This window comes from Nocardioides bruguierae, from assembly GCF_023656415.1.
Taxonomy (GTDB): domain Bacteria; phylum Actinomycetota; class Actinomycetes; order Propionibacteriales; family Nocardioidaceae; genus Nocardioides; species Nocardioides bruguierae.
Genome location: NZ_JAMOIL010000032.1, coordinates 1 through 50386, shown reverse-complemented (window position 1 = coordinate 50386; position 50386 = coordinate 1). Strand labels below are relative to the sequence as shown.

Below are 50386 nucleotides of genomic sequence, written 5' to 3'. Positions count from 1 at the left end.
CTTCAACGACCACAAGCAGTGGCGAGGGATCGCCACCCGCTACGACAAGCTGGCTGTCGTCTACCGAGGCGGCGTCGTGCTCCGCACCATCACCATCTGGCTACGCGAATAACCAGACACTCCCTAGCTGTGGGCGTGCACCGGACGTGCACCGGACGTGGGGTTCAGGATGTCCAGATGCGCGGGCGTCGCATCCCCCGGGAGCAAGGGTGGCTCGAGGTCTTGCCCGTTCCGTACAGTCGCCGTACATTGTTGACAGGCTGGTCGACAGGTATCACCGTCAGTGGCGGCCACCCCCACTACAGCGTGGAGATAGGACAAGGCGATGGCTCTTACCCAAACCCGACCGACTGCAAAGACCGAGCGTTTCGAGTTGCGCCTCAGCGCCGACATGGCGCGCGACCTCGTCGCAGCAGCGGCGGCGCTCGGTGTCACGAGGAGCCAGTTCGCGCTCGACGCGGTCGAGGAAAGGGCCTCTCACGTTCTCGCACGTGCTGACGCCACGTTGATGGACGCTCAGACGTTCGATCGCATGATGAGCAGCCTGGAGACCCCGGACCCGATGCCCAGGCTCAAGGCGCACCTGGCCGACGCGGTCCCGTATAGGGTTCGGTGACCGTTTCGCTCGCCCTGACACGTCTCACCGCCGAGGAGGCCCCTGGGTTCGACCTGGGGGCCTTTTCGTGTGGCGACCCCTCCTACGACGCGTGGTTGGGCAGTTGCCTCACCCAGTTGCGCGCGGGGTCGGTGACCGTTTTCGTGTTGATCGAAGACGTCGACCAGGCGCCTGGAGGCTCTCTCCGGCCCGTGCTGGGCTACTTCGCCCTGGCTCTCACGGTCATCAAGAGCGACGATCTGAGCAAACGGGCGGCCAAGGGGCAGGATGAGGTCCCCGCTTTTCTACTTGCGCGCCTCGCTCTGTCAGCCGACCTGCGCGGCGGTGCCGACGGAAAGAACCTGCTCACTGCAGCCCTCGCGCGCATGGTCATGGCCTCCGAGACAGTCCCGTCGCGGCTCTTGGCGGTCGATGCAGAAAGGCCCAAAGTCGCCCGGCTCTACGAAGATTGGGGCTTCACAGCCACTAGCGACATCGACGGCGACGTCGACCCGGAGACCGGTCGATACCGGAAAAACGTACGCCTGGTCGCCAAGACTTCCTCGATCCGGGCCGCGTTGCCCGAAGGGTCTCTGTGGACTGAAACGTCGGGATAGCTGTCGGTGTGGTTTCGAGAGCCAAAGTCGATGCGTGAGCTTGCGGATCTGCCAATGCCCACCCGACTCCGCTTCCTTTCGGCTCTGAGCGATGAGGTTCTCCCATCGCATACAGTTACGTCGCGTGGGGGGCGTCGATACATATCGTGGCATCGCCTACCAGCACGCGCAGGCCGTCTTGTCTGCCCTCGACGTCCTAGAGAGCGACGAGTTATCGTCGATCAGAGTCGAAGGCAACGATGACGTCATCGATATCGAACTGCTCGACGTGAGCGGCCGGGTGGCCGTCGGGAAGCAGGCCAAGGTCCGAGCTGACGAGTACACGTGGGCCAAAGCCGAACTGGTCGGGCTGCTCCGCCGGTGGGCGGCGGTCGACGCCCCGGAGGGCGCCTCATTCCAGTTCGTGACGGACGGACGCCTCGGACCCTCCGGTGTGCAAGTCCGCGACGCGCTTGCGGAGGCCGCGGCGGGACGCCGAGCCTCGCTCGCCGAGTTGCTGGGAGAAGATGCCGACGGCGCCACCGTGCGAAAGATAGCCTGTGCCACGCTGGTCCAGGACCCGGGCGGGACGGGCGCACTGCTCGCACGGGCGGACCGGCAAGTAATGGCACTGCTCCCGTCTGTCAGGTCCCGGGTTGACGCGATGGAGCGGGCACGATCTGCCGTGGACGCCCTGCTACGGCTGCTGCTGGACCGCGCCTGCCGGCCTGACGCAGCGCATCGCGTGGTGTCGCGGGACGAGATCTGCTGCGCGTTGGGGATACCGCCTAGCTCGACGGCGGTCCGGTCATGGGCTGACATGCGGGACCCGTACCTCGCTGCGATCGCCGCGGATGCCCACTTTGCGGCGGTTCCGGCCAGACTCCATCCCCAGGCGGACCAGCCGGCGGTGGGCGTTGACGCGTTGCTGGTCGATGGCGCAACACCGGGGGCTGTGGCCGGGCCGACCGGAGCCGGCAAGTCGACGGCGGCCCGGGAACTCAGGACCGCGGCGGCCGCGCAAGGTCGCGTTGTCATCGTGGCACACGCCGAGACCTACATCCCCGGCCGCGTCGACGCGCTCGTCGCCGACACCGTCTCTGACGTTCTCGGCCGTGAGATCCCGACGCTGACCGGCCGCCAGATTCTCGCGGACAACGGCACTGTCATCGTCATCGACGGCGTTTCCGAGGTCCCCGAGCCCGTGCGGACCGCCCTCGCCGAGGATCTCCGGGCGTCAGTGGCGTCCGGGCGCGGGGCGCGCCTCATCCTGCTGGGGCGCGGTCTCGCCGCCGTTCGCTCAGTGCTGCCAGCGTCGTTCGCTCCATCGCTGTTCCGCATGGAGCCGTTCGGGCGGGTGCGCCGGCAGGCGCTCGCGGAGTGCACCGTAGACACCAGTGCCGGTGAGGGCGCAGCCCGGGTCGCCCTCGCACGTGCGGAGAGGGCCCTCGGAGACGCGGCGGGGAACCCGATGCTTCTCGAAATGACGATTGGTTTGATCGCGTCGGGAGTCCCCTTCGAGGACCGCGCGGCGGTGTACAACGCGTTCCTCGATCGGCTCGCGATCAAGACAGGTGCCGACGGACTCGGCGTAGCGACCGTAGTACTGGGCGCCTGCTTCGCCCGGCTCCTCGACGAGGGCCGCCGCTACTCCGACCCTTACACGTGGCGCCGCCTCCTGGTGGAGGCAGCGCGGGACCAATCCGCTGTGATCGGGCCCATCGAAGCTTCCGCGGTGGATGAGACCGCCCGCAGATCCGGGCTGCTTGTGCGGCTGGGACAGTCGGAGACCGTCGCGGCGGTCCACGACTCATTCGCGGACTACCTCGCGGGGCTGGCGCTCGCACGCGGAGCGGTGGCATTCCCCACCGACGTCAAGGCATGCGACGAGGAGCGCCTACTGTTCGCGGCTCAGATTGGCGGATTGGATCTAGTCTTCGCCGAAACCGTTGCGTCGAGGCTCCCATTCGCGCTACCTCGGTTCGCCCCACTCGACCGGCGTGCTCTCGGTGACGGCTCCGCCGAAGAGCTGTCCGTAGTGCTACGCGCTGTGTTGCCGCCCGGTGCGCCGACTTGCGCGGACCTTTGGCGCCATCCCGACGGCCGTGTGGTCGCGTTCTCCCGCTTCGACGCAGGCGTGTGGCTGACGGACGACGCCGCTCACGCGGCGATGGCCACGCGTCCTTGGGTGGCGGGAGCGGGCGGTCCCATCGACCTCGCGGTCCGACTCTGGCGCCAGTGGCTAGTCGGGGCTCTGAGAGGAATGGGCGCTACCGGACGGCCGCGACCCACTTCGGCGGAGGAGGCGCGCGACGCCGTGGCATCGCACGCCGCCGACGTTGCCGCTGAGGTCGACCGGCTCGTCCGCGCGACGATGCCTGCCGGGCACCGCGCCGCCGTCGCGGCCGAGATCGGACCTACAGGCCTTACCGGACAGATTCTTCCCGCGCACGACAACCTGCGCCGTCGGGGCGCTGATTGGACCGTGGCCTACACACAGACCAAGGGCATCGACGTCAGCGTCTCCGACGGACATACCGGAGGCGATGCTCACCTCTCGCGCAGAACGCTTGACTCACTTATCGGGGCCTCCGCGTCGTCAGAGGCCGCGAAGCGGGTGAGCGAGGCGATCGACAGGTTGGCCGGGGGGCGGTGGCTGTGACCGCGGCTTCAGGCGGCGATGCCGCCCTCTGGGAGGCGGTGGCAGCCCAGGCGTCGGTCTGGGCGGACCTTCCGGTGGTCCGGCGCTTCGCCGCGCAGCTGCCCCGCAACGCGTCTCAGCAGTCAATTGGGCTTCCCGGACTGCTCCAACACGTCACAGCCGGCGGGGGGATGGTCGCCAGCCGGCCGTTGCGGTTGGGCACGAACGTGCCGCAGATGCTTTCCATCGTTGCCGCCGAGGCGCCGTCGGTGGACCATGCCGTCCTCGAGCAGTGGCTCAAGGACGCGTCGTACGTGGAGGGGGCCCACCGCGTCACGGTCGCGTGGCTGCGGTCGCGGTTACCCGGGTACCCGCGGCTTCCTGCCCCGCAGCTAGCGCGGGGAACGCCCCTGACAACCGACGAGTTCACGTATCGGCTCCCGTGGACACGTGAAGAGTTTGCGGCCGGACTCCAGTTTCAGGACCCGCCGACCGAACCGCTCCAAGCCCTAGGCGCGCCGGAGCAGCTGGCCGCGCACGCGGGCGAGGCGGCGCGTCGGCTCGCGCGGGCGCTGGCAGGGACGGCGCAGTGGCAGCGGCTCCGAGTATCCGACGCCGCACTTTCGTCGAGCGACCGCGCGCAGCTCACGGCGGCGCGCCAAGCGGTTGCCGACTTGCTGAAGTCGGCCGCCGTTGACGCCCACGAGCCCGAGCTCGCTATCCCACGGCACTCCTACCGGCAGCAGGTCGTCTCCGACCGCGTAGGCGCACTCACCGGGCCCGCAAGGGAGTATGCGGACTCGTTTGACGCAGCCGACCGGCTCGTTGAACTCGCCGCCAGCGACGTATTCGGCCAGCTGGCCGTGTATGGCGCTGTCGACCTGACTGGCGTAACCGACGTTGCCGCTCACGGGGTGGGGTCGGGAACTGTGGAGTTCACCGTCGAGGACACGGTCCATCTCGATTCCGGGAGCGTCTGCTGGCTGGACGACCCCCTACTCCCGGACGCCGTGCACCTAACAAGTCTCAACTTCAGATTTGACCAAGCCGAAGGCGTTCGGGTCCAGGCGGCGGGACAACTGCTGGTCGGCACGGCGGCGGTGTGGCCCAAACCTGCTCCATAGTCGTGGGCGACAGCTGTGGCCGCATGCACCATTCGGCTCATCTGGCGTCGACTCAGACGCTGATGGCGCGTTCTGCGCCCCCAGATCTGCCGATGCCAGAGCGCACGCTGCTCTGGCTGGCAGCCAGCAACAACGACCCTCCGAATTGCCGTCAAGTCAGGCTATGGCGTTCACATGGCCAGGCATGGATGCGTTCGGACCTCGGGCGAAGGTCCGAACCGTCTGACCGCGCCGTGTTGACGGCGGCCACACCCGCCCGACTGGGTCAGGTGATCTCGGGGAACTTGATGCCGGTGTTGGCATGGCAACGGTAGCCATTTACGTGTCTAAACAGGTACTGCTGGTGCACGTCCTCGGCGTAGAAGTACGGCGTCTCGGCGGCCGGGCGGACCTCGGTGGTGATGGCGCCGACGCCGCGGGAGGCGAGCTCCTCGCCGTAGACCTTCGTCAGCTCGGCGGCGGTCTGCTCCTGCTCGGGCGAGGCGTAGTAGATCGCCGAGCGGTACTGGGTGCCGACGTCGTTGCCCTGGCGCATGCCCTGCGTGGGGTCGTGGACCTCGAAGAACTGCTTGACCAGGTCGGCGTAGGAGACCGTGCTCGGGTCGAAGACCACCCGCACCGCCTCGGTGTGGTTGGTCAGGCCCGAGCAGACCTCCTCGTAGGTGGGGTTCGGCGTGGTGCCGCCGGCGTACCCGACGCTGGTGGACCACACGCCCGGCACCTGCCAGTAGATCTCCTCGGCGCCCCAGAAGCAGCCCAGGCCGAACAGTGCGACCTCGAAGCCGTCGGGGACCTCGTCCGTGACGACGGGGGTGCCCAGGACGAGGTGACGCGCGGCCGGGTCCAGGAGTGCGGTGGAGCGGCCCGGGAGGGTCTGCCCCTCGTCGATGAGCTCGGTCTGCTTGCGGGCGAAGAACACGTCTGCCTCCGGTCGTCCTCGACTGCCCCGGTGGGGCCTGGCAGGGAGCACAACACGACCGTGGGCGCGATCCTTCCCGACCCGCGACTCACCCCTCGGGTTCGTGGGGTGCCCGCGGCTAGGGTCTGCCTGTGGACGACCAGGACCCCCGCGCAGGCGCCCCCGAGCCGGACGAGGAGCAGTCCTCGCCCGCGCGCACCCGCAACCGCGAGGAGGCGGCCCGCCGGCGGGCCGTCCGGGCCGCGGCCCGGGGTGCCCGGGAGGCGGAGGAGGAGCGCGCCCGCGGCGTGCTGGGCCAGATCGCCCAGCTCAACGCCCAGTGGAGCGCCCTGCGGCTCGAGCGCGAGCGCCAGCTGGCCATGCCGGACGTCGGCGGGGACACCCCGGTCTCCGCGAAGGTCCCGCCCGGGGTCGACCTGGCCGCGGCCTGGGCCTGGCGGTTCCTCGTCATCGTCGCCGCGGGCGGGCTGATCGCCTACCTGGTGGCGTACTTCTCGGTGGTCGTGGTGCCGATCCTGGTCGCGCTGCTGCTCAGCGCCCTGGTGGTGCCGGTCGTCAACCTCCTGGGCCGCGTGCTGCCGCGCGGCCTGGCCGCCCTGGTCACGGTCGTCGTCGGCCTCGCGCTGATCAGCGCCGCCCTCACGTTCGTCGGGCAGCAGATCGCCAACGGCGCCAACGACCTCGCCGACTCCACGGTGCAGGGCCTCGGGCAGATCCGGGAGTGGCTCAAGAACGGGCCGCTGCAGGCCAGCGACACCCAGATCGACGACTACATCAACGAGGCGCAGCTCTACATCACGCAGCAGTTCACGGCCGAGCCCGGCCAGCCCTCGCAGCTGATCTCGCGCATCACCGAGCTGGGCACCACGCTCAGCCACGTCTTCGCCGGCCTGTTCATCGCCCTGTTCTCCACCTACTTCTTCCTCGCGGACGGCTCCCGCATCTGGGGCTGGGTCGTGCGGATCGCCCCCCGGGCCGCCCGCGACCGGGTGGACTCCTCCGGCCACGTCGCCTGGATCTCGCTGACCCAGTTCGTGCGCGCCACCGTGATCGTGGCGTTCGTGGACGCGCTCGGCATCAGCATCTGGGCCCAGGTGATGGGCCTGCCGTTCGTCTTCGCGATCGGCGTGCTGGTCTTCCTCGGCGCCTTCATCCCGATGATCGGCGCCACCATCGCCGGCACCGTGGCGGTGCTCGTGGCGCTCGTCGACCAGGGCGCCGTGGCCGCGCTGGTGATGCTCGTCGGCGTCATCGTCGTCCAGCAGCTGGAGGGCCACATCCTCCAGCCGTTCCTCATGGGCCGCTGGGTCTCGGTGCACCCGCTCGCGGTGATCGTCGCCATCGCGGTCGGTGTGCTCGTGGCGGGCATCGCCGGCGCGCTGGTCGCGGTGCCGGCCGCCGCCGCGCTGAACGCCGTCGTCCTGCACCTGGCCTCGCTCTCCGCCCCGGGCGAGCCCGAGCCCGCCCCCGGGGACGCGCCACCGGTGGCGGCCGACGCCGCCCCCGCGTCGGGATCGGACGAGGGGGAGCGGCTGTGAGCGCCCTGCCGGTCGGCCTCGCCGACATCGAGGCCGCCCGCGCGGTGCTGGCCGACGTGGCGGTGCCGACGCCGCTGGAGGAGTCCCGCTGGCTCACCGCACTGGCCGGCGGCGAGGTGCGGATCAAGGCCGAGAACCTCCAGCGCACCGGCTCCTTCAAGATCCGCGGCGCCTACCTGCGGCTGAGCCGGCTCAGCGAGGCCGAGCGGGCCCGCGGGGTGGTCGCGGCCTCGGCCGGCAACCACGCGCAGGGCGTGGCGCTGGCCGCGCAGCTGCTCGGCATCCGCGCCACGGTCTACATGCCCGAGGGCGCACCGATCCCCAAGGAGCGCGCGACCCGGGCCTACGGCGCCGACGTCGTCTTCGCCGGCTCCTCGCTGACCACCGCGCTGGCCGCGGCCCAGGAGCACGCCGAGTCCACCGGCGCGGTCTTCATCCACCCCTTCGACCACGTCGACGTCGTGGCGGGGCAGGGCACCGTCGGCCTCGAGCTGGTCGAGCAGCTGCCCGAGCTCGCCAGCGTCGTCGTGCCCACCGGCGGAGGCGGCCTCCTGGCCGGTGTCGCGATCGCGGTGAAGACCCTGCGCCCCGACGTCCGGGTGATCGGCGTCCAGGCCAAGGACGCGGCGGCCTTCCCCGCCTCGCTCGCGCAGGGGCGTCCGGTGCCGCTGACGCAGCTGGCCACGATGGCGGACGGCATCGCCGTCGGCGCCCCTGGCGAGCTGACCCTCGCCGCGGTCCGCGAGCACGTGGACGACGTGGTCACCGTCTCCGAGGACCTCCTGGCCCGGGCTGTGCAGGGGCTGGTCGAGCGGGCCAAGCTCGTCGCCGAGCCGGCCGGTGCCGCCGCGGTGGCCGCCATGCTCGACGACCCGTCCCGGTTCCCGACGCCGGCCGTCGCGGTCGTCTCCGGCGGCAACATCGACCCGCTGCTGCTCGGCAAGGTGATCCGGCACGGCATGGCCGCGGCGGGTCGCTACCTCGACCTCATCGTCACGCTGCCGGACCGCCCCGGCGGCCTGGCCGCGCTCCTGACCGAGATCGGCTCCCACGGCGGCAACGTGCTCGAGGTCGGGCACGCCCGCACCTCGCCGGCGCTGTCGATGGACGAGGTCGAGGTCCGGCTCCAGCTGGAGACGCGGGGCGCGGAGTCGTCCGCCACCCTCGTGGCCCGCCTGCGCGAGTGCGGCTACCGCGTCGTCTCCTGACCCGGCCCCAGCCTCAGACCCCGCCGAGTCGGGCGCCAGGTGGTGGCGGCAGGGGGGGGGGGGGGGGGGGGGTGGGGTGCCGACGGGCCGTCTCCTGCCCCGCCCCCACCCACCCCCCCCCCCGCGGCGCCCGAAAGTTGCGGCCGCCTCGGCGGTGGGGGCTGGGGGGATGGGATCCGGACGGACGACGGCGCCGACCCCCGGGTGCGGGGACCGGCGCCGTGGCGTCGCGGAGGCGGGTGCGCTCAGCTGGAGTACGGCTTCGCGTCGAGGATGACCACCTCGAGCGTGCGGCCGTTGGGGGCCTCGTAGCCGACGGTGTCGCCGACCTTGGCGCCGATGATGGCGCTGCCGAGCGGGGACTGCGGGGAGTACACCTTGATGTCCTCCGAGACGGTGTCCTCCATCTCTCGGGCGGCCAGGAGGAAGGTCTCGGCCTCGTCGTCGTCGTCGCCGACGAACTTGTAGGTGACCTTGGAACCGGGGGCGACGGTGCCGTCGTCCTCGGGGGTCTCGCCGACCTGGGCACGCTCGAGCATGTCCTTGAGCTGGCGGATGCGGCCCTCGAGCCGGCCCTGCTCCTCGCGGGCGGCGTGGTAGCCGCCGTTCTCCTTGAGGTCGCCCTCGTCGCGGGCGGCGGAGATCCTCTCGACGACCTCCTGGCGCACGGGTCCCTCCAGGTCGGCGAGCTCGGACTTGAGCTTGTCGAAGCCCTCCTGGGTCAGCCAGATGGTGCCCTGCTCCGTGGACTGAGTCATTCCTACTCCTACCGTGAAGACGTCCGGGTGCTGCCGCGGTGCCTGTGCCGGCTCCGGCGGTCGGCTCCCGAGGGATTCTCGGGTGCGGGTGCGGCCCTCCCGGCGGGAGGCCGGGGAGGCTCTGACCTCGTCCTCCGGTGTGCCACGAACGTGACCACGACCCGGGGAGACCGGGCGGGCCACCTCGCGGTGGCCCGGCGAGTGAAGTCAGAACGACCAGTTTAACAACCTCGCGCCCCACCTGCAGGTCCTGCGGACCACCCGGTCGAGCGAGGCGAGTGGCAGGTGTGGGGCCGGGGACGGGTCAGCGAGCGCGCTCCTGGCCGGCGGCGGTGCAGCCCAGGCCCTCGACGGACGTGGCCCGCCGCTCGGTCCGGATGTCGACCTCGAAGCGCCCGGACCCGGACGGGGAGAACGTGGTCTCGCCGACGGTCGACTTGTCCTCGGCGTAGGCCCGCAGCGTGCACTGCACGTCCTCGGCGTCGTCGGACATCTCGATCCGCACCGACGCGTCCACCTGGTGCTCGTCGACGACGTCGAAGGCGAGGACGGCGGACTGCACGGCCGGGTCGGAGGAGCGCAGCGCCGTCCAGGCGACCATCGAGCCGGCGACGCCGACGAGGACGAGCGTCACCAGCAGGCCCACGACCCACGGCCAGCGGGCGGGGCGGCCGTACCGGTGCGCCAGCTCGTCGTCGTGCCGGGCGGGCTGCTGCGCGGGGCCGGTACCAGGGCCGGGGGTGGTGCTCACGCCTGCGATCGTCCCAGACGGCACGGGAGGGTCCAACTGGCCGCAGCCCTTCCACAGGGCCCGTCGCGGCTGCGTGCCGCCCGCGGTTCGGTGCCGGGGACGGGCGCTCCTACGATGGAGGACATGCCGCAGCAGTCCGAGGCCCTGCCCTACGCGGGTCTGCGCCTCATGCACGTCCACGCCCACCCCGACGACGAGTCGAGCAAGGGGGCGGCGTCCACGGCCCGGTACGTGGCCCAGGGCGCGCAGGTGCACGTCGCGACCTGCACCGGTGGTGAGCGGGGCTCGATCCTCAACCCGAAGATGGAGCGCCCCGACATCCTCGAGAACATCACCGAGGTGCGGCGCCAGGAGATGGAGCGGGCCCGCGACATCCTCGGCATCACCCAGGAGTGGCTGGGCTTCGTGGACTCCGGGTGGCCCGAGGGCGACCCCAAGCCGCCGCTTCCCGAGGGCTGCTTCGGCCTCGTGCCGCTGGAGGAGGCCGCGGCCCCGCTGGTGAAGCTGATCCGCGAGGTCAAGCCCCACGTCCTCACCACCTACGACGAGCGTGGCGGCTACCCCCACCCCGACCACATCATGTGCCACAAGGTCGCCGTCGAGGCGTTCGAGGCTGCCGCCGACCCCGAGCGCTACCCCGAGCTGGGCGAGCCGTGGAGCGTCACCAAGCTCTACTACCACCACTCGTTCAACCGGCAGCGCATGGAGTCCCTGCACGCCGCGATGCTCGAGCACGGCCTGGAGTCGCCGTGGACCGAGCGGCTGGCGCAGTGGAAGCCCGAGCCGGAGTGGGACGCCCGCGTCACCACCAAGGTCGAGTGCTCGGCCTTCTTCGGCGTGCGGGACCAGGCGCTGCTCGCGCACGCCACCCAGATCGACCCCGACGGACACTGGTTCGCGATCCCGCGCGAGCTCCAGGCCGCCGTGTGGCCGACCGAGGACTACGAGCTCGTGGTCAACCGGGCGGGTGCGATCGGCCCCGAGAGCGACCTGTTCGAGGGCCTCGTGCCCGAGAGCACCACCGAGGCCGCGGACCAGGCCGCCACCGCCGACACCACGGACCTCGTCGAGGAGGACGCGTGAACGCCCTGACCCTGATGACCCTGCTCCCGCTGAGCAACCCGCTGGACCCCGCCCCGGAGGTCGACGACGTGACCGCCGGCTGGGTCGGCGTGCTGGTCATCGTGCTGATGTTCGTGGCCGTCGGCCTGCTCGGCTGGTCGATGGCCCGCCAGCTGCGCAAGACCCGCGTCGCCCGCGAGGCCGGCGTCTACGGCGACCAGCCCACCCCCGCCGACGAGCACCAGCAGGACGACGGCAGCACCGGCGCCTCCGCCGAGCCGACCGGCCCGAAGACCGACTGAGGGGTCGCCGCGGGCCGGGCGGTCAGTCCTTGGCCGCCTCCCGCGCCTCCTTCTCGGCCTCCTTGGCGGCCTTCTCGGCTTCCTTCTCGGCCTCGCGGGAGGCCTTCTCGGCCTCCTTCTCCGCCTCGCGGGAGGCCTTCTCGGCCTCCTTGTCGTCGAGGGTCTCCGACGGCTCGGGCGTCGAGGTGGTGCTCGCGACCTCGGACGCCGGGTCCGAGGAGTCGGAGGACCGCGACGTCGACTCCGAGGTGGTCGCCCCGGCCGGGCTCTCGTCCGAGCCACCTCCCAGCACCGCCGCGGCGCCGACCGCGAGCAGCACCGCCAGCGCGACCCCGCCCAGCGCGAACGGCACGGCCCCCGGGCGGCGACGTCGGTCCTGACGCTCGCCGGCGGTGGTGCCGGTGGCGGCGGGGGTGGGCGCGACCTGCGTGGTCGCGGCGTCCCCAGCATCCCCGGCGGCCGCAGGGGCCGCGCTGGTCGGGGCTCCGTAGGTGGGCGCGGTGGCCGCAGCCGCACCACCCAGCGCAGCACCACCCAGCGCACCGGCACCCAGCGCACCGGCACCCAGCGCACCGGCACCCAGCGCACCGGCGCCGCGGCCCCGGGCGCCCTGGTCGTCGAGCACGGCGGTGGCGTCCTCCGCCGCCAGCACCGCGGTGGGCGCGGGGCCGGTGGGGTCGGCGGCGAGGGACGCCAGACGACCGGCGAGGTCGGCCGCGGTGGGCCGGGCCGCCGGGTCGGCCGAGGTGGCCTCGCGCAGGAGTGGTGCCCAGCCGTCGGGCAGGTCGTCCGGCACCACGGGGTCGCGGCTGAGCCTGGCGATCGCCGACTCCGCCGGCGTCCCCGGGAAGGCCCGGGTGGCGGTGAGCGCCTCGAGCAGCACGAGCCCGAGGGAGTAGACGTCGGCCGCGGGGGTGACGTGGTCGCCGCGGGCCTGCTCGGGGGCGAGGTAGGCGGCCGTGCCGATGGTCGTGCCGGTGCGGGTGTGACCGTCGGTGTTGTCGAGGAGCCGGGCGATGCCGAGGTCGGTGAGCTTGGCGTGCCCGGCCCGGTCGATCAGGACGTTGGCGGGCTTGACGTCGCGGTGCACGACATCGGCGGTGTGGCAGGCGGCCAGGCCGCCGGCGACGGAGGACCCGATCCGGGCGACGGCCTCGGGGTCGAGCGGGCCGCGGGCCACGAGGTCGGAGAGCGAGCCGCCCTCGACGAGCTCCAGGACCAGGAAGGGGCGGCGGTCGCCGCCGGTCTCGTCGGTGCCGGCGTCGAGCACGGCGACCAGGCCGGGGTCGGAGAGGCGTGCCAGCAGTCGGGCCTCGCTGTCGAAGCGGGCCCGGGCGGTGGTGTCGTCCTCGAGCGCGGTGGTGCCGGCGCGCAGCACCTTGACCGCCACGGCGCGGTCGAGCACCAGGTCGGTGGCGCGATGGACGTCGGCGGCGCCGCCGCTGCCGATGAGGCGCTCGAGGCGGTACCGGCCGGCCAGTGTCGGGGGCTGCGGTGTCTCGGACATCCTGGGGAGCCTCCCCGGAACGCCGGCACCTCACACCACCCGCTGCTCCGCGGACACCGGTCTCAGGCACCGCTGCCCGGCACCTGAGACCGGTGCCGGGCAGCGGGTCCGTCCCGCAGGGGAGCCGGGACGAGCGGGGATCAGCTGGCGGGGACGTTCGCGCCGTTGAGGCTGAACGGACCGCCGACGTTGAACACGTCCGGGCCGGTCGGCGCGGTGTTGCCGTTCACGACCAGGTCGGTGGCCGTGATGGAGCCGGTGCCGGAGTTCCACAGGCCGCCGCCCTCGTTGGCCGCGGAGTTGCCGGTCACGGTGCCGCCGGCCCAGGTGACGACGCCGTCGGCGGTCACGTGCAGACCGCCGCCGTTGCCGGGGTTGGCGCCGGTGACGTTGCCGGCGGTGTCCACCGCGGTGAGGTCGAGCACGCCGCCGTTGGTCTCGAGGGCGCCGCCGGCGCGGACGGCGGTGTTGTCGTCCAGCACGGTGTCGCTCATCGTCACGGTGCCCAGGACGTTGAGCAGGCCGCCGCCGGAGCCGAGCGCGCCGGTGGCGTCGTTGTCGCTGACCACGCTGTCGCGCACCGTCAGGGTGCCGTCGTTGTAGAGGCCGCCGCCGCCCTGGGTGGGCTCGGCGCCGCCGGTGGCGGTGTTGCCGGTGAGCGTGGACGCGGCGACCGTCATGGTGCCGGTGGCCGAGTTCCACAGGCCGCCGCCCTCGACGGCGGTGTTGCCGAGAACGTCGGTGGTGCGGACGGTCACGGTGCCGGCACCGGTGAGGTGCAGGCCACCGCCGTTGCCGGGACCGGTGCCGGCGTCGTTGCCGGACAGCTCGCTGCGCCGCACGAGGGTGGTGCCGACGTTGGCCTCCACGCCGCCGCCGGCCCGCTGGGCGGTGTTGCCGGAGACGACCGACCGGTCGATCTCGAGCGTGCCGCCGTTGTTGAGCACGCCGCCGCCGGAGCCCAGGGTCCCGTCCGCGGTGTTGCCGTCGACCAGGGTGCCGACCACCAGCAGGGAGCCGGCCTGGTTGAACAGGCCGCCGCCGCCCTCGTCGGACGCGGCGCCGGAGGCGGTGTTGCCGGAGACGGTCGAGCCCCAGACCTCCATGGTGCCGGTGGCGGAGTTCCACAGGCCGCCGCCCTCGAGGGCGGCGGTGTTGTCGAGCACCTGGGTGGTGCTGATGATCGTCGTGGTCGCGCCGGTGACGTGCAGGGCGCCGCCGTTGCCGGGCACCGCCCCGGTGCTGTTGTCGGTGAGCTGGGAGTCGGTGACGGTGATGGTGCCGGCGGTGCCCTCGATGCCGCCGCCGGCGCGCGGGGCGGTGTTGCCGCGCAGGGTGCTGCCCACGACCACGAGGTCGCCGCCGTTGTCGTTGAGCACGCCGCCGCCGGAGCCGGCGGCGCCGGTGGCGTCGTTGCCGAGCACCAGCGAGCGCTGGACGGTCAGGTCGCCGCCGTCGTTGAAGAGGCCGCCGCCACCCTGGGTGGCGTCGTCACCGGCGGCGGTGTTGCCGCGCAGCACGGTGCGGCGCACCAGCATGGTGCCGGTCGAGGAGTTCCACAGGCCGCCGCCCTCGGCGGTGGCGGTGTTGCGCAGGACGCGGCTGCCGACGACCTCGACGGAGCCTCCGCCCGTCAGGTGCAGGGCGCCGCCGTTGCCCGGTTCGGATCCGGTGCTGTTGGCGCGCAGCACGCTGCCACGCACGACGGTGCTGCCCTCCAGCGCCTCGATGGCGCCGCCGGCGCGGACCGCGGTGTTGCGCACCAGCCGCGAGCCGACCACGGCCAGCGAGCCGCCGTCGTTCATGATCGCGCCGCCGGAGGCGCCGGCGCCGCTGACGCTGCTGTCCGCGATCACCGAGCGACGCACGACGAGGGTGCCGGCGCTGCGCAGAGCGCCGCCGGACTCGGTCTCGGTCGCGGCGCCGCCCACGAGCCGGACGTCGTCGAGCACCAGGGTGGCCTCGGGGGCCACGTCGAAGACCCGGTCGAGGCCGTCGGCGTCGATCGTGTGCCCGCCGCCACGCACCACGAGGTGCCCGGTGACGTCGAGGTCGCCGCGGAAGGCGCCGCCCGCGCCGTCCCGGGTGAGGACGATGTCCTCGGTGAGCCGGACGACGGTCCGCTCGCCCGCGAGGTTGGCGGCGCGGACGGCCTTGCGCAGGTCGGTCTCGGCGTCGACGCGGACCCGCTCGCTGGTCTCGGCGGGCGCCGCCTGGGCGGGTGCCAGCGGGAGCAGGCCCGTCACCGCGAGGGTGAGGGAGCCGGCCGCGAGGCCGAGCAGGCGGCCGCGACGTCCGGCGCGAGCCGGGCGTGCGGTCGTGGGAGGTGTGGTCATCGTCAGGCCCTTCGTCGGTTCGAGTCCGCGGGGGTGCCGCGGAGGTGCCGTGCGGGAGCGACGCCGCCGGGGGCCGGCGGGGGAGGCCGCTCGTGGGGTGGGTACGGGGCCCGACCCGGGCGCGTTCACGACGGGCCCGAGAAATCCGTGACGCGGTCTGGTCCACGGCTGTCGCCCGGACGGGGGACCCATCCGTGACGCGGAGCACACCGAACGAGGGGTGACGGACGACCCTGCCGTCACCCAGCGACCGAGGAGCCGCCGTGGACGACGCCGCCACGAGCACCCGCACCCGACGCCCCGCGGAAGGCGCGCCACCCGAGGAGAGCAGGACCGAGGTGCTGCCCGGCCTCGCCGACGAGGACGAGGTGCACGCGGCCTACCTGCGGCACGGGCCGGAGATCTACCGCTTCCTGCTGCGTGGCCTCGGGGACCCGGGCGCGGCCCAGGACGTCACGCAGGAGACGTTCCTCAAGGCGTGGCGCAACGCGGACCGCTTCGACCCGACGCTCTCCTCGCTGCGGGTGTGGCTCTTCGGCATCGCCCGGAACGCGATGATCGACCACGCGCGGGCCAGCGGCGCGCGCCCGTGGCAGTCGACGCTGCTCGACCCGCCCAGCGTCGCCGAGCGCGCCGAGGAGGTCGCCGACCCCACGGAGCGGATGCTGGAGGGGTGGCTGCTGGAGGAGGCGCTGCGACGCGTCGCGGAGCACCACCGCACCGCCATCGTGGAGACGCACCTGCGCGAGCGCCCCTACGACGAGGTCGCCGGTGAGCTGGGCGTGCCGGTGGGCACGCTGCGCAGCCGCGTCTTCTACGGTCTGAAGGCGTTGCGGGCAGCGATGGACGAGATGGGGGTGGCGCCGTGAACGAGGGCGAGGAGCCGGTCGAGGAGCACGCGCGCCTGCGCGAGGCGCTGGGGCCCCTGGCGCTGGGCCACCTGGACGGGGCGGAGGCCGACCGCGTCCGCGCGCACCTGGACGGCTGCGCCGACTGCCGGGCCGACCTGGCCGAGATCGCCCCGCTCTCGGCGCGACTGGCCGCGCTCGACCTCGAGGCGCTCGAGACGCCGCCCGCGCCGCCGCCCGACCTCGGCCGCGCGATCCGCGCCCAGGTGGCCGAGGAGCGCGCGGCCCGGGAGGCGGACGAGGCGGACGAGCTGGCGCGCGCCCGGGCCCGGAATCGCCGGCGCGGGGTGCTGCGGGCGGGCCTCGCCGCCGCCGTGGTCGTCGCCGTCGCCGGTCTGGGCTTCGGCGTGGGCCGCACCGTCGGACCGGACGAGGCGACCTCTCCGTGGGAGCCGCTGAGCGTGCGGACCGTGCCCGGCGTGCAGGTCTCGGACGCCGGCCTGGTGCCGCACACGTGGGGCACCGAGCTGCGGATCACCGGCGAGGGCTTCACCGCCGGCGAGACGTACCGTGCCGTCTTCCGCGCCGCCGACGGCTCGTGGTCGCCGGCCGGGGAGTTCGTCGGGGTGGGGGAGGCCGAGATGACCTGCAACCTACAGTCCGCGCTCCTGCGCGAGGACGCGATCGCGGTGGCCGTCACCGACGACGACGGTCGGCGGGTGCTGTTCAGCCGGTTGTGAGCGGCCCCGGCCGGCCCCGGGGGTGCAGGCTCAGGCTGCCTGGAGCGCCAGCTCGGCGACGATCCGGGTGCCGTGGTCGGTCTCGACGTGCCACGAGGAGCAGATGTCCTCGACGATCAGCAGGCCTCGCCCGCGGGTGGAGTCGGGGGTCGGACGGCCGGGGTGGATGCGCGGTGCCGGGCCGGCGTCCCGCACGTCGATGACGATGCGGTCGGGGTCGATCGTCCAGCCGACCTCGATCTCGCCCGAGGCGTCCGGGTGCCCGTGCTCGACCGCGTTCGACACCAGCTCGGTGAGGACGAGCTGTGCGTCGTAGGCGACCGGGTCACCGACGCCTGCGTCCGCGAGGGCCGCGCGCAGGTGGTGCCGCGCGACGCCGACGCTGGCCGTCGTCCTGGTCAGGTGCTGCTGGTGCTGCATGAGTGGCTCCCTCCGTTGCCACCGCAGTCCTACCCACCCCGGCCTGCGTCCACACCGCCTTCACGCGGTCTTCATGCAGGTGGGTTCGCTCACGCTGCGGTACGCACGTGCTCCCGGCGGTCGCGGGGGCGTCAGGGGTGGGCCGCGTGCTCGTGCTCGGCGTGCTGCCGGGACTCGAACTGCAGGGTGGAGTGCGCGACGTCGAAGTCCGTGGCCAGCAGGGACTGGAGGTCGTCCAGCAGCGGGCCGAGGTGTCCGTCGAGGAAGCACTCGTCCGCCACGACGACGTGCGCGGTGAGGGTCGGCAGGCCGGTGGCCACCTGGGTCACGTGCAGGTCGTGCACCGCCTCGACGTGCGGGTGGGTGCCCAGTCGTGCACGCAGCGTCGTGACGTCGAGGCCGGGCGGGGTCGCCTCCAGCAGGACGCGGCCGGCGCTGCCCAGGAGCACGAGCGTGCGCGGCACGATGAGCGCGACGATCAGCAGCGAGGCGACCGGGTCGGCGCGCTGCCACCCGGTGGCCAGGACGACGCCGGCGGCGACGAGCACGGCCACGGAGCCGAGCGTGTCGTTGAGGACCTCCAGGAAGGCGGCGCGCAGGTTGAGGTCGGCGCCGCGGGCGCCGGCCAGGATCGCCAGACCGACGATGTTGCCGACCAGGCCCACCACGCCGAAGACCAGCATCGGCCCGGCATCGACCTCGCCCGGGTCCAGCAGTCGGGAGACGGCCTCGACGAGCACGTAGAGCCCGACGCCGAGCAGCACGGCCGCCTGCGCGGCCGCGCCGAGCACCTCGGCCCGTCGCCAGCCCCACGAGTGGGTGTCGGTGCTCGGGCGGCGCGCCAGGGACGCGGCCACGAGGCCGAGCACCAGCCCCGCCACGTCCGTGAGCATGTGGGCCGCGTCCGTGAGCAGCGCGAGGCTGCCGGAGAGGACGGCGCCGACGACCTCGGCCACCAGCACCGTGGAGGTGATGGCGAGGACGACGGCGAGGCGGCCGCGGTGGTCCGCGGGCAGCGCGTGGCCGTGGGAGTGACCGTGGGTGTGCCCGGCGCTCACGAGGGCTCCCCGTCGAGGTGGTCGGTGGGGCGGGCGTCGGGGTGGGCGTGGCCCCGGCACGGGGCGCCCGTGGCGTCGAGGACCTCGTCGGCGGCACCGAGCAGCGCGAGCACCAGGTCGGGGTGGGTCAGCGAGAAGACCGAGGCGCGTCCCTGCGCGCGGGAGTCGACCAGGCCGCAGTCGCGCAGGCAGGCCAGGTGCCGCGACACCGTCGACTGGGCGAGGCCGACGTGCTCGGTGAGGTCCCGCACGCGGTGCGGTCCGGTGAGCAGGTGGCGCAGCAGGCGCAGCCGGGACGCGTCGGCGAAGCCGTGGAAGAGGAAGGCAGCCGCGTCGTCGGCCGCGCCGTCCGGGGCCGCGAGGGCGGTCGCGTCCAGCCCCTGATTCATCGCCATGCGGCGATGATAGCGCTGTTCGTGCTCGATGTGCGAGGAACGGGCGTGGTGGTGCGCTCAGGCCGTCTCGGCCAGCAGGTCGTCCCCGTGCCAGCCCGGGCGCGGCGTGTCCAGAGCGGCGGAGACGGCCTCGCGCAGCGCGCGCTGGTCGACGGGCTTGAGGACGACGTCGTGGGCGCCGAGCGTGCGCAGCGCGTCCACCTCGTCCTCCTCGGTGACCCCGGAGAGCGCCAGGACGCGCGGGCGCTGGTGCTCGGGTCGGGCGGCGAGGGCGGCCAGCACGGCCGCGCCGTCGCGGCGGGGCATCCGCACGTCGAGGAGCAGCAGGTCGAAGCGCTCGACCGAGGAGGCGTGCAGGGCGGTGTCGCCGTCGGCGACCGAGCTGACGTCGTGGCCGGCCCGGGTCAGCACGTGCCGCAGGAGCAGTCGCAGGTCCTGGTCGTCCTCGGCGATGAGCAGCTTTCCCATGTCCTGCTCATCGGCCCGTCGGCGGCCCAGGTGAGCGTGGCGGCGGCCGCGCGGTGCCGGGGCCCTGAAGATCGTGTGAAGGGCCTGCTCACCAGGGCGGCGGGCCCGCCACCTGACGCTCGTCGAGGTGCATCCGCAGCCGGTCCACGAGGTCCTCGACGACGAACGGCTTGGTCAGCACGTCGTCGGCGCCGCTGACGTAGGCCTGCCGGACGCCGCGGTCGCGCAGCAGGTCGCCGAGGCCGTAGAGGGCGACCAGCGTGGGGCGCCCGGTCGGCTGCTGGTCGCGGACCGTGCGCAGGACGTCGTGCCCGTCGAGCTGGGTCAGCCCGATCTCGACGACGGCCAGGTCCACGGTCTCGGTCAGCAGCAGGCGCAGGGCCTCGCGGCCGTCGCGGGCCTCGAGCACCTGGTGCCCCTCGCGGTGCAGCAGGACCCGCAGGACGAGACGCAGGTCGTCGTCCGACTCGGAGATCAGGATGCGGGCCACGTGCTCCAGTTCGGCAGGTGGCCTGCAGGGTTGAGGTCTCCGCGGGCAGGTCCGCCCTGCTCCGAGTCGCATCGAGATTCCGCTGGGCGGAAGGCGGACATGGACGACTGTGACGTGGGTCTCTAGCGTTCCGGGGCGTGGGTCCTGACCGCCGGTCGGGCGGCCCGACACGTCTGCGAGGAGAACCACGTGAGAACCACCCGCACCCGGGTCGCCGTCGTCGGCGGCGGCCCGGCCGGCCTGATGCTGTCGCACCTGCTGCACCTGGGCGGCATCGAGTCCGTCGTGCTCGACCACCGCACCCACGAGGAGATCCGGACGACCCACCGCGCCGGCATCCTCGAGCGCGACGCGGTGCGGCTCCTGGTGGACTCCGGCGTCGACCGCGTCCTGACCGACGGCGACCGGCACGGCGGCATCTACCTGCGCTTCGGTGGCGAGAACCACCACGTCGACTTCGAGCAGGCCGTCGGCGCGTCGGTCTGGCTCTACCCCCAGACCGAGGTCTTCCTCGACCTGCACGAGGCCCGCACCCGCGACGGCGGCGACCTGCGCTACGGCGTGGCCGACGTCGAGGTGCACGACGCGCTCGGCCGGCCGCGCGTCACCTTCACCGACGTCGACGGGGCGGCCGCCGAGGTCGTCGCCGACGTGATCGTCGGCGCCGACGGCTCCCGCAGCGCCTGCCGCGCGCTGGTCGACCCGCGCGAGCAGTTCCTCCGCACCTACCCCTTCGCCTGGTTCGGGTTCATGACGCAGGCACCGCGCAGCGCCGACGAGCTCGTCTACACCCGCTCCGAGCACGGGTTCGCGCTCATCAGCCAGCGCACCGAGACCGTCCAGCGGATGTACTTCCAGTGCGACGCCGACGAGGACCCGGCCGCCTGGAGCGAGGACCGCATCTGGACCGAGATGCACGCGCGCACCGCCGGCCACGACGACTTCGAGCTGCGGACCGGACCGATCATCGAGAAGTCCGTCCTGCCCTTCCGCTCGTTCGTCCAGACCCCCATGCGGCACGGCAACCTGCTGCTGGCCGGCGACGCCGCCCACACCGTGCCGCCCACCGGCGCCAAGGGCCTCAACCTCGCGCTGGCCGACGTCCGCGTGCTCGCCGAGGTCCTCGAGCGCGCGCTGACCAAGGACGACGCCGCGGCGCTCGACTCCTACACCGACCGCGCCCTGGCCCGGGTGTGGAAGGCCCAGCACTTCTCCTACTGGATGACCACGATGCTGCACCGCACCGCCGACGGCTCCGAGTTCGACGAACGTCGCCAGCTGGGCGAGCTGGAGTGGCTCACCTCCAGCGAGGCCGGCTCCGCCTACCTGGCCGAGGGCTACACCGGCTGGCCGCAGCGCTAGCCGCGGCCCGCGACCACCGACCTATCCGCCCCAGCACGACGAGGGAGACCGCCGTGACCCCGCAACCCGAGACCCAGGCCGTCATCGACGCCGAGATCGCCGCGACCGCGCACGCCTACGAGCAGGCCGGCGTCGAGGAGACCCAGCCGCGGGTCGACTACGCGCCGTACCGCTCCAGCCTGCTGCGGCACCCCACCAAGGACCCGCACCACGCCGACCCCGAGGGCATCGAGCTGTGGGCGCCCTGCTTCGGCGAGCGCGACATCGACCCGCTCGAGGCCGACCTCACCATCCAGCGCGGCGGCGAGCCCCAGGGCGAGAAGATGCTCGTCACCGGACGCGTCGTGGACGGCGACGGCCGCCCGGTGCGTCGTCAGCTGGTCGAGATCTGGCAGGCCAACGCGGGCGGCCGCTACATCCACAAGCGCGACCAGCACCCGGCCCCGCTCGACCCGAGCTTCACCGGCGTGGGGCGGTGCCTGACCGACGACGACGGCACCTACTCGTTCACCACGATCAAGCCCGGCCCCTACCCGTGGCGCAACCACCTCAACGCGTGGCGGCCGGCGCACATCCACTTCTCGCTGTTCGGCACGGACTTCACCCAGCGGATGATCACCCAGATGTACTTCCCGGGGGACCCGCTGTTCGCGCTCGACCCGATCTACCAGTCCATCGTCGACCCCAAGGCGCGCGAGCGGCTCGTGTCCACCTACGACCACGACCTGTCCGTGCCCGAGGTGCTGATGGGCTACCGGTGGGACATCGTCCTCACCGGCTCGCACCGCACCCCGCTCGAGGAGGAGGACCACCAGTGAGCACCCTGACCGCCACGCCCGGCCAGACCATCGGCCCGTTCTTCCACTACGCCCTGCCCTTCGACGGCGACCGCGAGCTGGTCGCGCCCGGCACCCCCGGTGCGGTCCTCCTGCACGGCACCGTCACCGACGGCGCCGGCGCCCCGCTCCAGGACGCCCTCGTCGAGATCTGGCAGGCCGACCCGGCCGGTGTCGTGCCGCAGCGCACCGGGTCCATGCGCCGCGACGGCCACACCTTCACCGGATTCGGCCGCTCCTCGACCGACATCACCGGCCGCTACACCTTCACCACCCTCGAGCCCGGCTCGGTGGACGGCGGGCTGCCGTTCTTCGGTGTCACGGTGTTCGCGCGCGGCCTGCTCAACCGGCTCTTCACCCGCGCCTACCTGCCGCTGGACGGGGCCGAGCCGGACGCGCTGCTCACCTCGGTGGGCGACCGCGCCGGCACCCTCGTGGTCGAGCGGGACGAGCACGGCCTGCGCTTCGACGTCCGCCTCCAGGGCGAGGGGGAGACGGTCTTCCTGACCTATCCGGGACACTCGTGAGCGTGCCGCAGACCCCCGCCCCGTCCCTGCTCTGGCCCGGCGACCACCGCGCGGGCCGGCTCGCGAGCGAGGGGGCCTACCTCGACGCGCTGCTGCTGGTCGAGGAGACCTGGCTGCGCGGGCTCGTCGAGGCGGGCGTGGCCCCGGCGGACGCCTGGGACGACGACGCCTGGACGACGGCGGTCGACCGGGTCGACCCACGGGCCCTGGCCGAGGGCGCCGAGAGCGGGGGCAACCCCGTCATCGGCCTGCTCGGTCAGCTGCGCGGTCACCTGCCCGAGCCGGCGCGCACCTGGCTTCACCGGGGCCTGACCAGCCAGGACGTCGTCGACACGGCGCTGGTCCTGGTGGCCCGCGACGCCCTGGTCGCCGTGGCCGAGGAAGTCGACGCCCAGGTGGCGCTGCTGGCGGCGCTCGCGGACGCCCACCGCGGCACCGTGACCACCGCCAGGACCCTCACGCAGCCGGCCGTGCCGACCACGTTCGGTGCTCGCGCGGCGGGCTGGCTCCAGGGCGTCCTCGACGCGCGTGACCGGCTCGCCGCTCTGCGCTACCCCGTCCAGGTCGGTGGTGCCGGTGGCACGCTGTCGGGGCTGCTGGAGGTCGTGGGGCCGGGCGAGGCCTCCGAGCGTGTGGCCCGTGCGCTGGCCGTGCGTGCCCGGTTCGCCGACGCCCTCGGCCTGGCGGACGCCACCTCGTGGCACACCTCCCGCGGTCCGGTCACCGCGATCGGCGACGCCTGCGTCACGGCCACCGACGCCTGGGGGCGGGTGGCTCGCGACGTCCTCGTGCTCGTGCGGCCCGAGGTGGGCGAGCTGGGCCTGGCCGCCACCGGCGGCTCCTCGACGATGCCGCACAAGGCCAACCCCACCGCGGCGGTCCTGCTGCGCCGCTCCGCGCTGGCCGCCCCCGGCCTCGCCGCCACCCTCCACGCCGCCGCCGCCGACCAGGTGGAGGAGCGCGCGGACGGCGCCTGGCACGCCGAGTGGGCAGCCCTGACCGACCTGCTGCGGCGCACCGTCGTGGCCGCCCGGCACGCGACCGACCTGCTCGCCGGCCTCGAGGTGCGGGTCGAGTCCATGGCCGCGCGGGCGGCCGACCTGCACGAGGACCTCACCGCCGAGCAGCGGACGCTGGCCGCGGTGGCCGGGCACGAGCCCGGTGCCCGGGACGGCGGCGCCTACCTCGGCCTCGTCGACGCCGTGGTGGACGAGGCGCTCGCCCGTGCCGGGCACCGGTCCGGCTGACCCGCGGACGCCTGCCAGACTCACCCGCCACAGTCACCAGCGAGGCTCACCAGCCAGCATGGCCAGAGAACCCGATCGAGCACCGAGGAGATCCACGTGTCCGTCACCGCCGTCCGTCTCGGAGGCCGACCCGACCTGCCGCTGCTCGTGCTGGGCCCCTCGCTCGGCACCTCGGTGACGACGCTCTGGTCGCGCGCGGCCGTGCTGCTCGGTGAGCACTTCCAGGTGGTCGGGTTCGACCTCCCGGGACACGGCCACGACCGCTCGGCACCGGAGTCGCTGACGATGGCGGAGCTGGCGGGCGCCGTCCTGGAGACCGTGGACCAGGTGACCGACAGCATCCACCCCGTCGCCTTCCACTACGCCGGTGACTCCGTCGGCGGCGCGATCGGACTGCAGCTGCTGCTGGACGCTCCCGAGCGGGTGCTCTCCGCGACGCTGCTGTGCACCGGCGCGAAGATCGGCACCGAGGAGGCCTGGCGCGAGCGGATGGCCACGGTGCGCGCGTCGGGGACGCCGACGATGGTGGCCGGCTCCTCGCAGCGCTGGTTCGGGCCGGGCTTCCTGGAGAAGGAGCCCGAGGCGGGTGGGGCGCTGCTGCACGCGCTCTCCGACGCGGTCGACGGCGGCTACGTGGCCGTCTGCGACGCGCTCGCCGGCTTCGACGTCCGCGCCCGGCTCGGCGAGATCAGCAGACCGGTGCTCGCCGTCGCCGGCGCCGAGGACCCGGTGACCACCCCGACGACCCTGGGCGAGATCGCCGACGGCGTCGTCGACGGCCGGCTCGAGGTGCTGGACGGCGTCGGCCACCTCGCCCCCGTCGAGGCGCCGGAGGTCGTGGCCGCGCTCGTGCGGGCACACGCGCTGGGCGAGGTCGCCCCGGAGGTGGGCGAGCCCTCCGGTGACGCGATGACCCGGGCCGAGGTGCGCGCGGCAGGCATGGGCGTGCGCCGCGAGGTGCTCGGGGACACGCACGTCGACCGGGCCGTCGCCGCGACGACCGGCCTGACCGCGGACTTCCAGCAGCTCATCACCGAGTACGCGTGGGGGAGCATCTGGACCCGGCCCGGCCTCGACCGGCGGCAGCGGTCCCTCATCACGCTGACCGCGCTGGTCGCCCGCGGGCACCACGAGGAGCTCGCCATGCACCTGCGCGCCGCACGGACCAACGGGCTCAGCGTCGAGGAGATCAAGGAGTGCCTCCTGCAGACCGCGATCTACTGCGGCGTCCCGGACGCGAACACGGCGTTCCGGATCGCCCAGCAGGTCCTCTCCGAGGACTGACCCGACCTGGCGGATGTCGTGGCGGGCGCCGATCCACAGCCTCCGCGTGCCGTCCTCTCAGCGCCCGTGCCGGACTCCTCCCCACGGTGGAGCCCATGAGCGAACGACACTCCTCCGGCTCGCGCGGCCGGGCGGCCCGGGCCTGCTGCTCCGCCGTGCTCGCCTCGGCCCTGCTGGTCTCGGGCGCGACCTCCGCGCGGGCGGCCCCGGCGACGCCCGAGCACGGCACGCGGGCCGCGGTCGTGGCCCGGGAGCGGGCGCCCGTGCCGGCGCCGCACGTGGCGGTCGCCGAGTCCCTGGTGGTCGCGCCGACCTCCGTGCGCACCGTCGCGGAGCCGCGGCAGGCCGGGACGCGCGCGCGCGGTCTCCGTCCCCGTCACGGCCGGGGGGCCCTGGCCGAGGGGGTGCGGTCGGCAGTCCACCGGTCGGTGCTGCGGGTCGAGCACGCCGTCGCGGTGACGGTGCTGGCCACCGCGCTGGAGCTGCCGGTGCCGGTGCTGCTCGCGGCCGAGCGGGCCCACCACGGCGCGCGGGTCGCGCTCACCTCGGTGCGGACGACGGCGGCCCGCTGGATCAGCCGGGCGGCTGCGTCGCCGGGCGACCGGTCAGGGCCACCCACATGAGGTCGGCCGCCGGGTCCAGGGCCCCCGCGGGTACGTCCCGGTGCCAGAGCAGGTGCCCGACGTAGGCCCCGAGGAGCAGCGTCACCACCGCGTCGGGGTCGACGTCCGGCCGCACCGTGCCGGCACGTGCGTGGGCCGCCACGAGGTCGCACAGCGCCTGCGCCCAGGGCACCAGCACGGCGCGGACGGCAGCGGTGAAGGCCGGGTCCTCGTCGGCGACGAGCGCCGCCAGCCCGCCGGAGCCGAGCACGTCGTGCATCTGTCGCCGGGTCTCGGCGAGGACCGCACGCAGGCCGGCGCGGACGTCGCCGGTGGGGGTGGGCTCCCAGACCCGGACGGCCCGCCCGAGGGTGGCGGCCAGGAGGTCGCCGCGGTCGCGGTAGCGGCGGTAGAGCGTGGTCTTGGCGACGCCGGAGGTCGCGGCCACCGCCTCCATCGTCACCGCGGACGGGCCACCGCCGCGCAGGAGCGCCAGCGCCGCCTCGTCCACGCGCGCGCGGCGGGCGCGCTGCAACGGGGTCAGGTCGTCGGTGGGGTCCGTCACGTGGCCTCCGGAAGTCGAAACGCAACGCGTAGCGTAGCGAAAAAGACCCTCGAGGAGATCAGGAGATCACCGTGCACGTCGCTCTCTGGGACAGCTGGCTGGTGCTCAGCGCCGCCGTCATCGCCGGCCTGCTCATGTTCGGCGTCGTCCGCTCGTCGAGCCAGGCGCTGCGCGCGAGCGAGGACCACGACGCCTGGCTCCACGCCCGCGAGCTGCACCGCGCGCACGAGCACGAGCTGGACGTGCGCAAGGACGCCCTCGGCCAGGTCGTGACCGCGCGCCGCTACCGGCGCGACTGACCCGCGAGCCGCCGCTGCGTCGCCTCCCCGGCGAGCCGGCCCACCACCCTGAGCAGGTGCGGAGGGTCGAACGGCTTGAGCAGCACCGCGTCTGCGCCCGCGCTCAGCAGGCCGGCGGCCAGGGCCCGGTCGGGGTCGCCGGTGAGCACCGCGACGCCCGGTCGCCGCGGCCCGTGCAGCCGCGCGCACGAGGCGAGCAGCTCGCCCCCGGTGTGCCCCGGGAGGAGGTGGTCGAGCAGCACCACCTCGACGTCGGTGGTCTCGAGGACGGCCTGGGCCTGGAGGCAGTCGGCGGCTTCCATCGGCGCGAGGCCGCCGTGCTGGAGGAACAGGCAGACCAGCGCGCGCAGGTCGTGGTCGTCCTCGACGACCAGGACGCGTGCGGGAGCGGGCGTAGAGCCTGGCAGGTCGGCGGGTGCTCCGACGGCGGGGGCAGGGTGTACGGCACGACTCACGGTGTGGGGGGCTTCCGGGTGTCGAGGGTGTGTGCAGGCCGACCATGATCGACGCGGGTCCGGCGAAAGTAAAGAGCGCCCTGCGCTGCCGGGGCTGCTCCCGCGGTCTGGCAGGCTCCAGGACGTGATGGACGACCGGCAGACCGACGAGGTGGCCCGTGCCCTGCTCGAGGCCGAGGCCTCGCGGCGTCCGGTGCCACCGCTCACCGAGACCTACCCCGACCTCGACCTGGACGACGCCTACGCGATCCAGCTGGCCCAGGTGCGCCTGCGGCGTGAGCGCGGCGAGCGGGTGCGTGGGCACAAGGTGGGCCTGACCTCGCTGCCGATGCAGCGGATGCTGGGGGTGGACGAACCCGACTTCGGCCACCTGTGGGACGGCATGTTCCACCTCGAGCACGCGCCGGTGCCGGCGTCCTCGTGGATCGCGCTCCGCGTGGAGCCGGAGATCGCGTTCGTGCTGGCGCGGCCCCTGGCCGGACCCGGGGTGACCGTCGCCGACGCCGTCGCGGCGGTGGACGTCGTCCTGCCGGCCCTGGAGGTCGTGGACAGCCGCGTGGAGGACTGGCGGATCGGCCTGCTCGACACCGTCGCCGACAACGCCTCCGCCGCGGGCGTGGTGCTCGGCTCCCGCCCGACCCGGCTGACGGACGTCGACCTGCGCCTCGTCGGGTGCGTGCTGCGCCGGCAGGGGCAGGTGCAGCAGACCGGCACGGGTGCGGCCGTGCTCGGCTCCTCCCTGTCCTCCCTGGTCTGGCTGGCCAACACGGTCGGCCGGTGGGGGACGGTGCTCGAGGCCGGCCACGTGATCCTGCCCGGGTCGGTGACGGCCGCGATCCCCGTCCGCGCCGGGGACACGGTCACCGCCGAGTTCGGCGGGCCGCTGGGCTCGGTGACCGCTCGGTTCGTCGACTGACGAGCGGGGGAGGGGTGCTCAGACCCCGGCCAGGTCGACCCTCCCCAGGGTCGCGAACTCGGCGGTGACCACCGACCCGGGGCGCAGGTGCTCCGCGTCGGTGAGGCCACCGGTGAGCACGACCTGTCCGGCCTCGATTGCGAGGCCGCGCTCGGCGAGCGCGTTGGCGGCCAGCGCCAGGGCGGCGGCGGGGTGGCCCTGGACGGCGGCCCCGGTGGCGGTCGCGGCCACGGCGCCGTCGACCGACAGGGTGCAGCCCTCCAGGACGAGGTCGAGCTCGTCGGGGGCCACGGAGAGCGGGGAGACGACGAAGCGGGAGCTGGAGGCGTTGTCGGCCACGACGTCGGGCAGGGCGAAGGAGAAGTCCCGGTACCGGCTGTCGATGACCTCCAGCCCGGCGTGCACGCGCTCCACCGCGGCCAGGGCCTGCCGGGTGGTCACGCCGGGGCCGGCGAGGCGCTCGCCCATGACGAAGACGATCTCGGGCTCGACGCGCGGGTGCAGCAGCGAGGACACCTCGACGGGCTGCTCCGGCTCCAGCTCCATGGCGTCGGTCAGCCACGCGGTCAGCGGCGCCGTGATGCCCATCCGCTGCTGCTTGGCCACCGAGGTCAGCCCCAGCTTTACCCCGACCAGCCGCTTGCCGGCGCCGACCCGGCGGGCCAGGTAGACGTCCTGGGCCGCGTAGGCGAGGTCCAGGTCGAGGCCGGGCCGCTCGTCGGTGAGGCGGCCTCCCTCGCGCCGCTCGCGCTCACGCGCCAGCAGCTCCTCGGCCACCGAGGCCGCGTCCCAGGGCGTGCGGGTCTCCTGCGTGCTGCTCACGGGTCCACTATCCCCGGTCCCCGGCGCGCCGGGTGGCCGGGCTCAGGCAGCGAGCGCGGGCGCGGGCGCCACGGATGCCGGGTCGAGGCCGGCCCCGAGGTCGGGGACCACCCACAGGCTCGCCCCGGCGTGACGCTCCGGGTGGGCGTCGTCCAGGTCCTCGGCGACGGCGGCCAGGAGGTCGAGGTCGACGAGCCCGACGGGGGCCTCGTGCGGCTGGAAGGCGGCGGGACGGGCGGGGCGGGCGGCGGTTCCGATGCTCATGGACCGACGTTCCCGCCGTTGCCTGGGAACCGCGTGTGAGCCGGCTGGAGAGGTGCGAAGAGCCGGTCAGCGGCCCCCGCGGGACAGTGCGCCGAGCGCCAGGGCGAGGGCGGCGCCGGAGGGGCGGGCGGCAGTCTCGTCGTCGGTCTCGAGGAGGTTGCGGACGGTGCCCGTCGTGGTGGGACGAGAAGGGTGGTTGCTCATGTCAACCATGCTTCCCGTCCCGGTTGAGACGCACCTGAGGAAATCCCTAGACCTCGGCTGCCAGCACCGCGCTCGCGGCCCGGTGCCCGCTGACCAGCGCGCCCTGGAGCGAGGGGGTGTCACGGTGGTCGCCGCACCACCACAGCCCGGGGGCGACGTCGACCGCACGGGCCGCCGCCAGGGGCGGGCGGTGCGCCGGCAGGGCCTCGGGCACCCGGTCCCGCCCGACCAGCACCAGGCGGGCGGGGTCGACGTCGAGCAGGCGGCCGGCGTGGCGGCGCAGGTCGGCCTCCGGGGCGTCCAGGTCCAGCGAGGAGCCGGCCACCAGGCCGCTGCCCGCCGGGGCGTAGGAGGGCGCCGCGCCCGAGACGAGGGCCGCGTTGACCAGCGGACCCTCCGGTCGCTCCCGGGCGTCGACGTGCAGCAGGTCGGCGCGGGTGGCGGGGACGTCGGGCTCGGGCAGCGCCCACCAGGCCGTGACCACGCCCCGCACCGGTGGCGCAGGCCGGCCGACCAGAGCGGCGGCGGCCGTGGGCCCCCCGGCGACGACCACGTGCCGCGCGCGCACCGGCCCCGCCGGCGTCCGCACCGTGCGGGTGCCGTCCGCGGCCTGCTCCTCCACCCGCTCGGCCGGGGTGCCCAGCGCGACGGGTCGGCGCAGCCCGGCGGCCAGCTGCTCGGGCAGCGCCTGCATGCCGTCGCGGGGCAGGCCGGGCGTGCCGGCCAGGAAGGAGGAGACCAGCAGGCGCACCAGGTGGGCGGAGGTCTCCCCGTCCGGGTCGAGCAGGACGCCGGCGAGGAACTGCTCCAGCACGCGCCGCCACGGCCCGGTGACGCCGGCGGTGTCCAGGCTCGCGGCCAGCGCGGCGTCCGGTCGCTCGTCGAGCCGGGCGCGCAGCGGCTCGCGAGCCTCGGTGAGGGTGCGGGGCAGGGTCGGCGCCCACCAGCGTGCGAGCGCGCCGAGGGGCGGCGCGCCCAGCGCGCCCGCGCGGCCGGGCACGAGGCCCGTGAGCGCGGCTCGTGCCGTGGTGGGCAGCAGGCCGGGGGCGTGCCAGGGGTGGCCGAGCCGCTGCCGGCCGGCGGGGGTCGCGGCGACCACACCGGCGCCGAACGGCTGGAGGGCCAGGGCCTCGAGGTCGACCCACCGGCGCACCGCGGGGTAGGCGGGGTTGAGCAGCTGGAACCCCCGGTCGAGGAGGAACGCGTCCACCTGCGTGGTGCGGACGCGGCCGCCCACCGCGTCCGCCCCCTCGAGCACGACGACGTCGCGGCCGGCGGCCTCCAGCTCGAGGGCGGCACGCAGGCCGGAGAGGCCGGCGCCCACCACCACGACGTCGGTCTCGGCGGGCAGGGGTGTCGCGGGGTTGCTCACGTGCCCATCGTCATGTGCGACGGCGGGCGCCGGGTCACCCGAGGGTCGCGTGGCCGTGGCTCCGGGCCGGCACCGGCTCGAGGGTGACCGGCGCGCGCCAGTGGCCCGTGCGCAGCCGACGGGTGAGCAGGTGCGCGGCCACGACGACGAACGAGACCGCCACCAGGCCCACGGTCAGCAGAGCGGTGTTCTCCGCGATCCACGGCACCCCGCCGAGGAAGTAGCCGACGAGCATGATGCCGCCGGCCCAGACGACGGCACCGGCCACGTTCCAGGCCACGAACCGCCGCGGTCGCATGCCCAGGGACCCGGCCACGATGGGCACGAAGGTCCGGGCGACCGGCACGAAGCGGGCGAGCAGCACGGCGTGGTGGCCGTGCCGCTCCAGCAGCAGGCGGGCTCGCTCGACGTGCGCCGTCGTCCAGATGCGCCCGCGAGGCCGGAAGACGTGGGGCCCGGCCCGGCGGCCGAGGGCGAAGCCGACCTGGTCTCCCGCGACCGCGGCCAGCACCGTGACCACGAGCAGCGGCACGAACGGCACCGGCACGACCCCGCTGGCCACGTAGAGACCGCCAGCGAACAGCATCGCCCCGCCGGGCAGGAAGAACGCCGGCGCGATCCCCGTCTCCGCGAAGACGACCCCGACGAGGAGCAGTGCGCCCCACGCCCCCAGGCCCGCCATGAGCGGGACGAAGATCATCGTCATGACGTCGACGCTAGGTCGTGCTCGGGCCTGATCCCAGGGTCCCTCGTACCCGGGTGGTGTCCGAGGCGGGCTCGCGGGGCGGCGCGGGCGCGGGGGAGACCGCCCGGTCGGCGGACGCCGGCAGGTCGAGCACGAACGTGGTGCCCGGGCCTCCGGTGCCCGTGAGGCCGGCGGTGGGGTCGGCCGCCTCGCAGCGGATCGTGCCGCCGTGCCGTTCCACGATGGTGCGGCAGATGGACAGGCCCAGCCCCGAGCCGGCCACCCCGAGGTCGCGGTGGGCGCGCGAGAGGCGGTCGAACACCACGTCCCGCTGGTCCTCCGGCACCCCGAGGCCGTTGTCGGTGACCCGCAGCTGCGCCCGCTCGCCGTCGTGCCGGCCCTCCACGTGCACCCGCGCCACGTGACCGGGCTGCGCGTACTTCACCGCGTTGCCGAGGAGGTTGCCGAAGAGCTGGACCAGCAGCTCGGGGTCGGCCTCCACGTGCGGCAGGTCGCCGAGGGTGAGGACGGCGTCGGGGGCCTGCAGGGCGCGGGCGCGGTGCAGGGGCCCGTCGGGCTCGGCGAGGTCGGTCTCGGTGCGGCGCAGGCGGCCCTCGGTGGCGGTCGCCTGGTCGAGGAGCCCGCTGACCAGCCCGAGCATGCGGTCGAGCGCCTGGCCGGTGCCCTGGAGGGACTCGGCGATGTCGTCGCGGTCCAGCTCGTCGCCGGCGAGCACCTGGTGCTGGGTGAAGCCGATCCAGCTGCGCGCCGCGGCCACCGGGCTGCGGAGGTCGTGGGCGGCGCGGGCGGCGAAGTCGGTGAGCGCCTCGCGGTGGGCACGCTCGTCGGTGACGTCGCGGAACACGACCAGCACGCGGCGTCGTCCGCTCCACGACTCCGAGGCGCGCAGGCTGGCGGCGGTCACCGCGAAGACGACGTCCTGGCGGTGCTCACCCCGGGTGTGGGCCGTGACGTCGGCGGAGACCCGGCCGAGCTCGAGGGCCTCGGCCAGCGGCATCCGCGTGGGCAGGCAGCGGCGGCCGTCGGTGGGCCACGGGACCTCGCCCGCCTCGGCCGGGCAGGTGCCCAGGTCGGTGGTGGCGAGGGTGAGCGTGGCGACCTCGTTGGCGAGGACGAGGGTGCCGTCCTCGTCGTAGACGGCCAGGCCGTCGCTCATCGCGGCCGTGGTGCGCCCGAACAGCTCCAGTCGCTCGGCGCGCTCCTGGTCGCGCTCGCGCAGCTCGCGGAGCAGCGTGGCGCGCTGGGCGCTGAGGACCGCGGTGGTGAGCACGGTGAGCAGGAGCGTCAGGAGGAAGACCTGGAGGCTGAGCACCGTGGCGGCCGGTGTGTTCGTCTCCTCCGCCAGGGCCGAGTGGCCGGTGGCGGTGAGCCCGATCGCCAGGCCGGAGACGCCGAGCACGTGCAGCGCGCTGATCACCGGCGAGTAGCGCGAGGCGATCCAGATCGCCGGCGGCAGGGCGAGGAAGACGAAGGCGTCCTCGTTGATCGCCAGCGCTCCGTAGCTGACGAACGCGGCGCCGATCAGCTGCAGGCGCCCGGTCACGGGGGAGCGGTGCAGGGCCAGCACCTCGCGCGCGACCGAGCGTCCCGCCCGGTGCTCGGACCACAGGAAGACGCCCACGAAGCCCACGGTGCCCAGGCCGACGGCCTGGCGGCCCCACCACGCGAGCAGCTCCAGCGGGGAGAGGTCGATGCCCGACAGCGGCAGTCCGGCCGCGGCGACGGCGGTGCCGGCCAGGGAGCCCGCCACGATGGCCACCACGACGCGTGGGAGGTTCGTCCGGCGGTAGGGGAGCTCGAGGTCGGGGCGCAGGACGACCACGGCGACGACGGCGACCTGCACGATGCCGGCGACCGCGATGAGCAGGGCGGCAGCGAGCCCGAGCCCCGCGAGGGTCACGACGGCCACGGTCAGGAGGCCGCTGGCCACCACCGCGACACGGGCGCAGGTGCGGTTGCGACAGGTGAGCACCCACAGCAGGGCGGCGCCGGCTGCCGGCGAGGTGGCCGCGAGCGTGCCGTTCGCGGGGACGCTGTAGATGCCGGCGAGCACCATGGCCGCGTGGAAGACGGCCATGCCCAGGAACGAGACCAGGTGTCTCGTGGGCTGGTCGCTGCGGGTCACGGCGGTCCTTCCTCGTCGCCCCCCGGCGCCCGGTAGTCAATCACGGACGTCGAAGGTCTGCCCAGGGTTTCGCGCCGGGGCGCGAGGTCTCGCGGGGTGTCGTGGGTGCATCCACGCCGACGGGGTGCCGGCGCCGGGGGACGACGGTGGCTCCGGTGCCCCCGTGGTCTCGGATCGGCCGGGCCGCAGCGGTCCTGAGGACGACCGTCCACCGTGCCGGGGCCGGCCCCGGGGGCGCCGGAGATGGCGGCAGCGTGCCTGATGGGTATTTGAGGGACGCGCTGACGGTGCGAGGTCTGGTGGGGGTGGACGTGGCGGGCTAGCGTCACGTGGCACGTGCCAGCGTCGGTCGCGCCCCGCTCCATCGGTGGGACCCCGGGCTGGTGCCTGCCAGGAACACCAGTGACGGGGAGGGACCTCATGAGCGAGACCGACGACCGCGTGCTCGGGATCGGCGTCATCGGCGCCGGCTGGCTGGGCGACGTGCACGCCCGGGCTTGGGCGCGGCTGCGGCACCACTTCCCCGAGGTCCCCGTCGAGCCGCGGTTCGTCGCGGTGGCCGACAGCAACGACGCCGCCCGCGCGACCGCGGTGCGCAAGCACGGCTTCGCGCACTCCTACGCCGACTGGCGCGACCTGGTCGCCGACCCGGCCGTCGACGTCGTCTCGGTGACCGCGCCGAACATGCTGCACCGCGAGCTCGGGGTGGCGGTCGCCGAGGCCGGCAAGCACCTGTGGATCGAGAAGCCGGTCGGGCTCGGCGCCGACGACGCCCGGGCCGTGCGCGACGCGGTCGTCGCCGCCGGCGTCCGCGCCACCGTCGGGTTCAACTACCGGGCGGTGCCGGCGATGGCACACCTGGCCGACCTCGTCCGCTCGGGCGCCATCGGGCGGCCCACGCACGCGCACGTGCAGATGCTCAGCGACTACGCCGCCCATCCGCTCGGCACCCTCACCTGGCGCTACGCGCTGGACGCCGGCGGCCACGGGGTCCTCGGTGACCTCGCCTCGCACGGCGTCGACCTCGTCCGCTTCGCGCTCGGCGACGTCGACCGCGTCGTGGCCGAGACCTCGATCGTGATCGACCAGCGGCCGGTGCTCGACCCGGGTGCCGCCACCTACGGCCACGGCCTGGGCTCCCCGGACGCCGACAAGGGCCCGGTCGAGAACGAGGACGTGCTCACCGCCCTGATGAGGGTCGGCGACGTGCGCGTGACGCTGGAGGCCAGCCGCGTCGCGGTGGGGGAGCAGAACCGGTACGCGATCGAGGTGCACGGCACGCAGGGGCTGGTGGCGTGGGACTTCCGCCGCCCCGGCGAGCTGCGGCTCTCGACCGGCGACGCGTTCGTCGACCAGCCCTCCGCCCAGCTCATCGCCGGGCCGTTCGCGGGTGGCTTCGCCCGCATCCAGCCCGTCTCGGGCATGGCCACCGGCTACGACGACACCAAGGTGCTGGAGTGCGCCGGGCTCGCGCAGATGATCCTCGACGGCGGGGAGCAGCAGGGCCCCGGGCTGGACGACGCGCTGGCCGCCGCGGAGGTGCTCGACGCGATGGTCGCCTCGGCCGACACGGGCGCGTGGGTCGAGCCGGTCCGGTCCTGAAGGTGGATCGAGCGGGCACCGTTGCCCGCTCGGGCACGACTCTCGACCGCTCCAGTCGGACCTCGTTGTCCGAAAAGCGGGCGTCCGCGAGCGACGCGGGTCACAACCCTATCAGGATGCGCCTCCACGGGGAGGACTCCCCGAGGCAGGCACGAGCAGGGGAGGTCGAGCCGTGACGGAGCAGGACGTGCTGGAGCCAGGAACGCCGCAGGCCGGTGGGAGCACCGAGGAGGTGGCCGTGGGCCAGCTCATCGGTGTGGTGCGCGAGCGGGAGGGCGAGCCGCGCGTGGCGGCCACCCCCGACTCGGTGCGGGCGCTGGTCAGGCTCGGCTACCGCGTCGTGGTCGAGGCGGACGCCGGCACGCGTGCCGGGTTCGCCGACGCCGCGTACCGCGAGGCCGGCGCCGAGGTCGGTGACCCGCTGGCCGCCGACGTGGTGCTCTCCCTCGGTGCCCCGGAGGCCGGCCGTGCGGACGGGTTGCGTGAGGGTCAGACCTGGATCGGGCTGCTCGCCCCCGCCCTCTCGCCCGACCTGCTGACGGACCTCGCAGGGCGCGGGGTCACGGCCCTGTCGATGGACGCGGTGCCGCGCATCTCGCGCGCGCAGTCGATGGACGTCCTCTCCTCGATGGCCAACATCGCCGGCTACCGCGCGGTGATCGAGGCCGCGCACGAGTTCGGCCGGTTCTTCACCGGCCAGGTCACCGCCGCGGGCAAGGTGCCGCCGGCCCAGGTGCTCGTCGCGGGCGCCGGTGTCGCCGGCCTCGCCGCGATCGGTGCCGCCGGCTCGCTCGGCGCCGTCGTCCGTGCCACCGACCCGCGCCCCGAGGTGGCCGACCAGGTCGCCTCCCTGGGCGGGGAGTACCTCGCGGTGCCCGACCCCTCCAGCAACCAGGCGGCGCAGGTCTCCTCCGACGGCTACGCCAAGGAGATGTCGGACGACTACAACGCCCGCGCCGCCGCGCTGTACGCCGACACGCTGCCCGGCGTCGACGTCGTCGTCACCACCGCGCTGATCCCGGGACGCCCCGCGCCCCGCCTGATCACCGCCGAGATGCTCGCGACGATGGCCCCTGGGTCGGTCGTCGTCGACATGGCCGCCGGCACCGCGACCGACGGCGGCGGCAACGTGGAGGGCTCGCGCCCCGGGGAGCGGGTCGTGACCGAGAACGGCGTCGTGCTGCTCGGCTACACCGACCTGCCGGCACGCCTGCCGCAGCAGGCCAGCCGGCTCTACGCCACCAACCTGGTCAACCTGCTGACGCTGCTCACGCCGGGCAAGGACGGCGCGCTGGCGCTCGACCACGAGGACGTGGTGCAGCGCGCGGTCACCGTCACCCAGGACGGCGCGGTCACCTGGCCGCCGCCGCCCGTGCAGGTCTCGGCGGCACCCGCGGCCGCGCCGGCCGCCCCGGCACCGGTCGAGCCCGCCCCGGAGAAGGCGCCGGCCGACCCGCGACGACGGGTCGCGGGGATCGCGGTGGCGGGCCTCGTCCTGCTGCTCGTGCTGGCCGCCGCACCGGCCGCGCTGCTCCCGCACCTCACGGTGTTCGCGCTCGCGGTGGTCGTCGGGTTCTACGTGATCGGGCACGTGCACCACGCGCTGCACACCCCGCTCATGAGCGTCACCAACGCGATCAGCGGGATCATCGTCGTGGGCGCGCTGCTCCAGGTGGGGCACCCCGGCGACAGCACGCCGGGCCTCGTGGGCGCGGTCGCGCTCGTCGCCGTCCTGCTCGCCTCGATCAACGTGTTCGGCGGGTTCGCGGTGACCCGGCGCATGCTCGCCATGTTCACCCGCTCGGACGCTCCCGCCTCGCAGAAGGGGAGCCACCGATGACGCTCACCTCGCTCGCCCTCGCCGCCTACGTGGTGGCCGCCCTGCTCTTCGTGCTGGCGCTCTCGGGCCTGTCCAAGCACGAGACCGCCCGCCGCGGCAACGGCTTCGGCATGGCCGGCATAGCGCTGGCGCTGGTCGCCACGCTCGCGCTGGCGATCAACCCCGACACCGACGGCCTCGCCACCCGGCCCGGCTGGCTGGTCGGCGTCCTCGTCGCCGTGGCCGTCGGTGCGAGCATCGGCCTGTGGCGTGCCCGCGTGGTCGAGATGACCGGCATGCCGGAGCTCATCGCGCTGCTGCACTCGTTCGTCGGGCTCGCGGCCGTCGCCGTCGGCTGGAACGGCTACCTGCTCGTCGAGGCCGATCCCGAGGGCGCCGAGACCCGGCTGCTCGACGCCGAGGGCCTGCTCGGCATCCATCACGCCGAGGTGGTGATCGGCGTCTTCATCGGCGCCGTCACCTTCACCGGCTCGATCGTCGCGTTCCTCAAGCTCTCGGCACGGATCAGGTCCTCCCCGCTGGTGCTGCCCGGCAAGCACGTGCTCAACGCGACCGCGCTGGCCGTGCTCGTCGCCTGCACGATCTGGTTCACCGTCGCGCCCGCGCTGGCCCCGCTGGTGATCGCCACCGTCGTGGCGCTCGCGCTCGGCTGGCACCTGGTCGCCTCGATCGGCGGCGGCGACATGCCGGTCGTCGTCTCGATGCTCAACAGCTACTCCGGCTGGGCCGCGGCCGCCTCCGGCTTCCTGCTGGAGAACGACCTGCTCATCGTCACCGGCGCGCTGGTCGGCTCCTCGGGTGCCTACCTCTCCTACCTGATGTGCACCGCGATGAACCGGTCGTTCGTCTCGGTCATCCTCGGCGGCTTCGGCGCGGTCGCCTCGACCAGCGCCGCGGTCGAGGGGGAGCACACCGAGGTCTCGGCCGCGGACGTGGCCGAGCTGCTCAGCGAGGCCTCCAGCGTGGTCATCACGCCCGGCTACGGCATGGCCGTGGCGCAGGCCCAGTACCCGGTGGCCGAGCTGACCCGGGCGCTGCGCGAGCGCGGTGTCGACGTCCGCTTCGGCATCCACCCGGTCGCGGGGCGGCTGCCCGGGCACATGAACGTGCTGCTCGCCGAGGCCAAGGTGCCCTACGACGTCGTCCTGGAGATGGACGAGGTCAACGACGACCTCGCCTCCACCGACGTGGTGCTGGTCATCGGCGCGAACGACACCGTCAACCCCGCCGCCGCGGAGGACCCGGGCTCGCCGATCGCCGGCATGCCCGTCCTGCGGGTCTGGGAGGCCGGCCGGGTGATCGTCTTCAAGCGGTCGATGGCCGTCGGCTACGCCGGCGTCCAGAACCCGCTCTTCTTCCGGGAGAACGCCGACATGCTCTTCGGCGACGCCAAGGAGCGGGTCTCCGACATCCTCGCCGCGCTGCCGGCCACGTCCTCCCGCTGACCTCCCCGCCGAGTCGGCAGCAACGTGCTGCCGACTCGGCGGTGAGTCGGCAGCAACTTTCACGCCGTGCACGTCCGACCGACGCGTGTCATGGACGCCCGCACGCGTGGCACGTGCTTCCGTGCGACACGTCTCACCTGCGAGGACGCCGGCGGGGCGACCCGAGTCGCCCGCCGGCGTCCGGCCGTGGAAGATGAGGCCCGGCGACCCCCCTCTGCCGACGTCCGCGACCACGCGGGCCAGGCCTCCGGCGCGTGGTCGCGACAGGCACACGGCCCGTGCCGACGCGCGCGGGCACCGGACGAGGAGCAGCACCGATGAACGTTCGCACGAGGGCAGTCGCGGCCCTGGCCACCCTGGCCCTGGTCCCCGCGCTCGCCGCCTGCAACAGCCAGCCCGTCGGCTCGGCCACCGCCGACGACGACCTGACGATCGCCGTCATCACCCACGGGGACGGCGGGTCCTTCTGGTCGGTCGTGAAGACCGGCGCGGAGGCCGCCGCCTCGGCGGAGGGCGTGACCCTGAACTACCAGGAGTCCGACGACGACCCGGAGCAGCAGGCGCAGCTCATCGAGGCGGCCGTGACGGCCGGGGTCGACGGCATCGCCGTCTCCGCCCCGAACCCGGACGCGATCCGCTCGGCGGTCGCCGACGCGGTGGACGCCGGCATCCCGGTCATCACCCTCAACTCCGGCTCGGGCGCGTTCGACGAGCTGGGCGCGATCACCCACGTCGGCCAGGACGAGAAGATCGCCGGCGAGGGCGCCGGCGAGCAGCTCGCCGAGGCCGGCGCCACCAAGGTGCTGTGCGTGATCCACGAGCAGAGCAACACCGGCCTGCAGGACCGCTGCGACGGCGCCGCCGAGGGCTTCACCGGCGAGGTCGAGGACTTCCAGGTCGCCGGCAAGTCCGACCCCACGCAGACCTCCGCGCAGATCGCCGCCAAGCTCCAGGCGGACGGTGACGTGGACGCCGTCCTCGCGCTCGACCCCGACATCGCGGTCGCCGCCCTCGAGGCCCGTGACACCGCCGGCTCGGACGCGCTGCTGGCCACCTTCGACCTCTCCTCCGACGTGGTCACCGCGATCGAGGACGGCGACATCCTGTTCGCCGTCGACCAGCAGCAGTACCTGCAGGGCTACCTGCCGGTCGTCGCGCTGGCCCTCTACGACCGCAACCTCAACACCATCGGCGGCGGCCAGCCGATCCTCACCGGCCCCGGCTTCGTGACGCAGGACAATGCCGCCGAGGTCGCCGACCTGGCCGACGAGGGCACGCGCTGATGAGCGCCGCCCCTGGCGCGCCGACGGCACCGGAGCCCGCCCTCGACGAACGCGTCGCCTCGCGCGGCGTGCTCGACCGCCTCGCCCGTCGCCCCGAGCTCGGGGCGCTGCTGGGCGCCCTGGCCGTCCTCGTGCTGTTCACCGCGGTCGACACGACCGGGTCGTTCCTGTCGCTGTCCGGCGTGGCCCGCTGGACGGACTCGGCCGCCAGCATCGGGATCGTCGCGGTGTTCGTCGCGCTGCTCATGATCGGTGGCGAGTTCGACCTCTCCGCGGGCGTCATGGTCGGCTCCACCGGCCTGGTGATGGGCATGCTCGTCACCCAGGTCAACCTCTCGATCTGGCCGGCCATCGTCCTGACCTTCGTGTTCGCGGCGGGCGTCGGGGCGCTCAACGGGTGGCTCGTGGTCACCACGCGGCTGCCCTCGTTCATCGTCACGTTGGCGATGTTCTTCTCGCTCCAGGGCATCAACCTGGGCCTCACCAAGCTCGTGACCGGCACCGTGCGCGTCTCCGGCCTGGGGCAGGCGACCGGGTTCGACTCGGCCTCGGCCGTCTTCGCCGGCACGTTCGGCGGCGGCTACCAGTTCCGCATGTCGCTGGTCTGGTGGCTGCTGTTCACGGTGCTCGCCACGTGGGTCCTCACCCGGGTCCGGTTCGGGTCGTGGGTGCAGGCCGTGGGCGGTGACCAGGTGGCCGCCCGCAACGTCGGCGTGCCCGTCACCTCCACCAAGATCACCCTCTTCATGGGCACCTCGATGGCCGCGGCCTTCGTGGGCGTCACCACGGCGCTGCGGCTGGAGTCGGTGCAGGCCGGCCAGGGCGTCGGCGAGGAGTTCACGTTCATCATCGCCGCGGTGGTCGGCGGCTGCCTGCTGACCGGCGGCTTCGGCTCGGCGGTCGGCGCCTCGATCGGCGCCTCGATCATCGGGATGGCCTTCATCGGCATCGCCTACGCCGGCTGGAACACCGACTGGAGCTTCCTGTTCCTCGGCCTCATCCTGTTCCTCGCCGTCATGGTCAACACCCTCATCTCCCGCCGGGTGGCAGGGGGGACGAAGTGAGCGCCACCGAGTCCGGCACGCCCGAGCCCACCACGCCCGAGCCCGCCGCCGTCGAGCTGGACGGGGTCGGCCGCACGTTCGGCAACGTGATCGCCCTGCGCGACGTCTCGCTGCGCGTGCGCGCCGGCGAGGTCACCTGCGTCCTCGGCGACAACGGGGCCGGCAAGTCGACGCTGATCAAGACGCTGGCCGGCGTCCACCCGCCCACCTCCGGCACGTACCGGGTCGCCGGTGAGCCCGTGACGTTCGGCAGTCCGCGCGACGCGCTGGCCGCCGGCATCGCGACGGTCTACCAGGACCTGGCGACCGTGCCGCTGATGTCGGTGTGGCGCAACTTCTTCCTCGGCTCCGAGCCGCGCAAGGGCTGGGGCCCGTGGCGCCGCATCGACGTGGCCCGAGCCAAGGAGGTCGCCCGCACCGAGCTGGCCGCGATGGGCATCGACGTGCGTGACGTCGACCAGCCCGTGGGCACCCTCTCGGGCGGGGAGCGGCAGGCCGTCGCCATCGCGCGCGCGGTCTACTTCGGCGCCAAGGTGCTCATCCTCGACGAGCCGACCTCGGCGCTCGGCGTGAAGCAGTCCGGCGTGGTGCTCAAGTACGTGGCGCAGGCCCGCGAGCGGGGCATCGCGGTCGTGCTGATCACGCACAACCCGCACCACGCGTTCCTGGTCGGGGACCACTTCTTCCTGCTCAACCGCGGGCGGATGACCCAGGACTGGACGCGGGAGCAGGTCACCCTCGACGAGCTGGTCGCGGCCATGGCCGGCGGCGCCGAGCTCGACACGCTCGCGCACGAGCTGGAGGGCATCCGCCGGCCCTGACCCGATCCCTGGCCCGATCCCTGGCCCGATCCCTGCCCCGGGCCGGGGCCGCGGCAGGGCCGCACCCACCACGACCGCCGGGTCGACCCGAACCTCGGGCCGACCCGGCGGTCGTGTGCGTGCGGGAGCGAGCGTCAGACGCGGAAGTTGCTGACGGCGCTGCGCAGGTCGGTGGCCATCCGCGCGACCTCGTTGACGGCGGCCTGGCTCTGGCTCAGCGCCTCCGTGGTGGAGCCGGCGGCGGCCGAGACGCCCTGGATGTTGTCGGCGATCTGGCTCGAGCCGACCGAGGCCTCGGAGACGTTGCGCATCATCTCGTTGGTGGTGGCCGACTGCTGCTCGACGGCCGAGGCGATCGTCATCTGGTACTCGTTGATCGAGCCGATGATCTGGGAGATCTCGCCGATCGCGGAGACGGCGCCGTCGGTGTCGCCCTGGATGGCCTGGACGCGGCCGACGATGTCCTCGGTGGCCCGTGCGGTCTCCTGGGCCAGCTCCTTGACCTCGCTGGCGACCACGGCGAAGCCCTTGCCGGCGGCGCCGGCGCGCGCGGCCTCGATGGTGGCGTTGAGGGCGAGCAGGTTGGTCTGCTCGGCGATGGAGGAGATGGTCTTGATGACCTCGCCGATCTCCTGGCTGGAGACGCCGAGCTTGGCGATGGTGGCGTTGGTGCTCTCGACCATCTCGACGGCGCGGGCGGCGACCCGGGCGGCCTCGGTGGCCGAGGAGGCGATCTCCTTGATGGAGGCGCCCATCTCCTCGGCGCCGGCGGAGACGGTGGAGACGTTGCGGGAGATGTCGTCGGCGGCCTGGCTCACCACGTTGGCCTGCACCGAGGTCTCCTCGGCGCCCGCCGCGATCTGGGTGGACGAGGCGGAGAGCTCCTCGGAGGAGACGGCCAGGGCCCCCGAGGACTCCGAGACGGTCTGCATGAGGCCCCGCAGGCGGCGGCTGGCGTCGTCCAGGGCGGCGGACATGGAGCCGATCTCGTCGCGGCTGCTCAGGTCCGAGGTGGTGGTGAGGTCGCCGGCGGCCAGCGCGTCGGCGACGGTGCGGACGGCGGCGACGTCGGCGAGCACGCGTCGCAGCACCAGGCCGGTGATGACGAGCGCGACCGCGATGCCGGCGACCAGCGAGATGATGGTGACCCAGCGCATCCTGGCGGTGGTGGCGGCGGCTTCGTCCGCGGCGGTCTCCGCGTCGACGGCGACGATCGAGGTCAGCTCCTGGAGCAGGTTGCGGGCCTCGGCGAAGTGCGGGTTCTTGGACGTGTCGGCCGCGGCGACCCAGGCGTCGTACTGGTTGTCCAGCGCCAGGGGGGCCAGCACCTCCTCGTTGTAGTCCATGCCCAGGGCGAGGGAGTCGGCGGCGGCGTTCAGCTGGTCGTCGACCTGGCTGCCCAGCCCGAGGGCCTGCAGGGAGGCGGCGGCCTCGCCGAAGGCGGCGTAGCGGGCGTCGATCTCGTCCAGGGACGCCTGGGTGCGCTCGCGATCGGGCTGGAGGGCGGAGTCGCGCAGCGCGATCGCGATCTCCTCGACGTCGGTGATCGCCTTGGCGGTGTAGATGCCCGCCTGGACGTTCTCCTCGTACATCACCTGGGTGGTGGCAGCGGCGGTGCCGAGGTTCACGATGCCGAGCACGCCGACGGCGACGGCGACGACCGCCAGGGCGCCGACGGCGCTGAGCAGCTTGGTGCGCAGCCCCAGGTCGGCGAGGCGGAGCCCCGTGCGCGGACGGTCCGCGACGGCGGCGGGGGTGTCGAGGGTGGTGGGGGAGACGGACCAGGTGGCCATGAGCACCTCGGGTGACGAGCGCGGCAGCGCGGGCGGGCGGTGGGACGGTGAGCAGGACGTGGCTGCCGACGGGCTGCCGAGGTCCTGTTCGGCCCGGCAGGGCTCGGGCTGAGCAGGACGGACGAGCCGGAGGCGCGCGAGCCGCCGGTCGGGACGTTGGTCCCCGTCGTGGCCGGGCAGGTCCGGCGACACCTGTCGCTCCGGCGGTGCAGAATCAGGGGCGTCCGCCACCCACGCCGTGCCGTACAGGAGCCCGTCATGCCCGACCCCTCCGTGCCCGCCACCATGCGCGCCAGCGTCCTGCTGGAGCAGGGCGTGATCGAGATGCAGGAGCGGCCGGTGCCCGTCGCCGGCCCGGGCGAGGTGCTGGTGCGGGTGGCCTCGGTCGGGGTGTGCGGCTCCGACGTGCACTACTACCGGCACGGACGCATCGGGGACGCCGTCGTCGACGCCCCGCTGGTGCTCGGCCACGAGGTCAGCGGCACCGTGGTCGACGTGGGTTCCGGCGTGCCGGAGACGCGGGTGGGGGAGCGGGTGGCCATCGACCCCCAGGTGCCGTGCCGCCGCTGCCGCCACTGCCTGAGCGGCCGCTTCAACCTGTGCCGCGAGATGCGCTTCTACGCCACCCCGCCGGTGGACGGCGCGTTCGCCGACTACGTCACCGCGCCCGCCGACTTCGCCCACCCGGTGCCGGGGACGATGACCGACGAGGCCGCGGCGCTGCTCGAGCCGCTCTCGGTCGGCCTCTGGTCGATCCACAAGGCCGCCATCGGCCCTGGCGACCAGGTGCTGGTCGCCGGCGCCGGGCCGATCGGCGCGATGGTCGCCCAGGCCGCCCGCGCCGCCGGTGCCGCCGACGTGGTGGTCACCGACCTCGTCGCGTCCCGTCGCGAGCGCATCACCTCCCTGGGCGCGACCCGGGCCCTGCACCCCGTCGAGGACGCCGACGCCGTCGCCGCGCTGGAGGCCGACTCGTTCGTCGAGTGCTCGGGGGCGACGCCCGCGCTGCTCCAGGGCCTGCGCGCGGTGCGCCCCGGTGGCTCGGTGGTGCTGGTGGGCATGGGTGCGGACGAGGCGGCGCTGCCCACCGCCTACCTGGCCGCCATGGAGATCAGCCTCACCGGCGTCTTCCGCTACGTCGACACCTGGCCGCGGGGCATCGCGCTCGCGCAGGCCGGGATGGTCGAGCTGGACGCGCTGGTGACCCACCGGTACCCGCTGGAGGAGGTCGAGGCGGCCCTCGACGCCGACTCCGACCCGCAGTGCATGAAGGCGGTGGTCCAGGTCTCCTGAGCCGCCCGACGGCCGGACCCGGGACGGGCCGCCTCCCCGCGTCGGAGAGGATGGAGCCGTGACCAGCCTGACCGCAGACAGCACCTCCCCCGACTCCCGGTCCGACGCCGTCGTCCTCTTCGGCGTCTCTGGCGACCTCGCCTACAAGAAGCTGCTCCCCGCGCTCTACAACCTCGAGCGGGCCGGGAGGCTCGACGGCCCGGTCATCGGGCTGGCGCGCTCGGCGTGGGACGACGAGCGCCTGCGGGCACGGGCCGAGGGCGCCGTGCGCGACGCCGCCACGCAGGTGGACGAGGCGGCGCTGGCGCGGCTGCTCGGCCGGCTGCGGATGCTGGCCGGCGAGTACACCGAGACCGCGACGTACGAGGCGCTGGCCGCGATGCTCGCCGACACCGCGCGGCCGCTGTTCCACCTCGCCGTCCCGCCCGTGGTCTTCGAGAGCGTGGTCGCCGGGCTCAACGCCGTCGGCCTGGCCGACCGCGGCCGCGTGGTCGTCGAGAAGCCGTTCGGCCGCGACGCCGCCTCGGCCGCGGAGCTGAACACCGCGCTGACCCGCTACGTGGACGAGCAGAACATCTTCCGCATCGACCACTACCTGGGCAAGGAGTCGGTTGAGGGGCTGCTGGTCTTCCGCTTCGCCAACACCCTCTTCGAGCCGCTGTGGAACCGGCACTACGTGAAGTCGGTGCAGGTGACGCTGGCCGAGTCGCTCGACACCGAGGGCCGGGCCGGCTTCTACGACGGCGTCGGTGCCGTGCGCGACGTCGTGCAGAACCACCTGCTGCAGATCGTGGCGCTGCTGGGCATGGAGCCGCCGATCGCGGACGACGCCGACGCCTACCGGGACGAGGAGGTGCGGCTGCTGCGCCAGGTCCGCCCGATCGACCCCGACGACACGGTGATGGGCCAGTACGAGGGCTACGGCGAGGAGGACGGTGTCGCTCCCGGCTCCATCACCGAGACCTTCATGGCCACCACGCTGTGGATCGACTCCTTCCGCTGGGCCGGGGTGCCGTTCCACGTGCGCGCCGGCAAGGCGCTGGCCGGGGCCGCCACCGAGGCCGTGGTCGAGCTGCGCCGCCCGCCGCGGCTGCTGTTCGCGTCCAAGTCCGCGGAGCGGCCCGAGGCCAACCGCCTGCACTTCCGCCTCGGCCACGACGACGGCGTCTCGGTGACGCTGCAGGCCAAGGCGCCCGGCGCGAAGGCCGTCAGCCAGCCCGTCGCGCTCGGCGTCGACTTCGACCGCGCGCTGGGCCACCGCCAGGAGGCCTACGAGCGTCTGCTCGACGACGCCATGGACGGCCGCAAGCACCGCTTCGCCCGCCCCGACACGATCGCCGAGGAGTGGCGGATCGTGGACGGCCTGCTCGCCGCCGGCAAGGAGCCCGAGCTCTACCGTCGTGGCACCTGGGGCCCGGCCGCCGCCGCCAAGGTCGCCGACCCCTGGCACCCGGTCACCACCAAGGCCCCGCGCGCCTGAGCCTGCTCGTCATCGCGGAGCGCGGGACGCACCAGGTACGTCCCGCGCTCCGCGATGATCCTGCGCCCGCTCACCCGGGGCGGGTGAGATCGGGCCGCGACCCTGCCGCGGGGCGTGCCGCGGGCCTAGCGTCGAGGTGCCGCGGTCGGTCCGCGGACGAGGCGCGAGGAGGCCGCACCATGATCCGACTGCTCATCCGCCTGGCCGTGTTCGTGGGGTCCTCCGCGATCGGCCTCGTCGTCGCGACGATGGTGCTCGACGACATGACCCTGGACGTGCAGGGCTTCCTGCTGGCCGTGGCCGTGTTCTCGGTCGCCCAGGCCCTGCTCAGCCCGTTCGTGAGCCGGGTGGCCGAGCGCAACGCCGAGGTGCTGCTCGGCGGGGCCGGGCTGATCTCGACGCTGCTCGCCCTGATCGTCACGTCCCTGCTCACCAGCGGCCTGACCATCGACGGCGGCATCGGCACCTGGCTGGCCGCCATGGTGATCGTGTGGGCCGCCACCGCGGTGGCCACCCTGTTCCTGCCCTACCTGGTGCTGCGCGCACGCCGCCGCTCGCGCACGAACGACCAGGAGCGGGCCGGAGAACGTGGGGCCCGCGCGGCGCTGGACGACCTGGCGTCCCGCGACAACAAGTCCTGAGCGGACGCGACGGGCGCCCGCGTCACCCCGCTGCCGTGGGCTCCTCGGGCACGTCCACCAGCCGCATCCGGAACGCGCGCCGGCCCGTCAGCGTCTGGCAGGTGCCGAGCCGGCCGGTCTCGTCGGTCACGGCGCGGGTGGCGCTGCCGCACACCCACGCGCCGTGCCGGACGTAGCCCCCGCTGCCCTGGCCCTGCGTGGGCGCGTCCGCGTAGTAGGCCGCCGCTCGCCGCAGCGCCGCCTCGCAGCTGACGCCGCCGGTGCGCTCGCTGACGGTCGCGACGCCGCCGTCCCCGGGGAGCACGAGGGTGCCGCAGCCGACCCCGCTGGAGGCCGAGGCCGAAGGGGCGGTGTCGGCGGGCCCGTTGATCGCCAGCGACAGCAGGCCGATCACGAGCAGCAGTCCGAGGGCCCAGAGCCACGTGGGCGCGGACCGATCAGCCGGGTGGTGCGGACAGTCCGCCACCCTCCGACCCTCGCGGACGCCCCGCCGGGCCCGACAGCCCCATCCGGGGTATAGCCGCGAGGCCCCTCAGACCTCCCGGACCCGGCCGTCCTCGACGCGCAGGCGTCGGTCGAGCCGCACGGAGTCGAGGAGCCGGCGGTCGTGGGAGACGAGCAGCAGCGCGCCCTCGTAGGAGGCCAGCGCTCCCTCGAGCTGCTCGATCGCCGGCAGGTCGAGGTGGTTGGTGGGCTCGTCGAGCACCAGCAGGTTCACGCCGCGGGCCTGGAGCAGCGCGAGGGCGGCGCGGGTGCGCTCGCCGGGGGAGAGGCGCCCCACCAGGCTGGCGACGTGGTCGGCCTTGAGGCCGAACTTGGCCAGCAGGGTCCGGCACTCGGCGGGGGAGAGGTCGGGCAGCGCGAGCTCGACGGCGCGGCCGAGCGACTCGTCGTCGGGCAGCCCGGTGCGAGCCTGGTCGACCTCGCCGATCGCCACGGAGGCACCGAGCGACGCGGTGCCGGACGCCGGGACCTCGCGGCCCAGCAGGAGCCGCAGGAGGGTGGTCTTGCCGGCACCGTTGGGCCCGGTGATGCCGACCCGTTCGCCGGCGTCCACCTGGAGCGAGGCCGGCCCGAGGGTGAAGTCGCCGTGCCGAACGACTGCCTCGTTGAGCGTGGCGACGACCGAGGACGAGCGGGGTGCGGCGGCGATGGAGAACTGCAGCTGCCACTCCTTGCGCGGCTCAGCGACCTCGTCCAGGCGCGCGATGCGGGACTCCATCTGCCGGACCTTCTGGGCCTGCTTCTCGCTCGAGTCCACCTGCGCGCGGCGGCGGATCTTGTCGTTGTCGGGCGACTTCTTCATCGCGTTGCGCACGCCCTGGCTGCTCCACTCGCGCATGGTGCGCGAGCGGGAGACCAGGTCCGCCTTCTTCTCGGCGAACTCCTCGTAGGCCTCGCGCGCGTGCCGCTTGATGACGGCGCGCTCCTCGAGGAACGAGTCGTACCCGCCGTCGTAGACCCGCACCTCGTGCTGCGGCAGGTCCAGCTCCACGACCCGGGTCACGACGCGGGCCAGGAACTCGCGGTCGTGGGAGACGAGGACGACGCCGGTGCGCAGGCCCTGCACGAAGGTCTCGAGCCGCTCCAACCCGCCGAGGTCGAGGTCGTTGGTCGGCTCGTCGAGCAGGACGACGTCGAACCGGCTCAGCAGCAGGGCCGCGAGCGCGGCCCGGGCGGCCTGGCCGCCGGAGAGCGACGTCATCAGTGCGTCGGCGCCGACGTCGAGCCCGAGGTCGGCCAGCACGGGGCCGATCCGGTCGTCGAGGTCGGCCGCGCCCGTGGCCATCCAGTGGTCGAACGCCACCGCGTAGGCGTCCTCCGCGCCGTCGTCCCCGCTGCCCAGCGCGTTCGCGGTCTCCTCCATCGCGACCGTGGCGGCGGCCGCGCCCGTGCGGCGGGCGACGTAGCCGGCCACGGTCTCACCGGGCACCCGCTCGTACTCCTGCGGCAGCCAGCCGACGAAGGCGTCGGACGGCGCCGTGCTGACCGTGCCGGCCAGGGGCCGGTCGACGCCCGCCAGCAGCCGCAGCAGCGTCGACTTGCCCGCGCCGTTCGCGCCCACGACGCCCACCACGTCACCCGGGGCGAGGGTCAGGTCGAGCGCCTCGAAGAGCGTGCGGTGGTCGTGGCCACCGGCGGGGTCCTTGGCGACGAGGGTGGCGGACACGGACGTGATCGTACGGCCGCCCGTGCCCGCGCCGTGCCCCGGAGACCCCGGCGCAGGATCAGGTCAGCGCGAGCGAGGTCGGTCCGACCACCGTGTCGGTGGCCTTCCGCTTGCTCGTGCCCTTGCGGACGATGACTCCGAGCCCCTGACCGTCGACGACGTCGGCGCCCAGGCAGGAGGCCGCCTTGCGCACCCGGATCGTCACGCTGAGGTTCTTCTTGGACAGGGAGGTCGCGACGCGGCAGCCCTTGAAGATCCCGGCTCGCTTGGCCGTGCCGGCGGCTGCGTCGACGTGCAGGGTCCCCCAGGACTCGTCGGTGGTGAGCATCAGCCCGAGTCGTTGGCTGTAGCGGCTCCTCGTGCCGGCGACCGCGTCGAACGTGGTCGTGACCACCAGGTCGCCCTTGGACGACAGGTCGTACCGGATGCGCCGCACGTCGGCGAGGTCCTTCTGCGTGGCGTTGCGAGCCCCCTGGACGTCGTTGTTCGCGTCCTTGATGGTGACCGGTGTCGTGGTGCGCGCCTGCGTGGCGGGCGCCGTCGTGAGCAGGAGGCCCGTCGACATGGCCACGGAGACGAGGACGGTGAGAGAGCGACGGAGGCGGCTGCGGCGCGGGCCAGGCATCGGGAGGATCCTTGTCGAGGAGGGGGCAGGTCGGACCGCAGTATGCAGGGGGAGATCCGGTTGCGGTGCCAGAACGTCGCAGGTCGTCGTCCGGTGACCGGCTCGACCACACCGTCGAGGACCCAGGTTTCAGGCCGGTCCTGACGGAAAGGGTGACGGGGACTTCTCGGGAGGACCCACATGCAGCGCACCCACGCGCACCGGGCCAGGGCGAGGAAGGTCTCCGCCCTCGTCGCCACCTGCGCCCTCGCCCTCGCCGGCTGCGACGCCGGGAGTCCGGCCCCCGAGGCGACCGGGACGAGCCGGGCTCCGACTGTGTGGGAGCAGAGGTTCGACGCGACCAGCTGCGCGCCGTTCACCGAGCCGGCCGGTGACGAGCAGCAGGGCGGGCCGCTCCAGGACAAAGGCAGTCGGGTCCTGGGCGTGGGGATGCGCACCCAGCCGGGTCATCCTCTGGAGCAGGTGGCGATCATCCCGGTGACCAACCGGGGTGCAGAGCCGGTCGCGATCCTCTCCGTCGAGTTCGTCACCGAGCAGGGCGCCTCACCGCTGACCGTGGACGGCGTCCGTCTGGCCCCGGCCGACATCCGCAAGTCGATGACCCGCCCCACGCCGCGGTTCGACAGGTGGCCCGACGCCGCCGACTACTGCCTGCCGGGCACCGACGGGGGCACGGGCACCGACGACGCTCCGAGCTCCGACCCGGCCGGCGCCGTCCTCGCGTTCCGGATCGGGCCCACCCCCGCCGACGAGGTCGACGGGGAGGAGGAGAGCAAGAACAACGCCATCAACGTCCACTACGCCACCAGCGACGGGGAGCGCTTCGTCGCGGTGTACCCCTACCAGTTCTACTGGGACAACTAGGGAGTGTCTGGTTATTCGCGTAGCCAGATGGTGATGGTGCGGAGCACGACGCCGCCTCGGTAGACGACAGCCAGCTTGTCGTAGCGGGTGGCGATCCCTCGCCACTGCTTGTGGTCGTTGAAG

Annotated in this window: 50 protein-coding genes and 2 pseudogenes; 29 read left to right on the top strand and 23 right to left on the bottom strand. The window is 73.9% G+C overall.

Annotated features, from left to right (window positions below; all coding sequences use genetic code 11):
- The 5 genes and pseudogenes from M8330_RS22755 to M8330_RS18745 all read left to right on the top strand — a co-directional run.
- Positions 1-112 (top strand): annotated as a pseudogene (locus M8330_RS22755) (IS5-like element ISMt1 family transposase); the annotation flags it as partial.
- A gap of 213 nt (positions 113-325) precedes the next feature.
- On the top strand, positions 326-616 hold the full coding sequence (locus M8330_RS18760; RefSeq protein WP_250828563.1) for a type II toxin -antitoxin system TacA 1-like antitoxin: 291 nt from the start codon (positions 326-328) through the stop codon (positions 614-616).
- Positions 613-1212 (top strand): hypothetical protein, encoded by a 600-nt coding sequence (locus M8330_RS18755; protein WP_250828562.1) that lies wholly within the window; start codon positions 613-615, stop codon positions 1210-1212. Before M8330_RS18760 ends, M8330_RS18755 begins: the two co-directional genes overlap by 4 nt.
- A 124-nt stretch (positions 1213-1336) precedes the next feature.
- Positions 1337-3853, top strand: a complete 2517-nt coding sequence (locus tag M8330_RS18750) for an NACHT domain-containing protein (protein WP_250828561.1) — start codon at positions 1337-1339, stop codon at positions 3851-3853.
- Between the two features lie 215 nt (positions 3854-4068).
- Positions 4069-4956, top strand: a complete 888-nt coding sequence (locus M8330_RS18745) for a hypothetical protein (RefSeq protein WP_250828560.1) — start codon at positions 4069-4071, stop codon at positions 4954-4956.
- 265 nt (positions 4957-5221) lie between these two features.
- On the opposite strand, the gene msrA is transcribed toward M8330_RS18745, so the two are convergent.
- The gene (gene msrA / locus M8330_RS18740; RefSeq protein WP_250828559.1) at positions 5222-5875 is read right to left on the bottom strand and encodes a peptide-methionine (S)-S-oxide reductase MsrA; all 654 of its coding nucleotides are present in this window, start codon (positions 5873-5875) and stop codon (positions 5222-5224) included.
- A 131-nt stretch (positions 5876-6006) separates the two neighbouring features.
- Here msrA and M8330_RS18735 point away from each other — a divergent pair, with 131 nt between their 5' ends.
- Together M8330_RS18735 and ilvA are read left to right on the top strand one after the other, a co-directional pair.
- Positions 6007-7413: an AI-2E family transporter gene (locus M8330_RS18735; protein WP_250828558.1), complete on the top strand. Its 1407-nt coding sequence runs from the start codon at positions 6007-6009 to the stop codon at positions 7411-7413.
- The gene (ilvA, locus tag M8330_RS18730) at positions 7410-8621 is read left to right on the top strand and encodes a threonine ammonia-lyase (protein WP_308196312.1); all 1212 of its coding nucleotides are present in this window, start codon (positions 7410-7412) and stop codon (positions 8619-8621) included. The genes M8330_RS18735 and ilvA overlap by 4 nt, the downstream gene beginning before the upstream one ends.
- A 245-nt stretch (positions 8622-8866) precedes the next feature.
- Here ilvA and greA read toward each other — a convergent pair whose 3' ends face one another.
- Together greA and M8330_RS18720 are read right to left on the bottom strand one after the other, a co-directional pair.
- Positions 8867-9379, bottom strand: a complete 513-nt coding sequence (gene greA / locus M8330_RS18725) for a transcription elongation factor GreA (protein ID WP_250056687.1) — start codon at positions 9377-9379, stop codon at positions 8867-8869.
- A 304-nt stretch (positions 9380-9683) separates the two neighbouring features.
- Complete coding sequence (locus M8330_RS18720; protein ID WP_250828557.1) at positions 9684-10130, bottom strand: DUF4307 domain-containing protein; 447 nt, start codon at positions 10128-10130, stop codon at positions 9684-9686.
- 123 nt (positions 10131-10253) lie between these two features.
- On the opposite strand from M8330_RS18720, the gene mca reads away from it, so the two are divergent.
- Together mca and M8330_RS18710 are read left to right on the top strand one after the other, a co-directional pair.
- On the top strand, positions 10254-11213 hold the full coding sequence (gene mca, locus M8330_RS18715; protein WP_250056683.1) for a mycothiol conjugate amidase Mca: 960 nt from the start codon (positions 10254-10256) through the stop codon (positions 11211-11213).
- Positions 11210-11494, top strand: coding sequence for a hypothetical protein (locus M8330_RS18710; protein WP_250828556.1), 285 nt, complete (start codon positions 11210-11212; stop codon positions 11492-11494). The genes mca and M8330_RS18710 overlap by 4 nt, the downstream gene beginning before the upstream one ends.
- Before the next feature lie 22 nt (positions 11495-11516).
- Here the strand turns inward: M8330_RS18710 and M8330_RS18705 are convergent, their stop codons facing one another.
- On the bottom strand, positions 11517-13001 hold the full coding sequence (locus tag M8330_RS18705; RefSeq protein WP_250828555.1) for a serine/threonine-protein kinase: 1485 nt from the start codon (positions 12999-13001) through the stop codon (positions 11517-11519).
- Between the two features lie 140 nt (positions 13002-13141).
- Positions 13142-15337, bottom strand: coding sequence for a beta strand repeat-containing protein (locus M8330_RS18700; RefSeq protein WP_250828554.1), 2196 nt, complete (start codon positions 15335-15337; stop codon positions 13142-13144).
- A 263-nt stretch (positions 15338-15600) separates the two neighbouring features.
- On the opposite strand from M8330_RS18700, the gene M8330_RS18695 reads away from it, so the two are divergent.
- Together M8330_RS18695 and M8330_RS18690 are read left to right on the top strand one after the other, a co-directional pair.
- Positions 15601-16206, top strand: a complete 606-nt coding sequence (locus tag M8330_RS18695) for a sigma-70 family RNA polymerase sigma factor (protein WP_250828553.1) — start codon at positions 15601-15603, stop codon at positions 16204-16206.
- Entirely contained in the window at positions 16203-16925 is a 723-nt protein-coding gene (locus M8330_RS18690; RefSeq protein ID WP_250828552.1) for a zf-HC2 domain-containing protein, read from the top strand. The genes M8330_RS18695 and M8330_RS18690 overlap by 4 nt, the downstream gene beginning before the upstream one ends.
- A gap of 30 nt (positions 16926-16955) precedes the next feature.
- Here M8330_RS18690 and M8330_RS18685 read toward each other — a convergent pair whose 3' ends face one another.
- From M8330_RS18685 to M8330_RS18665, 5 genes are all read right to left on the bottom strand, one after another.
- The gene (locus M8330_RS18685) at positions 16956-17345 is read right to left on the bottom strand and encodes an ATP-binding protein (RefSeq protein ID WP_250056675.1); all 390 of its coding nucleotides are present in this window, start codon (positions 17343-17345) and stop codon (positions 16956-16958) included.
- A gap of 131 nt (positions 17346-17476) precedes the next feature.
- On the bottom strand, positions 17477-18403 hold the full coding sequence (locus tag M8330_RS18680; RefSeq protein WP_250828551.1) for a cation diffusion facilitator family transporter: 927 nt from the start codon (positions 18401-18403) through the stop codon (positions 17477-17479).
- Complete coding sequence (locus tag M8330_RS18675) at positions 18400-18798, bottom strand: ArsR/SmtB family transcription factor (RefSeq protein ID WP_250056673.1); 399 nt, start codon at positions 18796-18798, stop codon at positions 18400-18402. Before M8330_RS18675 ends, M8330_RS18680 begins: the two co-directional genes overlap by 4 nt.
- Before the next feature lie 57 nt (positions 18799-18855).
- Positions 18856-19266, bottom strand: coding sequence for a response regulator (locus tag M8330_RS18670; protein ID WP_250828550.1), 411 nt, complete (start codon positions 19264-19266; stop codon positions 18856-18858).
- 88 nt (positions 19267-19354) lie between these two features.
- Positions 19355-19756, bottom strand: coding sequence for a response regulator (locus M8330_RS18665; RefSeq protein WP_250056671.1), 402 nt, complete (start codon positions 19754-19756; stop codon positions 19355-19357).
- 189 nt (positions 19757-19945) lie between these two features.
- On the opposite strand from M8330_RS18665, the gene M8330_RS18660 reads away from it, so the two are divergent.
- From M8330_RS18660 to M8330_RS18635, 6 genes are all read left to right on the top strand, one after another.
- Positions 19946-21118, top strand: coding sequence for a 4-hydroxybenzoate 3-monooxygenase (locus tag M8330_RS18660; RefSeq protein ID WP_250828549.1), 1173 nt, complete (start codon positions 19946-19948; stop codon positions 21116-21118).
- Between the two features lie 53 nt (positions 21119-21171).
- Positions 21172-21936 (top strand): protocatechuate 3,4-dioxygenase subunit beta, encoded by a 765-nt coding sequence (gene pcaH, locus M8330_RS18655; protein WP_250828548.1) that lies wholly within the window; start codon positions 21172-21174, stop codon positions 21934-21936.
- Positions 21933-22481 (top strand): protocatechuate 3,4-dioxygenase subunit alpha, encoded by a 549-nt coding sequence (gene pcaG / locus M8330_RS18650; RefSeq protein WP_250828547.1) that lies wholly within the window; start codon positions 21933-21935, stop codon positions 22479-22481. The genes pcaH and pcaG overlap by 4 nt, the downstream gene beginning before the upstream one ends.
- 2 nt (positions 22482-22483) lie before the next feature.
- Positions 22484-23728, top strand: a complete 1245-nt coding sequence (locus M8330_RS18645; RefSeq protein ID WP_250828546.1) for a lyase family protein — start codon at positions 22484-22486, stop codon at positions 23726-23728.
- Between the two features lie 96 nt (positions 23729-23824).
- Complete coding sequence (gene pcaDC, locus M8330_RS22840) at positions 23825-25012, top strand: bifunctional 3-oxoadipate enol-lactonase/4-carboxymuconolactone decarboxylase PcaDC (RefSeq protein WP_250828545.1); 1188 nt, start codon at positions 23825-23827, stop codon at positions 25010-25012.
- Positions 25013-25107: 95 nt separating this feature from the next.
- A complete protein-coding gene (locus M8330_RS18635) occupies positions 25108-25635 on the top strand; it encodes a hypothetical protein (RefSeq protein WP_250828544.1) in 528 nt (175 codons plus the stop codon).
- Here M8330_RS18635 and M8330_RS18630 read toward each other — a convergent pair.
- On the bottom strand, positions 25586-26179 hold the full coding sequence (locus M8330_RS18630; RefSeq protein ID WP_250828543.1) for a TetR/AcrR family transcriptional regulator: 594 nt from the start codon (positions 26177-26179) through the stop codon (positions 25586-25588). The genes M8330_RS18635 and M8330_RS18630 overlap by 50 nt on opposite strands.
- A gap of 71 nt (positions 26180-26250) precedes the next feature.
- On the opposite strand from M8330_RS18630, the gene M8330_RS18625 reads away from it, so the two are divergent.
- Positions 26251-26478 (top strand): hypothetical protein, encoded by a 228-nt coding sequence (locus M8330_RS18625; RefSeq protein ID WP_250056665.1) that lies wholly within the window; start codon positions 26251-26253, stop codon positions 26476-26478.
- Here the strand turns inward: M8330_RS18625 and M8330_RS18620 are convergent.
- A complete protein-coding gene (locus M8330_RS18620) occupies positions 26463-26933 on the bottom strand; it encodes a response regulator (RefSeq protein WP_250828542.1) in 471 nt (156 codons plus the stop codon). The genes M8330_RS18625 and M8330_RS18620 overlap by 16 nt on opposite strands.
- A 124-nt stretch (positions 26934-27057) precedes the next feature.
- Here M8330_RS18620 and M8330_RS18615 point away from each other — a divergent pair, with 124 nt between their 5' ends.
- Positions 27058-27849: a 2-keto-4-pentenoate hydratase gene (locus tag M8330_RS18615; protein ID WP_250828541.1), complete on the top strand. Its 792-nt coding sequence runs from the start codon at positions 27058-27060 to the stop codon at positions 27847-27849.
- Between the two features lie 18 nt (positions 27850-27867).
- Here M8330_RS18615 and M8330_RS18610 read toward each other — a convergent pair whose 3' ends face one another.
- The 6 genes from M8330_RS18610 to M8330_RS22575 form a co-directional block, all read right to left on the bottom strand.
- On the bottom strand, positions 27868-28671 hold the full coding sequence (locus M8330_RS18610) for a 2-keto-4-pentenoate hydratase (protein WP_250828540.1): 804 nt from the start codon (positions 28669-28671) through the stop codon (positions 27868-27870).
- A gap of 42 nt (positions 28672-28713) precedes the next feature.
- Positions 28714-28935 carry a hypothetical protein gene (locus tag M8330_RS18605; RefSeq protein ID WP_250828539.1) on the bottom strand — a complete coding sequence of 74 codons (222 nt, stop codon included), beginning with the start codon at positions 28933-28935 and terminating at the stop codon, positions 28714-28716.
- A 66-nt stretch (positions 28936-29001) separates the two neighbouring features.
- The gene (locus M8330_RS18600) at positions 29002-29139 is read right to left on the bottom strand and encodes a hypothetical protein (RefSeq protein WP_250056693.1); all 138 of its coding nucleotides are present in this window, start codon (positions 29137-29139) and stop codon (positions 29002-29004) included.
- A 46-nt stretch (positions 29140-29185) separates the two neighbouring features.
- The gene (locus M8330_RS18595; RefSeq protein WP_250828538.1) at positions 29186-30511 is read right to left on the bottom strand and encodes a flavin monoamine oxidase family protein; all 1326 of its coding nucleotides are present in this window, start codon (positions 30509-30511) and stop codon (positions 29186-29188) included.
- A gap of 34 nt (positions 30512-30545) precedes the next feature.
- Positions 30546-31217 (bottom strand): DedA family protein, encoded by a 672-nt coding sequence (locus tag M8330_RS18590; protein ID WP_250828537.1) that lies wholly within the window; start codon positions 31215-31217, stop codon positions 30546-30548.
- A gap of 10 nt (positions 31218-31227) precedes the next feature.
- On the bottom strand, positions 31228-33342 hold the full coding sequence (locus M8330_RS22575; protein WP_250828536.1) for a sensor histidine kinase: 2115 nt from the start codon (positions 33340-33342) through the stop codon (positions 31228-31230).
- Between the two features lie 420 nt (positions 33343-33762).
- On the opposite strand from M8330_RS22575, the gene M8330_RS18580 reads away from it, so the two are divergent.
- From M8330_RS18580 to M8330_RS18555, 6 genes are all read left to right on the top strand, one after another.
- Positions 33763-34944 carry a Gfo/Idh/MocA family protein gene (locus M8330_RS18580; RefSeq protein ID WP_250828535.1) on the top strand — a complete coding sequence of 394 codons (1182 nt, stop codon included), beginning with the start codon at positions 33763-33765 and terminating at the stop codon, positions 34942-34944.
- A 238-nt stretch (positions 34945-35182) separates the two neighbouring features.
- Positions 35183-36784, top strand: a complete 1602-nt coding sequence (locus tag M8330_RS18575) for a Re/Si-specific NAD(P)(+) transhydrogenase subunit alpha (protein WP_250828564.1) — start codon at positions 35183-35185, stop codon at positions 36782-36784.
- A complete protein-coding gene (gene pntB / locus M8330_RS18570) occupies positions 36781-38229 on the top strand; it encodes a Re/Si-specific NAD(P)(+) transhydrogenase subunit beta (protein WP_250828534.1) in 1449 nt (482 codons plus the stop codon). Before M8330_RS18575 ends, pntB begins: the two co-directional genes overlap by 4 nt.
- A 317-nt stretch (positions 38230-38546) precedes the next feature.
- The gene (locus tag M8330_RS18565; RefSeq protein ID WP_250828533.1) at positions 38547-39512 is read left to right on the top strand and encodes a sugar ABC transporter substrate-binding protein; all 966 of its coding nucleotides are present in this window, start codon (positions 38547-38549) and stop codon (positions 39510-39512) included.
- A complete protein-coding gene (locus tag M8330_RS18560) occupies positions 39512-40576 on the top strand; it encodes an ABC transporter permease (RefSeq protein ID WP_250828532.1) in 1065 nt (354 codons plus the stop codon). The genes M8330_RS18565 and M8330_RS18560 overlap by 1 nt, the downstream gene beginning before the upstream one ends.
- Positions 40573-41397 (top strand): ATP-binding cassette domain-containing protein, encoded by an 825-nt coding sequence (locus M8330_RS18555; RefSeq protein WP_250828531.1) that lies wholly within the window; start codon positions 40573-40575, stop codon positions 41395-41397. The genes M8330_RS18560 and M8330_RS18555 overlap by 4 nt, the downstream gene beginning before the upstream one ends.
- 134 nt (positions 41398-41531) lie before the next feature.
- On the opposite strand, the gene M8330_RS18550 is transcribed toward M8330_RS18555, so the two are convergent.
- Positions 41532-43190, bottom strand: a complete 1659-nt coding sequence (locus tag M8330_RS18550) for a methyl-accepting chemotaxis protein (RefSeq protein WP_250828530.1) — start codon at positions 43188-43190, stop codon at positions 41532-41534.
- 258 nt (positions 43191-43448) lie between these two features.
- Between M8330_RS18550 and M8330_RS18545 the strand changes: the two genes are divergently transcribed.
- The 3 genes from M8330_RS18545 (at position 43449) to M8330_RS18535 (ending at position 46604) form a co-directional block, all read left to right on the top strand.
- A complete protein-coding gene (locus M8330_RS18545) occupies positions 43449-44483 on the top strand; it encodes an NAD(P)-dependent alcohol dehydrogenase (protein WP_250828529.1) in 1035 nt (344 codons plus the stop codon).
- A 58-nt stretch (positions 44484-44541) separates the two neighbouring features.
- On the top strand, positions 44542-45963 hold the full coding sequence (gene zwf, locus M8330_RS18540) for a glucose-6-phosphate dehydrogenase (RefSeq protein WP_250828528.1): 1422 nt from the start codon (positions 44542-44544) through the stop codon (positions 45961-45963).
- Positions 45964-46142: 179 nt separating this feature from the next.
- Positions 46143-46604 carry a phage holin family protein gene (locus M8330_RS18535; RefSeq protein ID WP_250056641.1) on the top strand — a complete coding sequence of 154 codons (462 nt, stop codon included), beginning with the start codon at positions 46143-46145 and terminating at the stop codon, positions 46602-46604.
- Positions 46605-46626: 22 nt separating this feature from the next.
- Here M8330_RS18535 and M8330_RS18530 read toward each other — a convergent pair whose 3' ends face one another.
- From M8330_RS18530 to M8330_RS18520, 3 genes are all read right to left on the bottom strand, one after another.
- Positions 46627-47070 carry a hypothetical protein gene (locus tag M8330_RS18530; protein WP_250828527.1) on the bottom strand — a complete coding sequence of 148 codons (444 nt, stop codon included), beginning with the start codon at positions 47068-47070 and terminating at the stop codon, positions 46627-46629.
- Positions 47071-47136: 66 nt separating this feature from the next.
- Positions 47137-48774 (bottom strand): ABC-F family ATP-binding cassette domain-containing protein, encoded by a 1638-nt coding sequence (locus M8330_RS18525; protein ID WP_250828526.1) that lies wholly within the window; start codon positions 48772-48774, stop codon positions 47137-47139.
- Positions 48775-48832: 58 nt separating this feature from the next.
- Complete coding sequence (locus tag M8330_RS18520; protein WP_250828525.1) at positions 48833-49399, bottom strand: hypothetical protein; 567 nt, start codon at positions 49397-49399, stop codon at positions 48833-48835.
- Positions 49400-49579: 180 nt separating this feature from the next.
- On the opposite strand from M8330_RS18520, the gene M8330_RS18515 reads away from it, so the two are divergent.
- Positions 49580-50263: a hypothetical protein gene (locus M8330_RS18515; protein ID WP_250828524.1), complete on the top strand. Its 684-nt coding sequence runs from the start codon at positions 49580-49582 to the stop codon at positions 50261-50263.
- An 11-nt stretch (positions 50264-50274) separates the two neighbouring features.
- Here M8330_RS18515 and M8330_RS22740 read toward each other — a convergent pair.
- Positions 50275-50386, bottom strand: a pseudogene (locus M8330_RS22740) (IS5-like element ISMt1 family transposase); the annotation flags it as partial.

Bases quoted from the DNA above. Each gene is read 5' to 3' on its own strand.
- M8330_RS18760 (WP_250828563.1), top strand. From the start codon at position 326: ATGGCTCTTACCCAAACCCGACCGACTGCAAAGACCGAGCGTTTCGAG.
- M8330_RS18745 (WP_250828560.1), top strand. From the start codon at position 4,069: ATGCTTTCCATCGTTGCCGCCGAGGCGCCGTCGGTGGACCATGCCGTC.
- greA (WP_250056687.1), bottom strand. From the start codon at position 9,379: ATGACTCAGTCCACGGAGCAGGGCACCATCTGGCTGACCCAGGAGGGC.
- mca (WP_250056683.1), top strand. From the start codon at position 10,254: ATGCCGCAGCAGTCCGAGGCCCTGCCCTACGCGGGTCTGCGCCTCATG.
- M8330_RS18705 (WP_250828555.1), bottom strand. From the start codon at position 13,001: ATGTCCGAGACACCGCAGCCCCCGACACTGGCCGGCCGGTACCGCCTC.
- M8330_RS18700 (WP_250828554.1), bottom strand. From the start codon at position 15,337: ATGACCACACCTCCCACGACCGCACGCCCGGCTCGCGCCGGACGTCGC.
- M8330_RS18685 (WP_250056675.1), bottom strand. From the start codon at position 17,345: ATGCAGCACCAGCAGCACCTGACCAGGACGACGGCCAGCGTCGGCGTC.
- M8330_RS18675 (WP_250056673.1), bottom strand. From the start codon at position 18,798: ATGGCGATGAATCAGGGGCTGGACGCGACCGCCCTCGCGGCCCCGGAC.
- M8330_RS18670 (WP_250828550.1), bottom strand. From the start codon at position 19,266: ATGGGAAAGCTGCTCATCGCCGAGGACGACCAGGACCTGCGACTGCTC.
- M8330_RS18635 (WP_250828544.1), top strand. From the start codon at position 25,108: ATGAGCGAACGACACTCCTCCGGCTCGCGCGGCCGGGCGGCCCGGGCC.
- M8330_RS18605 (WP_250828539.1), bottom strand. From the start codon at position 28,935: ATGAGCATCGGAACCGCCGCCCGCCCCGCCCGTCCCGCCGCCTTCCAG.
- M8330_RS18600 (WP_250056693.1), bottom strand. From the start codon at position 29,139: ATGAGCAACCACCCTTCTCGTCCCACCACGACGGGCACCGTCCGCAAC.
- M8330_RS18590 (WP_250828537.1), bottom strand. From the start codon at position 31,217: ATGACGATGATCTTCGTCCCGCTCATGGCGGGCCTGGGGGCGTGGGGC.
- M8330_RS18580 (WP_250828535.1), top strand. From the start codon at position 33,763: ATGAGCGAGACCGACGACCGCGTGCTCGGGATCGGCGTCATCGGCGCC.
- pntB (WP_250828534.1), top strand. From the start codon at position 36,781: ATGACGCTCACCTCGCTCGCCCTCGCCGCCTACGTGGTGGCCGCCCTG.
- M8330_RS18565 (WP_250828533.1), top strand. From the start codon at position 38,547: ATGAACGTTCGCACGAGGGCAGTCGCGGCCCTGGCCACCCTGGCCCTG.
- M8330_RS18560 (WP_250828532.1), top strand. From the start codon at position 39,512: ATGAGCGCCGCCCCTGGCGCGCCGACGGCACCGGAGCCCGCCCTCGAC.
- M8330_RS18550 (WP_250828530.1), bottom strand. From the start codon at position 43,190: ATGGCCACCTGGTCCGTCTCCCCCACCACCCTCGACACCCCCGCCGCC.
- M8330_RS18545 (WP_250828529.1), top strand. From the start codon at position 43,449: ATGCCCGACCCCTCCGTGCCCGCCACCATGCGCGCCAGCGTCCTGCTG.
- M8330_RS18535 (WP_250056641.1), top strand. From the start codon at position 46,143: ATGATCCGACTGCTCATCCGCCTGGCCGTGTTCGTGGGGTCCTCCGCG.
- M8330_RS18520 (WP_250828525.1), bottom strand. From the start codon at position 49,399: ATGCCTGGCCCGCGCCGCAGCCGCCTCCGTCGCTCTCTCACCGTCCTC.
- M8330_RS18515 (WP_250828524.1), top strand. From the start codon at position 49,580: ATGCAGCGCACCCACGCGCACCGGGCCAGGGCGAGGAAGGTCTCCGCC.